This is a genomic window from Arthrobacter sp. FW306-1B-F12A (assembly GCF_058781865.1).
In genome coordinates this window covers 56766-114192 of sequence record NZ_JBYSXD010000008.1, presented here as the reverse complement: position 1 = coordinate 114192, position 57427 = coordinate 56766, and the positions used below count along the sequence as shown (strand labels likewise).

Genomic DNA, 57427 nt, shown 5'->3' with positions numbered 1-57427 from the left:
GGTTACAGCGACCCCGCCAACTACAAATCGATTATTCTCTTGGGAATCGCCGTCCCGACGGGGGCATGACCCTCACACTGGGAATCCCTCACGAAACCACCACGAGCGACCATACTCGTGGACTAAATTGAGCATTCGCGGGCTGCGAGCTCGTCCGGTCGTTGGACCGGACGGGCTCGCGAGCGCTTACTCGCGTAGCTGTGAGGCGGCGTCGATGGTTCGGTGTGCTCAGTCTGCGACTGTGCTCGGGCCGCGAACATCGACATTCCGGCTGGGTGCGAGGTCGCCCCGATAAGGCGATTTGAGCTTTGCCATCGCAGCGAGACCCGAAATGGGCGACGTGGATGTCTAGCGCCGCTCCTGACGGTCGGCGATCTTCAAGCCGACAAAGACTGGCGGCACGAGTGAGTTCGACGGACGGCCTGTAATGGTAGACCGCCATTTGATCCGGAGGGCTGTTAGGCGAGTCGAGACTAGTCTCGACGTCTTCGTAGCCGGAGGTTGCGAAGACAAATGCCGAGGAGGTGGCTTAGCGATAACTGGTGCAGGGGTATCAGTTATTCCTCCTGTTCGGCTTCCAACTGTTGCATCGTGGCCCCGCCGGCCATCAGATCTATGACTTCGGCGGCTTCTTTCTCGCCTCGTGCGAAGGAGGCAACGAGTTTTCCGTGGGCGATGACCGCGAAGTGGTCGCCAACCCGGAGCGCGTGGTGGGCTTGGTGGGTGATCAGGACCACCCCGACGCCTCGGTTCCGGGCGTTCTCGACGGCGCGCAGGACTGTCTCGGATTCGCGGACGCCGAGGGCCGAGGTCGGTTCGTCGAGGATGAGGACGTTGGCGCCGAAGTGCATGGCGCGCGCGATGACCAGTGCCTGGCGTTCGCCTCCTGACATGGTGCCCACGAGCTGGTTGGCGTCAGCGACCCTGCGGATTCCGAGGCCGGAGATCTCTTTCAGCGCTACCTCGGCTGCCTTGGCCGAGTCGATGCGGCGAAAGGGGCCCCAGCCCTTCGTCGGCTCAGAGCCCAGGAAGAAATTGCGGGCCACGCTCATTAGCGGGATGGTCCCTGCGCCTTGGTGGACAGTGGCGATGCCGCGGGAGAGGGCGTCGCGGGGGCTCTCGAGATGCACGGATTCGCCGTTCATGAGCATTTCGCCTTCGGTGGGCGGGTGCACGCCAGAGAGGATTTTGATGAGGGTGGACTTGCCTGCACCGTTGTGGCCGAGGATGCACAGAACCTTCCCTCGTTCGACGGTGAGGGATACGTCGGCGACAGCGGTGACGCCGGTAAATCGTTTCGTCACGTCGCGTAGTTCGATGAGTGGCTTCTCTGCAGCCACGGGGCCTTGGCGCCCGTCTAGTGTCTGTGTCATTTGTGTCACCTGCTTGTCAGTGCCAGTTTGCGGAAATAGTTGTTGGCGATAACCGCGACGAGCAGCAGCGCCCCGAGGAACAGCTCCGCGTAGTCGGTATTCCATCCGGTGTAGAAGATGCCGATGTTGACCACGCCGTAGGTTGCCACGCCGAGAAACACGCCAATCATCGATCCATAGCCGCCTTGAAGGAGGACCCCGCCGATGACTGCTGCGATCACAGCGTCGAAGACGAAGGAGCGTCCTCTGGTCACATCCCCGCCGTTGAAAGCGATGGTCTGCATGACGCCGATGAGGGCTGCACCGAACGATGTAGCCATAAACAGGGTGATCTTTATCCGGGTGACGGGGACGCCAGCTTCGCGGGCGATGTCCAAGGATCCTCCTGTTGCATAAATCCAGTTTCCAAAACGCGTGCGAGTGAGGACCCAAGCGGCGAGCAAGGTGATGGCAACCCACCACACGAGGGTCGACTGGAACTGCCCTACCTTCGAGCCAAACACGGCCTGAGTGCTTGGCTCGGCGACGATCGACACGGCCGTCGTTCCGGCAAGAGCGCGGGCAAAACCCAGTGCCGCACCTGCCACAACGAGCTGGCTGCCCAGAGTCACGATGAACGACGGCAATTTGGTCTTGGTCACGACGAATCCGTTCACGAATCCGACGACGAGGCTGAAAGCGAGTGCAAGGGCGATGGAGACCCATTGGGACAGACCGAAAGTGCCACTTCCGATGGCTACAATCATCGATGCCGCGCCCACCGTGGAGCCGATTGAGAGGTCGAACTCTCCCGCTATGAGCAGTAGCGCAACCGGCGTCGCGACGATTCCAAGTTCAGCGGCGGTATCGAGCCAGCTCGCAGTGCCATCGAAGGTCACGAATCCCGAGCTCGACGCGGTGATCATGAAGAAGGCGTATACGGCGAGAGCACCGACGAGGGCGCCGAATTCGGGGCGACGCAGAGTGCGTCCCAAAACGGACCCGCGCTTGGGGATGTCGGGGTCGCCGCCCGGTTGCGCGGTCGGCCGCGTTAACCGGGCGGGTACGGAGGATTGGAGGGACATGGTGAAAACCTCTCAAGAATTGGGTTGCGGGATTGGGCGTGCCTTCGGCCGCTGCGGGTTCCGAAGGCACGCCGTTGGGGACGGGTTGCGGGAGGGTTTAGGAGGCTCCGCGGACGCCCTTGCTCTGCTCGTTGATCTTCAGTACGTTGTCGACATTTGCCTTCGTGACTACGTTGGGGCCGGTGACGACTTCGCCTGCCGGCATGACGCCGAACCGCACGTACTGGGCGGCCATGAGCACGGGGTAGTACCCCTGGAGGTACGGCTGGGAGTCGAGAGCGAACGCGATGTCCCCGGTCTGGATATCCTTCAGTACTTGAGTCGACAGGTCGCCGGTACCGATGGCGAGCTTCTTTCCGGTGTTCGCGGCGGCCTGCTTGGCGTTCTCTGCCACCGAGCTTCCAAAGACGAACACGCCTTCAATGCTTGGGTCAGCTTTGAGCGCTCCTTGGATATCCTGGGTCACCTTTGTGGGATTTGTGGTGTCGGAGTACGGGATGGAGATCGTTGAAGAGGATCCGCCGTCTTTTTTCATTCCGTCGGTTAGGCCCTGACAGGCCTGCTCTAGGAAAGGATTCCCTGGGACCGGGTTGACGCACAGTACCTTGCTGATGTGCTTCGCCGACATCTGGGAGGCAGCTTCGACGCCCACAGGTCCAGGCTCGAGACCGACATACGACTTTGCCCCGAGGTCCTTCCATACGTCATTGCCCGTGTTCTGGAGGATGACAGGGATCCCCGCGGCCGTTGCTTGCTTGATCACTGCGTTCTCGGCGTCGGGGAAGAAGTCTGCGAGGACCAAGGCGTCAGGCTTCTTGTTGATGGCGTCCTGCACGAGGCGGGCCAAGGTTGGGCCGGATCCTTCTCTGGATGAAGACGGGCTTAGATATTGCGCCGTGACACCTGCCTGTTTGGCGGCATCGTCAGTTCCACGCTTGATGGCACCGAAGTACGGGTCGTCAAGAGGGCCCGAGACGACGATGATGGAGACGTTTCGATCCGTACCCGGGGTGCTGCCCGTGTTGCTGGCGCTGTTTGAGTTGCCGTTCGAACAGCCTGCTGCGGTCATCGCAATGACGCTCGCGAGCGACGCGACAGCGATAATGCGGCGGGATCTGCAAAGTGGGAACACAAGAACTCCTTTGTTGTAGGGATTGGCCGAGTCACATACCGGCGCTTTTCCCGAAGCTGACAACAAATGACGTTACGCAGATCACATTCGGCATAGAAATGCCTATATTCAGGCATCAATGTGTGGCAGACATAGACGAGTTCGCCGAAGATTTTGGATCATGGCGAGGTGAGGACTGGCGAGCATTGACTCGGGGAACTGACGTTGGATGGGCGCGCTTCGCAAGGCCCAGTCGGAAGCCAAACCATTCTGGGCTGCGGACCCTATTTGCCCTCCAACGCCCCCACGTTCAGGCCAATTGAGACAAACTTTCGCACCAGTGCGTTCCGCCTTCGGGGCTGATAGGCAAGCCACACCGGAACCGCAGGGGCGTCCACAAGTGGAATGAAAATCAGGTCAGGATGTTGCGTGGAGCGCGCTGCCGATCGCGGGAGCGCCCCTAAGCCGCGACCAGCAGCTACAAGGTGCAACCATTCGTCAAAGTTTTCGCAGGGCACGATGCAGCCAGGCCTCGTCTCTGGCGGCCATAGTTCGGGCTGCGTCGTTCCATTGACGGTGTTGATAACCAAGGGGTGATCGGCGAGTTCCTGCCAGCTCAGAGTCCGTCTACCGGCGAGTTCCGAACTGGATGACACCACAGCTACTCGTTCCTCGTCAAAGAGCAGGGCATGCTCCAAGTCGGCGGATTTGAGCATGGTTCGGGTCACCGCCACGTCGAGTTCGCCCCGCTCCAGGTGCGGCTCGACGTCGTCACGGCGCAGGAGCCTTGTCGCTACCCCGGTTGCCCTCTCGAATTCGCTGATCGTGTGAGTTGCCCACGGGGCCGGCAACACCCATTGGAAGCCGATTCGAAGCTCCTGCCGACCTTGTATGGATAGAACGGCGCGATCGAGTTCGGCCACGATTGAGAGTACCTTGTCGTAGAATTCCGAGCCCGCAGCGGTCAATTCAACTGATCTTGAAGTGCGCGTCAGAAGCTGGATGCCCAACGCGACCTCGAGTTGCTGGACGGCCCTCGTCAGTGCGGGTTGGGTAATCAGGAGGTCGCGGCTTGCGGCGGTGTACGAATGGACTTTGGCGACGGCGACGAATGCCCGAAGGTGACGAAGTTCGTAATCCATGGGTCGTGCTCTCCCGGCTCATCGTGCAAACGCGCCGTAAACCGACGGCGGACTGTCGTTCAAGGAGACAAGCGCGTCTTGATCAACTGATGCAGTGGGCTTCGTCTCCGGAACAACGTGCGGGCAGCCAGGGATACACCCCGTTGCGGACATCGAGTGTTCCATCCATTTCCATACCTGGTGTCCTGCCTTTAGGCGGCCGTGGTATGTCCCGATTGCCATGCAGCGAGGTTGCGGTGCTGTTTCCCAGTCTTGATACTGGGCGCTATACAGCGCGGAGTCGCCTACATACTGAATGCTCAGGTTTGTGACCGTTTGCCGCATAGGAGTGGCGCCGTGTCCGAACCAGGAAATAAGTTGCACCGGGGTTGGTGAAGAAATGGAACATTCGGGGCATCCCTCCAAACTGACGTCGACCAAGCCGGTCATCTCGTGGAGGTATTGGGTGTTCCGTGTGCAGATTGCATGACTGAACGCCGCCAAGAGATTTTCCAGGTAGTGGCGGAGCACCGGCAGTGGATTCGTGAATTCCATGTCGCTGGTCGCGGCGGCCATAATCTGGTCTCCGACGTCCTTGGAGGGAGTGTCAGCAGTCACTGGTTGCACCTGTGTTTCCTACATCTGATTCCCGTCGTGGCCACGGCCTCCTGGTTCTCGAATTCCCGAGCCCAGCGCCGAAGCGGCGCCTGAAGGGCGACCCTAGCGGAGCCCACCCGCTTCGACGCTTGCTTGGGGCTAAGATTCGTCGAGCTGGCTCAGATGGCAGCTACCACTCCGCCCGCCTGCCCTCGGTCAGCCAACAAACCGGTGTTGGCGAGAATCAGTGCCCTGGTCGTTGCAGTCTGCCACGCACGAGCGGAAGGCAACAGCCGTGTCATCGATGGCGACATGTGCACATGGCCATGCCCGAGATACAGTTCAGCCTTAACACCGGCGGCCAGGAGCCGCCGGGCATAAAGTTCCCCGTCCGGGCGCAGGACGTCGTACTCCGCCACGGCGATATAAGCCGGAGGCAACCCGCTCAGGTCCGCGGCCAGGAGCGGTGAGGCCAGAGTGTCGCGTGCGGCCTCCTCCGCGCTGACATAGGTGGCACAAAATGTGCGGACATCCGACATGGACAACGGCAGATCGTCGCCTTCTTCCCGGGGAACACCGTGCGTCAGGTCAAGAACAGGGACTTCGAGGATCTGATAGCCCACCTCCGTGCGTTCATCGTCGCGCAACGCGAGCGTTGCTGCCGCCGCAATATTGGCCCCCGAAGACTGGCCTCCAACGGTAATTGCTCCTGGAAGCGCGCCAAGTGCTTCGCTGTTTCCGATGACCCAGTCGATGGTGGCGAGCAGATCGTGAACTGCTGCAGGATAGGGGTGTTCCGGGGCTTTTCGATAGTCCACGGACACCACGATGCAATCGGCGTTCACGCACCGGTAGCGGCTTACCGTCTCCGAATCGCGGGAGAACGCGCTGCCGATGGTCCAACCACCGCCGTGGACAAACAGATGGACGGGATGCGGCCCCTCGGACGCCGGCCAATAACAGATGATGTTGAAGGTTTGACTGCCGGTACCGATCTCAATCACCTGCCGTTTGGCCACGGAAGGCGCAGGAAGTGTGAACTGATCAAAGCCTTCGTCATTTGCCCTGTTGGATGCCTCTCTGAACTGGAGGGGGTTGTCGATCGTGGGCGGGAGGTGTGTCCAGGATGACCGAAATGGGTTTAGCGCAGGATCGATTGGCAAGGTACGTCCTTCCGTTTCGTTTATGTGTGAGGGCAGACGCTTAGCGGACGCTGCGGACCGGCAGAATGGCGGTGCCACCCACGATCGCCACCGCACCGGCTACAAGAAACAGCACCGAGTAAGAGCCGCCGCTGAGAATCAGGATGAAGGGTGCGATCGCCGGGGCGACGGCGTTGGCGAGCGTGCTGGACATGTTGAACACGGCCATGTCCTTACCTGCGTTCGCCTTGTCCGGGAGAACATCGGTGACAAGTGCAAGGTCAACGGCGAGGAATGCGCCATAGCCAATGCCGGCGATGCCCATGGCGAAGAGGAATCCGTTGAAGCCGGACACCAGGGAGGCGATGATCAGGGCGATCCCGTAAATAGCCGCGGAGGTGAGGACAAAGGCTTTCCGGCGGCGGAGGAAGTCGGACAGCTTGCCGCCCACCATGCTGGTGACAATCGTCGTCGTCGACAAGGCGAGGGTGGCGAAGAAGATCTGCTGGGGAACTTCCTCGGGTCGGGAGCCGAGGTGATTGAGCAAATAGAACGCCTGGTACGTCGTGAGGAAGCCGAACGCGATGACGAAGAGCAAGCGGCTGAACCATGCCCATGCGAAATCTGGGTGCCGACGGGGACTTACCCAAAATGATGAGGCGATTTCCCGTACTGACAGCTTGGGTTTCGGTGCCTCCTTGGACAAACGACGATCTTGGACCAGTGAGATGAAGACGATAACGGCAAGGGCCGCGATCATTGGCGGAACCAGGAACATCAGCAACGTACTGGCTGCGACCAGCTGGATCACGAAGGTGCCCCCGATCATTGCCATGGGCAATGTCAGACCAACGAGGCCTGAAACAACACCCCGTTGTTCAACCGGGACACGGTCCGAAATAACGGCCAGGAGCGGTGTGCCAATGAAGTTTGCCGCCACGCCGTACAAACCGTAAGCCACCAGCAGTACCGGCACCGTGGGCGCCAGAGCCATGACAACGCCAAGAACGATGACGCTGGCCGCTCCGATCAAAAGGTACGGCCGCCGCATACCAATTCGTGCGGTAGTTCTGTCGCTTAGACGACCCACGACAGGCATGACGACCAAGGGCAGCAGTACCCCGACGCCGGCGACGAGGCTCAAAGCACCGGCTGCGGCGCCGGGCCCAACCAGAGTTTGGACTTTTAGGGCAAGGGTCACAACGCCGGGCATCAGGCATGCAATCCAGAAGCCTGCGTAGGCAAAAGCGAACGCGAAGATAAAGCGCATTCCCACCCTAGGCAGGGTGGAGCCGCCGGAAACTGGAATTACGGGACCTCTAGGATCTGTTCCGCTGACTTCTGTCAGCGATGGGGCTTGGGTGTTCATGACGTATCCGATCTTCATCGATCCGAGCTTATGCGTATAAGTGCCGTCGGAGAATGGCCCTCAGCCAAAAAGTGTATGGAATTTTCACTTAGACGATTAAGTGATTAGAGACACCATACTCAACGAGGGGTGTGGGGCGCAAGACCCTCTTACGTCGAGCTGCGTGCTATGACGTCCAGTATTGCCGCGCCGGGAGGGTCCGGGAGGGGTTGGTGCCTCAATGCTGCGCGCGCAATCTCGGCAAGATGCGTGGCCATGCGTTGCGGGTTCTGCCATACAGAGGACAGCGGCGGGTCCGTGAATCGGGACATCGGTTGGTCATCGACGCCGATGATTGCCAGCGAAGCCGGGACATGCACGCCCTGCGCGTGAGCGGTGGCAAGAAGTGCTGCGGCTACCTCGTCATTGAAGGCTGCCACGCCGGTAATGGAGCCGCGCTTCGAGAGTGCATTTGAAAACCACTGGCCGGGTTCTGATCCCTTGTCATCCATGTGCCATTCGGAGGGCTCGTCGATTCCAAGCCGCGCACATGCCTCCGCCGCCCCCAGCTTCCTGAGGATACTGAAAGGCTGCAGGGCTTCGCCGGGCGCGGCGGCGTAGGCGAGGTTCCGGTGGCCGCGATCGTAGAGGTGCTGTACTTGGGCCGCGCCGATTGCCGGCTGGGAGAAGTGGGCTGTAGCGGTAGGAGCCTGTGTGATGACGAGGCGATCGACAGCGGTGATTCCGGCCGCCCGCATGGCCTTCTTGTCTTCAGGGCTGAGGTCTCCGAACTTCAGCACTGCGACCGGCGATATCGTCCGCCAGGTGCGGGAGGACTCGCCCGTGTCGCGCTCGGTGAGCAGGCGCAGGCCCTGATGAGAGATCTCGGTGGCCAAAGCATCGGTCAGTTGTGCCACGGCCAGGCTGGGAGGCCAGTCCGGAAGAATGAGGAGCACGACGTCGTTACGGCCAAGACGCAGCGCGCGGGCGGCCGAAGAGGGCGCGTAATCGAGTTCACGCACGGCGGCCAGGACCCGCTCTCGCGTTGCCTGGGGGATGGTCTGGTTTGGTGCGTCGTTGATGACATAGCTGACGGTAGCAACGGACACGCCTGCCCGCTCCGCAACCATGGAGGCGGTAACCCGGCGCCGCCCTGCGCTTGTCTTGTTTGTTGCCACCTGAAACACAGTAGTGCATGGCGTACCATAAATCACTGATTCGTTTAAGTGAGGATGATTCGCCATGATGGCCACAGATATCCAGTACGTTGTCCGGGCGCTCGGAGACGACGCCAGCACCGATCCCTGGACCATCGAGATCGCCAGGCAGGTGCATGAACAGTCAGCGTCCTGGCTGACCCCCGACGACCTGCGGCCTCCAATGGCGCGGGTGGAAGAAGTCTCCGCCAACGGGGTGGAGGCAAGGGTATACCGGCCTACGACTGAAGACGCCCCGCGACCGACGCTGCTGTGGCTACACGGCGGAGGGTGGATGACCGGCAGCCTCGATACTGCCGACATTATAGCTCGCGCTTTCGCGTCCGCGCTGAACGCTGTTGTCGTGACCCCGCACTACCGGCTCGCTCCGGAGCACCCTTGGCCCGCCGGACTCAATGACGTCCGAACTGCTCTTGACTGGGTCACTGGCAACCTCGGTGACTTGGGCGGCGATCCCAGACGGCTCGTTGTGGGAGGCGACAGCGCTGGAGGAAACCTCGCGGCCGTCCTCGCTCAGGAAAGCCGCTCCAGGCAGCCGAGGCTCGCCGCACAGGTACTCATTTATCCCGTCGTCGACCTTGACGTGACAACATCGGAATACGCCTCCCGCGGTTCCTTTGCCAAAGGGTTCCACCTGGAACTCGAGGGTGTCATTCAATGCGTCACCACCTATTTGCCCTTGAATGCCGACGTCGCCGACCCGAGCATCTCGCCGATACGGTCCAGTTCGCTGGCAGGGCTTCCACCAGCACTGATTGCGACGGCGGACCTTGACCCATTGCGCGACGAGGGACGTCTTTATGCCGACAAGCTCCAGGAAGCCGGTGTACCCGTGCGCTACCTCAACACGCCTGGCATGGTCCACGGCGGCTTCGACATGCTCGGCGTCTCACCGACCGCGCGCACCGCCATGGCTCTGCTCACCGACACCCTGACCCAAGTCCTGGGGGACCAGGTCCGGTCTTAGGCCTGAGCGAGCAGTCTTGTCTCCCTGGGAACGGATAGAGACGATGGACTGGAAGTACTGATGCAACTAGCGAATGATCGGAACCGAAAATGGACGTGGAACTGCGACACCTTCGGGCGTTCGTAATGGTGGCCGACTGCGGCAACTTCACCCGGGCCGCCGAAGGTCTGCTCATAACGCAGCCGGCGCTTAGCAGGACCATTCGGCAGCTTGAACGAATAGTCGGTGTCCAGCTCCTGGACCGCTCAACCCGCCACGTGGCGCTGACTCCGGGCGGCCAGGAATTTCTCGTCGATGCGCGCTCAGCACTTGCGTCGGTGGAACACGCCGTCAGGAGGGTCAGCGGCCGTGCGAGCCTTCGTCTTGGTTTTAGCTGGCTTTTGCCGGATCCGTGGGCACAAAGGGTCGTTCGCCTTTTTGAAGATCAGTCTTCCGCATCCGTCGAATTCGTCAGTTGCCCCGATCCTCTCGGTGCATTGCGCTCCGCGGTAGTAGATGTCGCCATCGTCCGGGGCCGGCAACCAGAGCCGACGGCAGAGATCCAAATGATTCAGCTCCTCTCCGAGGAGCGAATTGCAGTGTGCTCCGTAGCGAGCGATCTCAGGCACCTGGAGGAAGTGTCCTGGGACGAGATCCCTAAGTGGCCGTTGGTAGTAAACACCATGAGCGGCACGACAGGGCTTTGGTCCTGGCCCGAGGGGCGCGGTCCTGAGATGACTGTGGAAACAGCCACCTTTGACGAATGGGTGGAGTCTGTGGCCGCAAACCGGGGGATAGGGGTCGTCCCGGAAGTGGCGCAGCGCCGGATTGCGCATCCCGCACTGCGCTTCGTTCGTATCAACGGAGCGCCCGATGTTCCGGTTCGCCTGGCGTTCATTCCACGCAACTCCGGGGCCTTGATCCGGCGCTTCACGGAAGCCGCTCTGGAAGCCGCTGAGTCCATAACCACCCCTGCGTCCAAAGGGTGAGCCGAGGGAGCCGCCGGCCCCAGCGTTGCGCAGGTCTCGGTACGCTCCGTGGGCACAGCCTGACACGCCGGGCCTCAACGGGCTTCATGCCCAGGCGGCATTACTGATGCACCAAAGGCAATAACTCGAGGGCGATGCATCTCGTATCGTTGGTGACGTTTCAAGTTTGGATAGCCGGAGCCATAATCGGGCGCTTTCAAGGAAGGCGGAAGCCGCGATCCGGCCTGCCTTCTTTCAACCATGTTCAGCCCGATAGGAGCTTTCAGGACACTTGACGATGAAGCCTCGCCCTTCCCTATTCACACCACCATCACGAACGGAGTACGACATGGCCGATCCAATGAGCGCACGAAAGAACTGTGCGGCAACAGTCCTCGGCGGCCCAACGACACTCATTGACGTTGGAGGATTGCGAATCCTCACCGATCCCACCTTCGATGATGCCGGTCACCACGGATACCTCAACAAAACCGCAGGGCCTGCAGCTTCTGAGACAGAAATTGGGATCGTGGATGTCGTATTGGTCAGTCACGATGGCCACCCAGACAACCTCGACAACCGCGGCCGGGCGTTTGCCATGACAGCACCGCTCATCCTGTCCGGTCCGCTCAGTGCAGACCGCCTGGGATCCCCGGCTGTTGGCCTCAGTCCCTGGTCGAGCCATGCCGTTGCCAGAGGGGACGGGCTCGGCGAGCTGACAATAACCGCGGTTCCCGCCGTCCACGGACCTCAAGACGGTGAACGCGACGCAGACGGCAACATCAACTGTGAAGTAAACAGGCTTCGTGCTTTCAGGCGAGGCACTACCCACGATCTATGTCAGCGGAGACAATGCCTCGCTAGACACAGTGGCTCAAATTTCACGCAAGATCGATGGCATTGACGTCGCCGTGCTATTTGCTGGCGCTGCACGGGTCTCCACTAAGTTCAACGGTCGCCCGTTATCCCTCGACAGCCGAGGTGCAGCAGCTGCAGCAGCCATTCTCGGCGCAAAAATTGTGGTACCCGCTCACTACGACGGCTGGGCGCACTTCTCCGAAGGTCGCGCCGACATTGAGCACGCCTTCTTCGAAGCGGGGCTTTCCCAACGACTGCACATAGCTGAGCACGGGAACTGGATACCGCTCACGGCCTGATGGCAGTCTCCAGACGATCAGGACTCCGAACAGAGAGCCGGCGTCGATCGTAAACAATTGAGCCGCTGCCTTACTCCGAAGCAGCCCACGGAAGGCATTCGGCCACCTCAAGCGCAGAAGGGTTCCGCGAGCTGCGGGACCGGCAGGGACGAGGTGACCCAACGCTTCACCGACAACAGGTGCTCATCCATCCCGAATTCAGGCCCATCGAACTTGGTAGCCGGGTGCCGTCACGCACGACCGACCACGGGCGCACCTTGTGCTCACCGCCGAGTCCAGGAGGGACGCGGACGAGAAGCTGACGCTGCTCGCAGCCCTCGGGACACAGTGATTCGACGCCGCGTAAACGGGACTCGCCGCGGTCAGGCGCACCGAAGGCGAGCTGGAGGCAATCGACTCGGCGCTGGAGCTGATGGCTGATGAGATCGCCAAGGGAGGCAAAGGCCTGCACGGCGACGAACTCTTCCACAAGGCGCTCACGGCTGCGGCTCATTCATCCGTGCTGGCCCAGCTCACGACTTTCATCCCCGAGATGATCCTCGAAACGCGCCTGGAATTCCTGGGCAACGGGGGTGGCCCGACCAATCACTCGCGTCCCACCGCAAGATAGCGGATGCGATCCAGGCCCGACCCCGAAGCCGCAGCGGAGGCGATGCTGACGCACATCCAGCTTGTCTCTGACGTTGATCTACTCAGGTAACGATCATCTGCGGGCACGCCAGGTTCGGAGGTTTTGGCGCGTCGGCAGGTAACGGCTGAACAGTCCGCTGCCGGTGCTGGGCTACGTCGGAATGCGGGCCTTATTGTGAAGGCTGATCAGCTTCCACGGAAGGCGGCTGGGATGGCCTGCGATGACTTCAAGTGATGCCTCGACTCGGCCCAGGTCCTCCGCCAGGAGGAGGGTGCCGGTGGCGATACGCGCGCTATTGGAGGCGATGACCCTGCCGTTCGCCGGACCGTTTCGAAAATCGGTTCCCCGAGCCCCTTTCTCGGGGCCCGGAGCGCGCCAAAGGAGCCGGAGTTTCCCTTCACCCTTGAAAGAAACCGTTCGGGGTGCGGAGCTGACGGGGTTCAGCCCGTCAGCTCGTCGGCTGGCATCACGATGAGGTCTCTTCCGGCAGTTGGCGATAGGCTGCGGCGAGAAGAGTGTCGATGTGCGCATTGCTCAACCGGCGGGCCTCTTCCGGGTTCGGTTCGAGGAGTGCCGTGACCAGCCGGAGATACTCCAAGTACATCTTCTCGGAGTCCTGGAGCCGCCAGTTGATGAGGTCTTCGAGGAGAAGCGTTCCAATCGCGAGGTCGTGCTCTGCATGCTCTAGCTCCTGCGTGCCTGCGAGCCCGACTATCGCGACGTGCAGTTCGATATCCGCCATGGCCGCAGCGTCACGCCGATCGGCGACCGACTCACGGACATAGGTGGCGAACGCCTCGCGAAGACGGGTGCGGGCGTCCTCGGACGCGCGGTCGCATCGACCGGCCGCATAGCCCTCGAGTAGCCGGCGGGCTTCCAGGATGTTGGCGACCTCGCGGGTCGAGTAGGACCGCACGCGGGCGCTCTTGTAGGGCTCCTGGTCGAGATATCTTTCGGCGACCAGCAGGTTGAGCGCATCACGCACGGTGGGTCGGGAGACATCAAACCGCTCCGTCAACCACTTCTCGGTGACCGGCGCACCAAGGGGCAGCTCGCCGTTGAGGATCAGCTGCTTCACCGTGTCTGCCAGGAACCGGGAGGCTGGCGGACCAGCCGCGAGGCTCTTCCGTTTCGCCGCGACCCGCCGGGGCACGTGAATGCGCCCGTCCGCACCGCTCACAATGCCCTCCGTTGCGTTCGCCATCCTGACCTCACCGTCCATGTCCGAAAAAGGTTCTTGCGTCGATGTCCAAGCAATGACTCGATCGCGTAGCAATGCTACACGGCAACTCGTGATGTCACACATTGCCATACACTTAAGATTGTATGATAATTGGTGTTGATTATCGATCTGATGATCAAAGTGATCTCAAGGAGGAGTCCCACTGTGACGAGCCAAGACATTATGGGCGGCGTACACGACGCCGGCAAGCTTTGGGGAGGTCGTTTCATACACGGCCCCGACCCCGCGCTGGAGCGGATCTCCCGGTCGCCAGCGCAGTTCTTCGCATTAGCACCTGAGGACATTCGCGGTTCGGTCGCACACCTCGGCGAGCTGGAGCGGTGCGGCCTAGTCACTGGCGAGGAGCGGGCCCTTCTCACCTCAGCCCTGCAGCAGATTGGCGCCGATCACGAGGCTGGCCGCATCGCACCCTCCCCGAAAGACGAGGACGTCCACGGCTACCTCGAGCGTGTCCTTCTCGACCGGGTCGGTCCGATCGGGGGCAAGATCCGTGCTGGCCGCTCCCGTAACGATCAGACCTCGAACGATCTGCGGCTCTGGCTCCGTGGGCGGATCGACGTCATCGCCGAACAACTCGACCAGCTCATAGAGGTGCTGATCATTCGGTCCGAGGACGCTGGTGGTGCGATCGTGCCCGGCTTCACGCATCTGCAGCCCGCCCAGCCGGTGTTGTTCGGCCACCAGTTGCTGGCCCATGCGCAGACCTTGGCGCGCGACCTCGTGCGTCTCGGCGCCGCCCGCGAGGCAGTCTCGCTGTCGCCGCTTGGCGCTGCGGCGTTGGCCGGCAGTTCCTTCCACGCCGATCAGCTCGCCATGGCCCGCGAGCTTGGCTACCGGGACGTAGTCGCGAACTCGATCGACGCAGTCGGAAGCCGCGATCACGTCATCGACTTTCTCTATGCGGCCGCGTCGATCGGCACGAATCTTTCCCGTCTCTCGGACGAGTTGATTCTTTGGGGGTCGCAACAGTTCGGCTGGATCCGCTTCGACGACGCCTTCTCCACTGGGTCCTCGATCATGCCGCAGAAGAAGAATCCCGATATCCCCGAGCTCGCCCGGGGGAAGGCGAGTCGCCTCCATGCGGACCTCCTGGGCATGCTCGGTGTCATGAAGTCGGTGCCTTTCTCCTACAATCGGGACTTCTCGGAGGACGAGTTCTTCCCGTTCGACGCCTCCGAAGTGCTCGATCAGGTGCTGCCCGCCATCACGGGATTCGTCCGCACGATGGGGCTCGTGCCGCAGCGCATGCTCGAGCAGGCGGCGCAAGGCTTCACTCTGGCGACAGAGCTTGCCGATTGGCTCGCCGAGCAGGGGCTCCCGTTCAGCGAGGCCCACGACATTACGGGACGCGCAGTCGTGTTCTGCGAGGAGCGCGGCATTGGGATCGAGGGGCTCAGCGGGGTAGATCTTGCCGGGATAGACCCCCGGATCACCGCGGATGTTCTCGACCGACTGACCCTCGAGTCCGCCGTGGCCCGGCGGTCGGGAATCAACGGGACCGCGCCGTCTCGACAGGACGGGCAACGGGAGCGGCTGCGGCGCGAGGTCGCCGCCCACATGACAGTGTTCGGTGCGAAGGCAGCACTCTCATGACCGGCCTGCATCACTCGGAGCACCGGGTCGCCAATCTGAACCACTCGGAGTACCGGGTCGTACATCTGAAGCATGTCGGCCGCTACCTGGCCGGGGCGATCACGATCGCCGTGTTCGCGGCGATCGTAATCGCCTTCGCGCGCGGCCAGATCGACTGGCCCACGGTCGGCCAGTACTTCACGGCCCCGTCGATCCTCGCTGGCTTCGTCCTCACGATTATCCTCACGATCGTCTCTATGTCGATCGGTATCGCGCTCGGTGTCCTGGTTGCGGTGATGCGGTTGTCGCACAATCCGGTCCTCTTGGGGATCTCGTGGCTCTACGTCTGGATCTTCCGCGGGACACCGGTGTACCTGCAGCTGCTTCTCTGGTTCAACATCGCGCTGTTTGTTCCGTCCATCGGGATCCCCGGATTGATTGAGGCGCGCACCGTCGATCTCGTCACCCCGACAGTCGCGGCGATCGTCTGTCTCGGTCTCAACGAGGCCGCGTACATGTCCGAGGTGGTTCGGGGCGGTATCCTGTCGGTCGACGAGGGACAAGCTGAGGCCGCCAAGGCGTTGGGCATCAAGGGCACGAAGACGATGAGCACGATCGTGCTCCCACAAGCGATGCGCGTGATCCTGCCACCGGTCGGCAACGAGGTCATCGGCATGCTCAAGACGACCTCGCTGGCCTCGGCGATCGGGGTCTCCGAGATCCTGAACGAGGCGCAGCACGTCTATCTCGTCAACAACATGATTATGGAGTTGCTGCTCGTCGCGGCGACCTGGTACCTCATCGCCGTCTCAGTGCTCTCGGTGTTCCAGTACTACATCGAGCGCTACTTCGCACGCGGCAGCACGACCGCGTCGCTTCCGCTTACCCCGATCCAGCGGGCCAGGCGATTCTTCGGCATCCCGGGAGGGATCAAATGAACATGTCATCGGCACTCGTGCAGTTGCGGGACGTCCGCAAATCATTCGGTCTCCGCGAGGTACTCAAGGGCATCGACCTCGACGTCCGGAAGGGTGAGGTCGTCTGCATCCTCGGTCCGTCAGGATCGGGCAAGTCCACATTGTTGCGCGCGATCAACTTCATCGAACGCCCCACGTCCGGGTTCGTGCACGTCGGCGACCAGGTCATCGGGTTCCGCCGCGACGCCCGCGATCCCAAGTTGCTCCGAGAACTCCCGGAGGACCGGATCGCGGAGCAGCGCGCCCGGATGGGCATGGTGTTCCAGCGCTTCAACCTGTTCCCACACATGACGGTGATGCAGAACATCACGCACGCGCAACGCCTGGTCAAGGGCGCCCGGATCGCGGACGCCGAGCGGATCGCTCAGGGTCTGCTCAACCAGGTCGGCCTCGGCGACCGCGCCGCCTCCTACCCGCGTCAGCTCTCGGGCGGGCAGCAGCAGAGGGTCGCGATCGCCCGTGCGCTTGCGATGTCGCCCGAGCTCATGCTGTTCGACGAGCCGACCTCGGCGCTCGACCCCGAATTGGTCGGCGACGTGCTCTCGGTGATGAAGGAGCTCGCGCGCGAAGGACTCACCATGATCGTCGTCACCCACGAGATCGGCTTCGCCAAGGAGGTCGCTGATCGTGTCGTCTTCATGGACGATGGCGTGATCGTTGAACAAGGACCTCCGTCCGAGGTCATCGACAACCCGAAACACGAGCGCACGCGCGCCTTTCTCTCACGCGTCCTATAGTCCCTGCAATCACAACGAAGGAAGAAAATGAGAACAACGAAGTTCATTGGTTTCGTCGCCGCTGCTGCCACGATCGCCCTCCTGGCCGGATGCAGCACGTCCGCCGCCGGCGGGAGTCCCAGCACCAAGGAGGCAGCGTCAACGATCGCCAAGGGCACCCTGACCGTCGGCCTCTCGCCGGACTTCCCGCCCATGGAGTACCTCGACGGCGACAAGCTCGTCGGCGCGGAGCCGGAGGTCATCGCGGAGGTCGCCAACCGGATGGGCCTGAAGATTTCGTTCGTGCAGCAGAAGTATGATCAGCTGATGAACTCCGTGCGCACCGGCCGGGTGGATGTGCTGGTTTCCGGCGTCTCCGACAACGTTGACCGCCAGAAGACCTTGGACATGGTCGACTACTACGACTCCACGGCGCGCTTCTTCACGACTCCGAATCAAACGGGAAACTTCAAACAGGACACGGACGTTTGCGGAGCGACTGTCGCGGTCGCCTCCAACGACGACTACTATCCGGCGGTGCTGGAACACAGCAAGAAGGTGTGCGAGTCCGCGGGCAAGCCTGCGATCAAAGTCCAGGGCACTGACTCGGGGGCGACGGCGCGGCTGCAGCTCGAACAGGGCCGGGCGGCGCTTGCAGTGCAGGGCGCCGAGAACATTGCGTTCTTCAAGCAGAAGACGCCGGGCAAGTACGAGATCGTTCTCGGCGTGCTGTTGAAGCAGCCGTTTTCGGTGGCCCTGAAAAAGGGCAACACGCCACTCGCCCAGGAGGTCCAGAAGGCCATTCAATCGATGTACGACGACGGTACCCTCGAGAAGATCCTCACGAAGTACGGCATCAAAGACGGACTGCGTAAGCCGGTAATCAACGAGGTCACCGGGTGATCGAAGCTACCGCGACGGCCCGGACGGAGTTCACCTCCGCTCGGGTCGTCTTGGCCTTCGATCTCGACGGCCCCACCGATGAGGCTCTGATCTCGGGGGAGATCTGGCGGCGGCCCGGGTACTTCACGTTCTGCGCATCCGGACCCCATCGCGGAGTTCCGCGCATCCTCGACGTGCTTCGCGATAAGGCTGTGCAAGCGACGTTTTTCACCCCTGCATGGGTCGTTCGTACCTGGCCGGACCTTTGCCGGCGAATCGTCGAGGAGGGACACGAGATGGCCGGACACGGCGACAGGCACGAGACCTTCTACGGTCTCGACAGGGAGACCCAGGCCGGCATCTTGCGGCGGAGCCAGCGGACCTTCACCGACATACTGGGGCAGCCGGCGTCGGGATTCCGTGCACCGTCGGGAGACCTTGCGCCCGAGACGCTCGAGCTCCTCGTAGAGGCCGGCTATACCTACTCGAGTTCGATGCGCAGCGGCGACCGTCCGTACCGGCACGCACGTGTCGCACTGACCGAGATCCCCGCCAAATCCCTGTTCGACGACTATGCGGCGTTCGCCTATCATCGCGCACCCGACTTCCCCCGGGGTCTCGATCGCATCGCGCCCTACGCGCCGGTATTCCGGAGCTGGGTGGCCGAGATCGACGCGGCGGCCGAAGAAGGGCTGACGGTCCCCACGATTTGGCATCCCGAGATCATCGGCACCCCCGGCCGCACCGTCCTGATGGACGAGTTCATCGGCCACCTCGTTGGGCGCGCGGACGTGCGCATCCAACGAGCCGACGAAGTCGCAGCCGAGTGCGAGGCGGAGGTACTCCGTGATCTGGCCTGACGGTGCCTTCGCCGTCGTCCTCACGGTCGACGTCGACGGCGACCTCCCGCTTCTGGCCGACGACCCGTCGAACGTCGACCGTATGAAGTCGCGTTCGGCCGGTCTGTACGGACCCGAGCACGGCGTTCCGCGACTGCTCGCGCTGCTGACCGACCTAGGTGTCGCGGCGGACTGGTTTTTCCCAGGGGAGATTGCACGGCGGTATCCGGACGCGGTGCGAGCGGTGCACGCAGCCGGGCACGGCATCGGTGTGCACGGAAACCGGCACCTAGATTTCGACCGACTCGAACTCGCGGACCAGATCGAGGAGATGCTGTCGGGTCGCGCCGCGGTCCAGCAAATCATCGGAGAGACACCATCCGGGTTCCGCACTCCGGCCGGCGAATGGGCATCCGGGTTCCCGGAGGCGATGCAACGAGCAGGCTTCACATGGTCCTCATCTTTGCCCTCCGACGAGATGCCCTTCCACCTCACCGGGACCGATCTTATAGAGATCCCGTTCCGCTATGAGCTCGAAGACCTGCAGTACTTCGGCTACAACCTCGACCCGCCCTTCCCACCCGGTCAAGCGCGCATCGCTCCGCTCGAGTCAGTCGAGGCCAACTGGTGGTGCGAGGTCCGGGGCGCCGAGAGATACGGCACGTTGTTGCACTTGCGAGTCAACGCGGAGGTCATGGGCGTCGCCAGCCGCGCGCGGATGCTTCAGCGGTTCCTGCAGGAGGTGCGGGAAGGGACCAACGCCTGGTTCACATCATGCACCGAGCTCCACGCGCTCTTCGTCAATCGCGAGCCGGATACTGCGCACCCCTACGCACTCTTCGTCGGTCTACGGCCAAAGGAGATTTGACGGCCGGATACCCTCTCGAATCTACCCGGAGCACAGAAGCCGAGGACCGGAAGGGGGCATCACCGTCACTTCAGGCCGCTCTTCGGACCTGGAAAGAACTGGCAATCTCCTGCGCCACGTCGGCGGACAAAACGCCGTTTGGGGGACACCGGATTCCCTCGACGTGTGGGTAATAGGGCCGTTCGCGGTTAAGCATGGTTGGTCTGTGGGCCCGGTAGGGGCGGACTGCGGACCGTATTGGAATCAAAGACCGGGCCACCCGGACGGGGAGAACGTGGACTTGGAATCCGCCATCCCGTATTTGGTTGCGCTGATCGGGAAGCCGCAGGCCTACCCGATGGCGGACAGCGCCCCCGCGGCCCCAGGCCTGGTGGGGGAGGAAACCACCGCGAACGACCCTTTCTGCATATCGAGAGCACTTCCACGAGGGCCAAGACCCTCAACAATCCAAAGGAGAGATCGATGATCACCAGCCCCTCCGACCTGGCCCCCACGGTCCCCGTCTCGTCCCGTGGCGCTGGAGAAGAAGCCTTCGCGCACATGTCGCGGGACGGATCCCAGGCCATGGTCCAAGCGGTGATCCTCGAACTTTCCGTCAAGATCAGCCCCAGACTTGTTCTCTTGGAGGCGTCATCCAATTACCCGACTCGATGCTCCGAGGACATGGCCGCTTCGCATGGATCCAGCGCACCCTGGAGGACGTGGAAGCCACCCTCATTGGACTCTCCGCAGTAAAGCGCCGCCGTTCTTCGGCGTTCCAGAGTCCGCCCCCTTCTTCTGTTGGAAACCCGGTTTCCTAGATTCCGCCGGGGCCGGCCGGCCTCGATCACAGCTGCTGTTGGCTTTGCCGGTGGTCTTGCCGTTCCTCCCCTCGACGCCAAGAGCATCTGGCGAGCTCAAAGTACGTATCACCACCATGAGAGTAAGGATCATGACCTTGCAAGCAGCACCCGGTTGTCTCGTCGTAGCCGTTCAATCCCGAAAGGAATTAGATGCCGCCCTGGAGGAGGCGGTGAGTCTCCTAAAGCCGGCGGCGGTGACCCAACACGTCGGCATCTCCGTGACGCGGCTGGCCCCGGGGCGCTATGAAGCGCGTCTGAACAGTGACGTCCCCCCGGGCACGACCATCGAAAGATGGGCGAGTGAGCCGCGTTGAGCGAGCATCAGGGGGGTGTCTCCGGTGCGCCGCCAGCAGCAATTTTGATATGGCGCCCCCACACCCCCGCCCGGATCATTCCGACGCCCGGGTCCAGGGCTTAGAAGCAGTACATGTAAAAGGAACAGCCCATGCCAATGGAGCCGCTTCCACTCAAGAATTGACCGCTTCCCCAGGCCGGGCGGGCCGGGTGCCCGGGGCAGCACGTGCCGATGCTTCGCAAAGGATCCCAGGGCGAAATTCTGAACTCATTCGGGCCGTACCTGCGAATGCAGCGCCGAAGGAACCACGGGTTCAGGACCTACTGTGCAGGCCCCTTGCAGCTCCCCGGGGGCAACCCGCCCCCACAGCTATTGAACACCTAATTGCCCTCAAAATCCTGACGGGATTTCCTGCCATCAGTCCCGGTCCATGCTCCACGTCGGATGAACCGGACGTGCGGCGACCCGCAGAAAGGATGTCAATGGCTGACTACATCGGCCCCAATGAACGGCGCAAAGTGTTCGAGAAACTCCACACCCTGGAAGCGACCGCGACCGGCATCCATTTCCTCGGAAGCAGAGCCCTCATTGGCCTAGGGCCGGACGCAGCCTTTTTCCTTCCTGGTCCGTCATACCGATAGGGGAGCTTTTGGCCGAGCCCGTGACGCGGTTAGGTTGCGAGTTCCCGCGACCGTCTGTAGAACGTTGCCCGGGACATCCCGAGATCCCTGGCAACTTGCGCAGCGGGCTCGCCATCTTTGACCAGACGGAGAGCGTTTCGAATCTGGCTGTCTGTGATCCGGCGCGGCCGACCGCCGAGGTCCTTTCCAGCCTCCCGCCGTTTGCTGATCGAATCATTGACGCGTTCACGTTTGATCTCGTGCTCCATTTGCGGCGAGAGCGGCCTTGACCGCGAACAGCGTTGAGCCCATGGGTGTCGCCGTGTCGACGTCTCCGCCGCCGAGGTTCAAGACGCGCAGGCCCGCGCCTTTAGCGCGTAGCCGACGGCGAAGACGAGCATATTCTGGGTAGACCGCCCGAGGCGATCCAGCGTCGTTATGATCAGGGTGTCGCCTTCGATCAGCGCGCCGAGCGCCCGGTCAAGCTCCGGTCGTGAAGCACGTGCCCCTGACACCCCGTGATCCACGTAAAGGTCATCGCGTCGGACCCCGGCGGCCACAAGATCAGCCTGCTTCCGGTCCGTCGTCTGCCGACGCGTCGAAACACGTGCGTAGCCGATCAGTTTCGTCACGGCGGATCCCGTGTGTCTCGTAACTAATGGTGGATACACCGATTCAACCAGAAGGTTTCGAGACCTAGTTACGAGAATCTCTGCGTCTGGGCGAGCTCCTGCGATTCCACGAAATTCAGGGACGGCCGCCAGGACCGTTCGCCTGTTCCAAGGAGACGTCTCGATCCCAAGGATTGTGAGAAGGGGAGCGTCCCGCTCTAAGTGCCCCGGTTCCAACGAAGGGAACAGCAGCAGGGATCCCTGGCTGACGATGTCCGTCGAGCGACGCAGGTGCTCTGGGAGACAGGCACGTCACGCTCGCGGGCTGTACCTGTTCCGCTGCCCTGACTGATGGTCGTTATGTAGACATAGATCGAATGATCATGACTGTGAGAAACCGGTGTCAATGCAATCGCCTAATCGCCACATTATTCCAGATTCTGTTGTAAATTTTAGGAATGGAATTACGACGGTATGGCACTGCTACTTTGATGGACGTGGCCCGCTTGGCGGGGGTCTCTCGTTCCACTGCCGCCCGGGCCCTTGGGCAGTACGGCTCAGTGAGCCCAGAGCTCCAGTCAATGGTCTCCGCGGCCGCGGAGGCTTTGGGCTACCGGAGTAACGCATTAGCCAGAAGCGTCAGTTTGGGGCGTTCACACACCATCGGTGTTGTCGTCAGCGATATCGAGAATCCCCATTTCGCCCGAGCGGTACGGGGAATGACCGATGCCGCGAAAGCGGCAGGCTTCGATGTCATCCTTGCCAACACGGACGAGAATGTCGTCGCGGAGCGTGCGGCCGTCCAGGTGTTCCTGGACAAGCGCGTGGACGGGCTGATCGTGGCTTCGACGAACCGGAGCGATTCAGGGCACTTGCTGGATGTCGTGGCCATGGGCCGGCCCTTGGTGCTTTTTGACCGGCGCCCGGACAACGTGGACGCCGACTGGGTAGGAACTGATTGCTACGCCGATGCCAAGACTGTCATGGAGTATCTGATCGCCAAGGGGCATGAGAACATCGTGTTCCTTTCGGCAACAACCAAGACCCCGGAAGAGCTTGAAGCGGGGCACCCTCTTCCGATTTCCACCATTGCGGACAGGGTCCGGGCCGTGAGGGAAACGGCCGTGGCGGCAGGGGTGGGCTATGAGCTCATTTCCGGGGCCATGTCGCCGCAAAGGACCCAAGAAATAGTCACCTCCCTGCTGCGCCGACAGGACAGGCCCAGCGCCATCATCGCATCCTACAGTCGGATCGCACTCCCGACCTTCCAAGCCATCCATGCCGCCGGGCTGAGTGTGCCGGAGAATATCTCTTTGGTGTGCCTGGACGATACGGAGTGGATGACCGTCAGCCACCCTGCAGTCACTGCCATATCCAATCCTGCCTACGAGATGGGGATGAAGGCCGCGGAAGTCCTGCTGGGGCGCATTGATGGCTCCGGCCCGGAGTCCCGGAACCACTTGCTGCCGGCGACCTTCATCGAGCGTGCGTCCGTCGCAGATCTCGCCGGAGCAAAGGCCGGGCGCGGCGTGTAGCCGACCCGAACTGTTCAGCGGGGCCCGCAGCCATCAGGCTGCGGGCCCCGCTTCGTAAAGGCCTATGGCGGCGGAACGACATGCCTGTGAGCCGGCGCAGAAGATGTCCTCGAAAAACAATTGCCCAAGATACCGGTGTCTCGTAGCATTAAGAAATTCTTCGGGAGACCGGTGTCTAAGAATCGAAATGTGCGCGTAACGCCTTCGAAACTATTGACAGCTACTGTTTACCTAAGAAATACTTTTGTTGCGTGAGTGACATGGATCACCTCGCTTGCATAGACTTCCCAGCTAGGAGCAGTACGCATGAAAGAACAGACCAAGTTGTGGGGCGGCCGTTTCGTCGGCACGTCCAGCCCGGAGCTGACCCGCTTCTCCCGGTCCGATCCCCGCTACTTCCGCATGGCACCTTACGACCTGCATGGGTCCCGGGCGCACGTGCGGGAATTGAACCGCTCCGGCCTTATTGATGACGCTGAGCTGGTCGCGTTCCTGGACACCATTGATGCCCTGGCCCGCGATATTCAAGAGGACCGCGTCAGTCCCGAGGAAGCGGACGAAGACGTCCACACCTTCCTGGAGCGCCTCCTGATTGAGCGCATGGGCCCTACCGGCGGGAAGATCCGTGCCGGCCGCTCGCGCAACGACCAGGCCGCAAACGACCTGCGCCTGTACATGCGTGACAAGGTCCGCACTGTCAGTGAGCTCCTCATCGAGCTCACCCAGGCACTGGCCAGCCAGGCCGACCGCCACGTGCACACGCCCGTTCCCGGGTTTACGCACCTTCAGTCCGCACAGCCGGTGGTCTTTGGTCACCAGATCCTGGCCCACGCGCAGCCGTTGATCCGGGATCTCGAGCGGTTCCAGGACTGGGATCGCAGGGCGGCGGTTTCGCCGCTGGGAGCTGCGGCCCTGGCCGGGTCAACGTTCGCGCTCAACCCGGAACTCGCTGCGAAGGATCAGGGCTATGAGACCAGCGCTGAAAACTCGATCGATGCCGTGGGTAGCCGCGACACCGCCATTGAATTCCTTTTCATCTGTTCCCTGACACTCATTGACATCTCCAGGCTGTGTGAGGAAATCATTTCTTGGGCATCCCAGCAGTTCCGCTGGATCACCATGGATGACGCCTACTGCACGGGCAGTTCCATCATGCCGCAAAAGAAGAACCCGGACATCGCCGAACTGGCACGAGGCAAGGCAGGGCGTGTCCTGGGTGACCTCATGGGCCTGATGGCGGCCGTCAAGTCTCTGCCCTTGGCCTACAACCGGGACCTTGCTGAAGACAAGAACGCGGTCATCGACGCCGTGGAGACAATGGAAACCGCCCTTCCCGCGCTCTCTGGCCTGGTCCGCACCTTCACAGTCAACGTCGAAGAAGTCCGCCGCCAGGCAACGGCCGGCTACACCCTAGCCACCGAGGTCGCCGACTGGCTGGCAAGGCAGGACATCCCGTTCAGTGAAGCGCATGAGATCTCTGGGGCGCTCGTGCGGTTCTGCGAATCCAAAGGTCTGGACTATGACGATCTCAGTGACGAGCAGCTGGCGTCGGTGGACCCTCGCCTGACCCCGGACATCCGGACGGTTCTTACCCTGGAGGCCGCCCTTGAGGCGCACTCCGGGTTCGGCGGAACCTCACCCACACGGGTGGCCGAGCAGCTGACGCGGCTCCGGGCAAAGCTGGACCAGATTAAGAGCTGGGCAACGGACTACAACGGCCTGCGGGTCAGGTCGAACCACGCGGGCTGAACAATGGGCCCTTTCAGCGCAGATTCACGCAGCGCAGCCGATACCCTCCACGATCAGGAAAAAACCATGAACACTCAAACAGAGCCGGGCGTCGCACGTGCCGCTTCGGCCGATTTGAAAATCGTACCCCGGCGGCACGTGGGGCGATGGGCTGGTGCGGCCGCCGTGGTCGTTCTCCTCGTGTGGCTGGGCGTCTCCTTCTACCGCGCCAAGATCGACTGGCCCACGGTTCAGGAGTACCTCACCGTTCCGATCCTTATCCAGGGCATCGGCATCGCCCTTCTCCTCACCGCTGTCGCCATGGCCATCGGCCTGATCCTGGGCGTGGTCACGGCAGTGATGCGCCTCTCCAGGAACCCTGTAGTCTCCGGGGTCGCATGGCTCTACATCTGGGTCTTCCGCGGCACGCCGGTCTACCTGCAACTGCTGATGTGGTTCAACCTGGCCCTGATCTTCCCCGTTATCGGGATCCCGGGTCTGTACTCAGGCCGCATGATCGATGTGCTCACCCCCTTTGTCGCCGCATCCATCGGCCTTGGCCTGAACCAGGGTGCCTACACCTCCGAAGTCGTCCGCGGCGGCATCCTCTCCGTCGACGAAGGCCAGACCGAAGCTGCCCAGGCGGTGGGCATGACCCGGCTGCAGGCCATGCGCAGGATCGTGCTGCCCCAGGCAACGCGCGTCATTATCCCACCGGTCGGCAACGAAGTGATCGGCATGCTGAAGACCACAGCGCTGGCCTCGGCCATCGGCGTGAGCGAAATCCTCTCCGAAGCCCAGCACATCTACTACGTCAACAACCGGATCATGGAACTGCTCATCGTCTGTGCCATCTGGTACCTCGGCGCGGTGTCCGTTCTCAGCATCGGCCAGTTCTATCTTGAGCGTTACTTCGCCAAGGGATCCTCCAGCCGACAACTGCCCCTGACGCCATTCCAACGGTTGAAAGGCATCTTCGGCACCAACAGGAAGGCACTGTCATGACCACCAACGTTCTGGTCCGCGCCGAAAACGTCCACAAGAGTTTCGGCCCCATCGAAGTCCTCAAAGGCATCAACCTCGAAGTGACCAGCGGTGAAGTCGTCTGCCTCTTGGGAGCATCCGGATCTGGGAAGAGCACCTTCCTGCGCTGCATCAACCATCTCGAAACCCTCTCGAACGGCCGCATCTGGGTAGGGGACAACGTCGTTGGCTACCGCCAGGACGGCAACCGGCTCTACGAGCTGTCGGACAAAGAAGCCGCCCGGCAGCGTCGGTCCATCGGCATGGTCTTCCAACGGTTCAACCTTTTCCCCCACATGACCGTGCTGGAGAACATCATCGAGGGCCCCGTTCTGGTCAATAGGATCAAGCCCGCAGAGGCGAAGCGCCACGCCTCCGAACTTCTGGCCAGAGTTGGCCTGGAGGGGCGCGAATCGTCTTACCCACGCCAGCTCTCCGGCGGTCAACAGCAGCGTGTCGCCATCGCCCGTGCACTCGCCATGAAACCCGACCTGATCCTCTTTGACGAGCCCACTTCGGCTCTAGACCCTGAACTGGTTGGTGAAGTGCTGGATGTCATGAAGGACCTCGCCAAGTCGGGTCTGACCATGATCGTGGTCACTCACGAGATCGGTTTCGCCAAGGAAGTAGCCGACCGTGTTGCGTTCATGCACGACGGCGAAATCGTTGAGCTCGGCCCACCAGCCGAGGTTCTCGGCAACCCGCAGCACGATCGAACCAAAGCCTTTCTGTCCCGCGTTTTCTAACCTGATATCCCCAACGAGCTGGAGCCATTATGAAGCACTTCAAGAATGCCGCACGCCTGGCGGCCATCACCGCCGTCGCAGCCTTCGGCCTCACCGCCTGCGTGGGCGGCTCCGAAACCACCACCGGTAATCCCAGCGCAACCGCCGCCGGGCTGCCCCAAACCATCAAGGATGCCGGAAAGATCCGGGTCGGCCTGTCCCCGGACTTCCCGCCCATGGAATTCCGTGACAGCAGCAACAAACTCGCCGGCGTTGACGTCGACCTACAACAGAAACTCGCCGAAGTCCTCGGGGTCCAGGTCCAAGTAGTCGAATCACCCTTCGACCAGCTGATCAACTCCGTGCAGACCGGCCGCGTGGATATGGTCATGTCCGGCATCTCTGACACCGTGGATCGGCAGAAGACCGCCGATTTCGTCGACTACTTCAAATCCCAGGGCAGCCTCTACACCTCCGGTGCCAGAGCCGGAGAATTCACCAAGGAAAGCGACATCTGTGGGAAGAAGCTGGCCGTGAGCGGCAAGACCGACTACTTCGAGCAGGCAAAAGCCCTGAGTAAGACCATCTGCACCGACAAGGGCCTCCCGGAACTGAGCCTTCTGCCCACGGACTCCGGTGCCGCTGCCCGGCTCCAAATCGACCAGGGCCGTGTCGATCTTGCCGCCCAAGGGCGTGAAAACCTGGCCTACTTCGAAAAGACCGAGTCGGGCAAGTACGCCGGCGTGCTCGACCCGCTGCCGGCCAAACCCTTTGGAATCGTGGTCATGAAGGGCGAGACCCAATTGGCCAACGCCATCAAGAACGCCTTCAGCAAGATCATCGCCAACGGCGATTACCAGAAGATCCTCGACAAATGGGGCGTTGGATATGGGGCGACGACCCCTGAGATCAACGGTGTCAAGTGAGCCATCCCGCAGCAACAAAGGCAGGGGCGGCAGCGTGGCCGGACGGAAACCGCAGCGCTGTCGCCCTGGCCTTCGACCTTGACGGACCCACCGGAAATGCCATGCTCAAAGGCGCCATCTGGGACAAGCCGGAGTACTTCAGCCAAGGTGCCTACGGGCCGTGGCGCGCCCTTGACCGAATCCTCGGGCTACTGAAAAACCATGAGATACCGGCGACCTTCTTCACCCCGGCCTGGGTAGTGGAGACCTGGCCGGAACAGTGCCGGCGCATCGTCGAGCAGGGCCACGAAATTGCGCACCACGGCTACAAACACGAGAAATACTGGGACCTCACCCCGGATCAGCAGCGGCTGGTAATCAACACCAGCCAACGCATCTTCCAGCATGTGCTGGGGACTACGGCCGTAGGGTTCCGCACACCCTCGGGGGACTGGCGTCCCGAGACCCCGGCCCTGCTCGAAGACATGGGATTTGAGTACTCAAGTTCGATGCGCGGGGACGACCGCCCGTACTTTCATCCTGGTGGAAGGTTGGTGGAGATCCCGGCACGGTCTGACATGGACGATTACGCCTCGCTGGCCTACACCACCAACCCGGACTGGCCCTCCGGCGGGGACCGCATTGCCAGCTACGAACTCACCTTGGATAACTGGACCAGGGAATTCGACGGATACCACGCCGAAGGGCTTTGCCTGTCGACGATCTTCCACCCGAAAGTGGTGGGCAAGCCCGGGCGGGCAGTTTTGTTGGACCGTTGGATCCAGCACATGGAAGAAGCCGACGGCGTGTGGTTCAGTACCTGCCGCGACGTCGCGACGTGGTGGCAACAGGCCGGGCATCGAGGCACGCAACAGAACAAGGAGTCCACACCGTGAGCAGCTCACAGGAAAAACCGCAATCGCGTTGGCCGCACGAGAAGAGATCGGCCTTCGTCGTTACCATCGGGTTTGAAGCAGAACTCTCTATCCTGGCAGCGGCACCGGACGCCATCGACCGGGCCAAAAGCCTGTCCGTTGGCCAATACGGCGGAACACGCGGCGTGGACCGCCTGCTCACGGAACTGGCCCGCACCGGCACCAAGGCGAGCTGGTTCATCCCCGGCGCGAACCTCGCCACCTATCCGCGCCAGGCAGAGTCCATTCTCCGGGCGGGACACGAACTGGGCAATATGGGCTGGGCCCTTGAGGACATGGGTACCCAATCACTGGCCGAACAACTGGAGAGTATCGGCCGCGCCCAAGATGTCTTCGAACACCGGCTGGGAGTGCGCCCCGAAGGCTTCCGAGCAGGACGCGGCTCCTACGCGGCAGGGCTGCCTGAGGAATTGCATGCCCAGGGCTTCATCTGGTCCTCGTCCTGGCAGGGGGACGACCTTCCCCACTTCCACGCTGGCGCTGCCTCGACGTTGGTGGAAGTTCCAAGGCACCACGAACTTGACGACTACCCCTACTTCGTCTTCAACCTTGACCCACCCATCCCCAAGGGCAGCCCACGCATCGCCTCCAGCCGGGAGGTGCTGCGCAACTGGATCCTCGAATTCGACGCTTACCGGGCGGATGGACTGTGCTTCGTGCTCACCCTCCACCCGGAGATCATCGCCGCGCCCGGACGGATCGGCATGCTCCGCGAATTCATGGACCACGTCCACTCCCATGAGGACGTCTGGCACGCCACCGGCAGCGAACTAGCCCAATGGTGGCTGCAAACAGGCAAGCCGAACACCCCGGACCATCCGGTTGAAATATTCCATGCGCTGACCAGCGAAGGCATCCCCGCATGACCGACCCCACAGCGTCCGAACGCTTCGCCGACTTCATCACCGCACTGACGCCCGATGAAATCCCCAAGGAAGTCCGACACCGGGCGAAGATCCATATCCTGGACACTCTCGGTGCCGGGATCGCCGGCGCAGCTTCCCGCGAGGCAAAAATCAGCCGGTCAGCACTGGCAATCGCCTACGGAATCCCGGCCCCGGGGACGGAGGCGTCACTGTGGGGTACTCCGGCGCGGCTGCCTGCACTGGGAGCAGCGTTCGTCAACGGTGTGGCCTGCCATGCCTTTGAACTGGATGACTCCGGTGGGTGCGACCACTCCGGAGCTGTTGTGCTGCCCGCCGCTCTTGCTGCAGCAGCACTGCGCGCAGGGGAGGCCCCGAACCAGGAAGAGGCCATCCCCATGGACGGCGGCAGGCTCCTACACGCGGTCGTCGGTGGATATGAAGCAGCCCGCCGCGTTCAGGACGCGCTGGGTGGATACGACTCCGTCAACGACGCGGGCTGGCACTCAACCGGTGTCTGTGGCACGTTCGGGGCGGCGGTAGCATCCGGGGTGGTCCTCGGTCTGAACACCCTGCAAATCGTTTCGGCGATCGGGCTGGCGGGGTCCTTCACTGGCGGCACCTGGTCCTTCATTGGAGACGGGGCCATGTCCAAACGCATGCACGTCGGCCGAGCAGCCGAAACCGGCCTGAACAGCGCGCTTCTGGCCAGGGCAGGGTTCACGGGACCGCGGGACTTGTTCTCCGCACCCTGGGGAAGCTTTCTGCGGCTCTATGGCCAACCAAGGGGCGTCAACGAGAGGGGACTGTTCGACACTCTCGGCCAGGAATGGCAGATTGAAAAGGCCTCCATAAAGCCCTACGCCACCTGCCGCAGCACCCATTCGGCCATCGACGCGATCCTGGGACTGCGTTCCCGGCACGGCATCACGGCAGAGTCCATTCACAGCATTACCGTACACACCAGCTCGCTCATCGCCGATATGTGCGGCAACGCCGACGTCAGCTCCCTCGTCTCAACCCAACTGAGCATGCAGTTCTCCCTGGCCGCGGCCCTCCTGCACGGCGACGTCGGCCTGGACCAGATCGCCGCACACGGCCGAACCGACCTGCGCGTCCTGGACCTGATGGACCGCATCCATCTGGAAGTCGACCCCACCCAACAAGGCGGCTCGGCCGAACCACGCCTGTCGGTACAGACGGATTCCGGAACATTCGAGGTCCAGGCGATCCGCGCCAAGGGCGCTTCGACCAACAGGCTCAGCGACGACGAAACCATCAACAAATTCACTGGACTTGCCGCCACCCAGCTAACCCACGATGCCGCTTCCAGCATCGCCGCGCTGGTGATGGACCTGGACGCCACGGCCGACATCGCCCCGCTGCTCAGGCTGCTCACCGCAGAGTCGGAGCCCGCGCTGCTGGGCTAGAACCGAGGGCGGATCACTACCCCGGTTCTCCCGGTACGAGGAACAAGGAGGACCGGGGCATCAGCAAACGGGGCGCCTATCAGACGCAGGAGCAGGGCCACGAACCACGTTGGTAAGCATTGTGGCGGGGCAGGATGCGAAATGTGTTCCGGGCGGGTAGGCGGTGCTTGTGCCGTCTGGCAGGGTGAGGCGGGCTGAGGTTCCTTCGGGTACGGTGAAATCGATGCGGAACTCCTCGTTTGCGATCTCCCACGCGACCTGGATGCGGCCTTGGGGGGAGATGAAGCGGAAGCTGGCCGAGGTGATGCCTCCGCCGGGGTGGGGTTCGATGTCGAAGCGTTCCCACCCGGCTGAGCCGGGGGCCTGCCTGAGGCCTACGAGGTATTCGTGGAGGAAGCGGATGACGGCTCCCTTGCTGTAGTGGTTGAGCGATTCGTGCGCGATACCGTGCTCGTCGACGCCTTCCCAGTCTTCCCAGACGGTGGTGGCGCCGCGTTCGAGCATGCCGAGCCACGACGGTGTCCCGCGCCGGAGCAGCAGTCGGTAGGCGAGGTCGGTGTGGCCGTACGCTGCGAGGACGGGAAGGAGCAGGCCGCTGGAGAGGAATCCGGTGCCGAGTCTGTCGTCGGCGTGGTGGATGAGCTGGACCAGGCGTTCGGTGGCCGCTTCCCTGAGGGAATCGGGGATGAGACCGAAGGCCAGGGCCCGGACGTAGGCGCCCTGGGTGTCCTCGCGGGTGTGCCCCTCGGGTGTGAGGAACTCAGTCTGCCAGGCGTCTCTGACGGCGGCCGCGATCCTGCCATAGTGATCTGCTGCTGCATCCCGGCCGAGAATTCCGGCGATCCGGCTGAGTGTCTTGGTGGTGCGGTACAGGAAGGCGGTGCCGACCTCGCCACGGTCCGCGCTCATGTAGGCGTAGGGATTTTCGGCCATGGGGTCGATGAGGGACCCGTCTGCCCGGCGGCGTTTGGGCTCGAGCCATTCTCCGTAGTGGAAGGGGGCATCCCAGATGTACTGCTCGTGGGGGAGCGGTGTCTCTGGGCGGGCGATCCGGGACGGGTGGCGGGCCGTCTTGGCGAGATGGAGCGCGTAGTCGACCCAGCGGGTCATCGAGTCCCAGCTTTCCGCGAGAAGCTCCGTGTCTCCGTACGCTTCGTAGATGGCCCAGGGGACGAGCACTGTGGCATCGCCCCAGCCGGCGGATCCGCCCATGACGCGCGAGGGGTTGCCGGGATGGTGCCGGATCCGTGCCGAGTCGGGGGAGAAGGCTGCGGGGAGCCCGTCCTCGCACTGGTCATCGCGCACGGACTGGAGCCATTTGCGGGAGAAGCCGTGGACGTCGTAGAGCATGGCGGCGGTGGGGGCGAAGACTTGGTAGTCGCCGGTCCATCCGGAGCGTTCGCGGGTGGGGCAGTCGGTGGGGACGTCCACGATGTTGCTGCGGAAGCTCCAGAGGGCCGCTTCGTGGAGTCGTTCCAGGTCCGGGTCGCTGCACGTGAACCACGCGCGGCGTGCGAGGTCCGAGTGGACGACGACGACCGTGAAGTCATCGATGGAGAGCTCGCGTCCAGGGTGCGACACGCGGACATAGCGGAAGCCGTGGACTGTGTGCCGCGGTTCGAAGATGCCGGGGCCAACCCCGGCGATGACGCGGTCGGTCTGGCGGAATTCGAGCAGCCCGCCTTGTGGTGTTTTCATGTTCAGGTGGGTGGTCGTCAGGTCGCCGCCGGCGTCGAGGTGCTCGCCGAACTCGAGCACCGTCTCCGTTCCTTCGGGCCCCAAGCTGGTGAGCCTGACCCATCCGGAGAGGTTTTGGCCGGCGTCGAGGATCGAGACCCCGTCCCGAAGCCGGGTCAGGGCCGCCGGCTTGCGTTCCTCGACGCGGCGCACGGGCGGGGCCGGTGACCGGGAAGGGGTAGGTGACGTGACGACGCCGACCCGGACCGGGCCGGGTTCGGCGCGGTCCGGATCGATGCGGAAGTCAGTGGTCTGACCCGTCATGAGGTCCGCCCGCACGATGGGGCTGGGCAGGGTGATCCAGTCCCGGTCGGTCCCCAGGGTCATTCCCGCACCGGATCCGAGGTCGATTTCGAGTTGGGCGAGGGCGGCGGTGGTGTTGCCCCAGACGTTCCGGCGCTGGGCGCCGCTGTTCCTGCCGCGGAACCAGCCGTCGGAGAGGACGACGTCGATCCGGTTGCCACCGGGGATGAGGAGGTCCGCGACGTCATATTTCTGGGCGTACAGGGTTTCGTCGTAGCTGGTGGAACCGGGTGCCAGTTCGATGTCTCCCACCCGGATTCCGTTGAGGAACACCTCGTAGACGCCAAGGGCGGTTGCGTAGAGCGTGGCTGCGGCGGGACGGGCGGGAAGGTCGAATGACCTGCGGAGGATGTAGGCCCCGCGCTCGTCCTGGCCGGCGGCTTCTTCGGACTCGGCCGGCGAGATCCAGGCGGCCGTCCATTTGACGGGTGCTGTTCCGGCGGGGGCCGGCGCCAGGTCCGGCGGGGTTTTGAGCGTGTTGCCCATGGGTGTTTCAGCTCTCTTGTTGGTTGGCGTGTTGGGGTGGCAGGTCGTTGCTCAGCGCACGGATTTGATCTTCAGGAAGATGATGAGGCTTCCCAAGAGAGCCAGCGCGGCGCCGGTGAGGTAGAGGGCGGTGTAGTTCTTCTCGGCCCCGGCAGCCCCCAGGACGATGATGAAGGGCGCCAGGAGGGGTGCTATTGCGCTGGGGATCCGTTGTGCGAATCCGACGACGGCGAGGTAGCGTCCGGCCTGTGCCCGGTCCGGTAGTACGGCGAAGATGATGGCTTGGTCCACCGCGCTGAAGAGGGCGATCGCGCACTGCATGATGAGTGCGCCGACGAGCAGGGTGATGAAGGAATGGGCGTAGGCTTCGGTGATGCCGCCGGCGAGGAAGAGCAGGCCGCCGAGAAAAGCGAACAGCCTGCGTCGACGGAGCTTGTCGGAGAGGAACCCGCCGGTGAGGGCGCCTGCGGTGGCGGCGACGATGCCGAGCATGCCGATCAGGGCGACGGTTCCGGCGACTTCCTTGATGGGAAGGCCCAGGCGCTGGGCGTAGAAGAAGCTGCCGAAGGTGGTGTTGAAGTAAAGGCCCATGAAGAAGATGAAGCGGCCCAGCCAGTTCCAGCCGAAGTCCGGGTGCTTGCGGGGGCTGAAGGTGTAGCTGGTCAGGAGGGCCTTGACGGTGACGGTGCTGTTGTGGACGAGGCCCACGGAGCTGCCTTCGCGCTTGACGAGCGAGAAGAGAGCCACCAGTGCAAGACCCACGAGGCCGGGGACAAGGAAGACGAGCAGGGTGCTGGAGGAGACGGCGTAGGCGATGCCGATTCCGAGGACGGGGGCGATTTGGGCCGACAGCCCGCTGAACGCCGAAATCTTGCCGCGCTGTTCCTCGGGAATCCGGTCGGCCTGGAGGTTCAAGATGGCCTGGCCCGCGGCCGCCCAGCCGAAGAGTCCGAAGACCCAGCCGAGGCCGATGAGGAGCACGCTGGGTGCCAGGGAGATGCCGAGGAGTCCGAGGATGCCGAGGAGGGCTCCGCCGATCATGAAAGGGGTGCGGCGGCCGAGGCGGGAGCGAAAACGGTCGCTCCAGACGCCGACGAGGGGACTGGCGGCGATGGAGATGAACTGTGCCGTTCCGGTGACGTAGCCGAGCAGCTCTTCGTGGCCTGGGGCGAGCTGGGAGATGCGGACGGCAAGTGAGTAGGACATCGGGACGATGAACGCCATCGCGACGCCGAAATTCGCCAACGATATCAGCGTCAGGTAGCTGGCACTGGCCTTCTTCAGCGCCGGCGCCTCGATGTCGGGGATACCGGCGGGGGGTCCTTGCCTGGAACCTGCGTCCGTGAGGACCGCGGATTCCGCTTCTTTGGGTGGTAGGTCCCCGTAGCTGGGCTTGACCATGATGACTCCTTTGTCTGGGTACGATGTGCGCGACGTATTTTTTTGCTGCGGCAGGGATTGGTGACTGGTGGGGTGGGGGCGGCGGCGATGCCGCCCCCACGGTGAGCTTGTGGCTGCTATGAGCGCTGGGCGCCTGCGGGCATGTACAGCGCCGGTTCCTGGGTGAAATCAGGTGCCGCGGTTTGGTGCTGCCCGTTTTGTGCGGTGATTGTCCCTGGCTTGCGGCCGTGGAGTCCCGTCCATCGCTCGCGGAGTGCGAACGCGGCGGTCTTGGGCCTGCGGTCCCGGGTGAAGATGCCCTTCTTGTTCCCGTCCACACGGTGGATCGCGGGGCCGGTGCCGAAGTCGGCGAAGTTCCAGACGTGTTCTCCGACGAATGAGGGGATCCGGTCAAAGACGCGGTGGTTCATGGCGAGGAAGCCTGCTTGGAATTCCTCGGTCCACGGGGTGTCCAGGACGGAGTGGAGGCCGGCGATGGTGTCGGCGCCGTATTCGCTCATCATGATGGGCTTGCCGTGCTTCGCGGCCCAGCCGCGCAGATCGGCCTCGAGGAGCTTCTCGGCGGTCTCGAGATCGCCGGTGGCGACATACCAGCCGTAGTAGCGGTTGAGGGAGATGACGTCGACGAGGTCCGCGAGGCGGTCGTTCTCGCTCGTGGCGAAAATGACCGCCGTCGTGGTCACCGGGCGCGTCGGGTCCAGCTCCCGGGTGAGTTTGATGAGCGGTTCGAAGTATTCCCTTGCCCCGTCCTCGTTGGAGGAGGGCTCGTTGGCGACGCACCACATGACGACGCTGGGGTGGTTCTTGTCCCTGTCGATGAGCTCCCGTAGATGCTGGGCGTGCGCCGCCTGGGTCTGGTCGTTGATTGTCTCCGGGGAGAACGTGGGCCGGGGCGGCTGTCCCGTCAGCCCGGCCTCGACGGCGAGGTTGAGTCCGACGGCGGCGGTCTCGTCGATGACCACGATCCCGTGCCGGTCGGCGAACTCGATGACTTCCTCGGCGTAAGGGTAATGGGAGGTGCGGAACGAGTTCGCTCCCGTCCAGTCAAGGAGGCGGAAATCGTGCACGAGATAGGCGTTGTCGTGTCCCTTGCCGCGGACCGCGGAGTCCTCGTGCTTGCCGAAGCCGGTGAAGTAGAACGGCTCGCCGTTGATGAGGAACTGTTCGCCCTGGACGGCGACCGTCCGGATCCCGACCGGGAGTTCGTAGGCGTCGACGACGTGCCACCCGTCATGGATCTCGACCTCCAGACGGTAGAGGTGTGCTGCTCCCGGCCTCCACAGCACGGCGTCCTCGACCCGGAGCGTGCCGGAGTGTCCTTCGCCTGTGGCGACCGTGTTCCCTGTCTCGTCGATGAGCCGCATACTCGCGGGGGCCGGTTCGCTGGTAGCCAGTCGGTAGCTCACTAGCCCGGTGCCGCCGTCGACGACGTCCGTGGTCACCGTTATATCGGTGAGGTGCGACCGGGGGGTGCTGTAGAGCCAGACGGAGCGGGCAAGGCCGGCGTAGTTGTAGAAGTCGTGGAAGTACGTCTGCCTTTCCTGCCCGTCGGCGCCGACGGTCAGCTTCCCGGGCGGGATGGTGATGTTGGTGAGCCGGTTGTCGACGGCGACGGTGAGGCGGAATTCCGTCCCGGGGGCAATGAGCCCGGTCAGGTCCGCTTCGAAGGGCGTGTATCCGCCGACGTGCTCCGCAACCAGGGTGTCATCGACGTAGACGGCAGCGGCGTGGGTTGCGGCGTCGAAACGGAGCACAATGCGCTGGTCCGACCAGCCGCGGGGGACGCGGACCGTGCGTTGGTACCAGACCAGGCCGACATGGTCGCGGATCTTCTGCTCGGCGAACAGGTCGTTGTAGCTGGCGGGGACGGCCGCTTCCAATCGGGTTTCGAGCCGTGACTTCCACGGCTCCGGGCCGAGCGTGCCGTCGAGGCCGAACAGCCACAGGCCGTCGAGGTTGACGAGTTCACGGGTGGCGGTTGCCAGGGGCTTCAGCATCGAAGAACTCCTTGAGGGTCAGTGGGCGAGGGCGCTGAGCGCGCCGGCCCGGGCGACGGATCCGAGCCAGGCGAGGCTCGGCTTGGGGGTGCGGACGAACGTCTCCCGGTCGACGCTCACGAGTCCGAAGGTGGGCTCCCAGTGGCCCCACTCGTAGTTGTCCAGAAGCGTCCAGTGCAGGTATCCGCGGACATCGATGCCGTCCGCGATGGCCTCGGACACGTGCTGGAGCGCTTCGCCGGTGTAGGCGATGCGGCGTTGATCATCGGCCGTGGCGATGCCGTTCTCGGTGATGAGTATCGGGATCCCGCCGGTGACTTCGGCGGTGTGGCGGATCGCGATGCCGATCGCGTCCGGACGGTACGCGGTACCGACCAGGGTGTTTTCCGGGCTGGCCGGGTGCGGTTCGATGCCGTCTTCGTTGACCCATTGGCTGGAGTACGACTGGACGCCCACGAAGTCATCGCCGGCTGATCCGTGGAGGTAGAGGTCCTCCCAGACGTATTCAAGTTCCCGCTTCTTCTCTTCGGCTCCGGGGCGTGCGACGAACGCCCGGTTCGCGATCGTCCAACCGACCTTGGCGTCCGTACGGGCGCGGACGATGTCGCGGGCGGCCCGGTGCGCCTCGACCAGGCGGGCGCCGATCTGCGTATCCGGCGGGGAAAGCTGGGGCCGGGGATCCTGATCCACCGTAGGACTCTGCCAATCCTGCTGGGCGTCGGGGGCGGCCGTCATCATCCGGCGCATGGTCGCCATCATGGCGAGCATGTTCGGTTCGTTCATCGTCACGACCCAGGGGACGCCGTCCAGGATCGTGGTGGCCTCGGTGACATAGGAGGCGAACCGTTCGATCGCCCTCTCGCCGAGCCATCCTCCCTCGTCGGCGAACCACTGCGGGGTGGTGAAATGGTTCAGGGTCACGACCGGGGTGAGCCCGAGTCCGAGGGCGGTATCGATCATCCGCCGGTAGTGGGCGAGCTCGGCACGGGAGAACCGGCCAGGGAGCGGCTCGATCCGGGCCCATTCGATGCCGAAGCGGTAGGCGGTCAGGCCCGCATCGGCGAGCAGCTCCATGTCCTCGGCGTACCGGTGGTAACTGTCGATGGCGTCGCCGCTGGGCTCCATGCCGGGGACGGTCTGCTCCTGGAGCCACCAGTCGCTGTTGATGTTATTGCCCTCGATCTGGTGAGGTGCGGTCGAGGCGCCCCAAAGGAAGCCGGGCGGGAAGTTGTTCATTGTCGTCTCTTTCTCCGCGGCGCGGCCGCGGATTCGTGGTTCTGGATTCGTGGTTTCGGAAGCTGTGGATAGGGTGCAGCCGCGGGCGGACGCACTTTGGATCGTTTCAAACTAAGTCCGGGCTGATTGCCAGGCTAGGCGGCTGACCAACCGCCGTCGCTGGGCAGGATGGCTCCATTGATGTTGAGTGAGTCCTCGCTCAACAGCCAGGTGATTGCTGCGGCGAGCCTCTCCGCCTCCGCGACGGGGGAGCCGATGGCCTGCATCACAGGGAAGATCCGGCCGGCTGCGAATTCGCTGCGGACCGCCGCTTCGATGTTCGTGGCAACCGCACCCGGCGCCACGGCGTTGGCCCGCACGCCCTGGGGGCCGTACATGAACGCCGTGCTCTTGGTCAGTCCGATGACCGCATGCTTCGATGCCGTGTAAGCGGCACCTGCGGCGGAACCGCGGAGGGCGGCTTCAGAGGCGACGTTCACAATCGAACCGCTTCCTGACTCGATGAGGAGCGGCAGGGCGGAGCGCGTCAGCCGCATCGGTGCGGTGACGTTGACGCGCATCACCCGGTCCCATGTCTCGTCGTCGAGCTCGCCGACGGGGAGGAAGCCGTCCATGATTCCGGCGATGTTCGCCAGTCCGTCGAGACGGCCTTCGCAGGCGTCGGCGATCGCGTCGACCGTTCGGTTGTCGGAGACGTCGCCGACGACGGTCCTGACGTCCGTTCCGGGGAGTGATGTCTTGAGTTCGTCGAGCCGATCGGCGACCACATCGGAGACGATGAGCCGGGCGCCCTCTTCGGCGAGCCGGACGGCGGTGGCTCGCCCGATGCCGGAGCCGGCGCCCGTGACGATGATGGTCTTTCCGGCGAACCGGTCTTCAGCGGTCATAGTGATTCCTTTGCGTCGTTGCAGTTGATCGCGGGTCCACGTGCCGGCGACACGGGGAACAGGTGGTGCGGTGCGTTGCTCAGATCGTCGCGATGAGATCTTCGATCTTCTTCTTCGTGTCCATGGCGGCTTCGCCCGTGAGGGCGCGGAATCCCTGGGCGACTTCGTTGGCGAAGTCGAACGAGGGGTCCACGAGCCACTGCGCCCGCAGGCCGCTCCAGAGCGCCATCATCTGCCGTCCCGTGCCCATCGGGTCGAGCCCGGGACGGGCACGCCCTTCGCTCTGGCGCCGTTTCACGGCCGCAGCGAAGGCGAGGACGGCGTTCTCGTTGTGCTTCTTCATGTACTCGTGCGCCGGGTGCTCCGGGTCCGGGGCTTCCGCCTCGAGGGTGAGGAGGAGGCGGACAGTGTTCCCCTCCAGAAGCACCAGGCGCGCCGTCCCCGCGGGATCCCAGTCACCGGAGACCAGCTCGGCCGCCACGGACTCGGCCGTCATGCGCGAACCGATTTCCTCGTCGGCGAGCTCCATGGCCGCGACCAGGACGTGGTCGCGGGTCGGGAAGTGGTACATCAGCGCGGTCTCACTCATTCCCGCCATCGATGCGACCTCCGCGGTGGTCAGGGCCTTGTGCCCCTTCCTGCGGATGATCTCCAGCGCGGCCCGGGCGACGGCCGCGCGCCGCTCCGCGGTCTTGGCGTAACGCCCTCGTGTCTTGGTGGCCTGTTCCATGTGACCCACGTTACATGAATTCTGAAGAAGCTACAAGATGTTTCTTCGATTAGGTTGGGACCATCGACATTGCCATCGCATTGGCACTTCAAAAGTTGTAGTCCTTCAATTTTTGCGCCCAAGATCTGTTGTGCGGCGAGATTCGAGGAGAAGATCATCGGTAACGCGTGGGTCGCGGTGTCGTGGTTGCGGACCCTTCCATTTTGACTGTCTGGTACCGGACCTCCGTCAAGTTTGGGTGTCGGTCTGATATCCGGACAGCGGCTGGGCCGATGGGTCCGATCATCTGAGGATTCCGAAAGGAGGATCGTAATGGCAAAGACAGTCGAAGAGATTTTGGCCAAGCGACCTGTTGACCGCGTTGCCGTGGAAGGGCACAAGAAGCACCTGTTCGATGAAGTCCGGGCCTTCTGGCTTCGGGAGCTCCGTGAGGCATCGGACCTGACGCAGGTCGAGGTGGCTGCGCGTCTGCGCGTGAGCCAGAACAGGGTGTCCCGCATCGAGCACGGTGACATTGACCGGGCCCAGGTCGATATGCTGCGGAAATACGTCGAAGCTCTCGGTGGGCGGCTTCGTGTCGAGGTTGAACTCGGCGACGAACGGATCCAGATCGCCTGACCCGGCAACCCGCTCCGGCATGTTTGAACAACCGACGTAGGAGGCCTTATACGAGGCGATGGGCCGCAAGGGCTAAATCGCAGCGTTCGCTCCGCGCAACGAGGGCCCACCCCTGCAACGGGACCGGTGCACCGAGTCCTCGGACTGGCCGCGAGGGACCGTTCGGAAAAAGGACGGCGCGGATTGCCGGGAGTGTCTTCCTCTCAATCTTCGATCCTCTGGTTGTGCCCTCCGAATCGGACAGAGGGGCGCTACCGGCCTCCCCAGGCGGCAATGGCGCGTTCGACATAGGTTGTGACGCTGGCGTGTATGTCGGTTTCGGGGTCGAGGAGCCATTGCAGGCCCATGCCGTCCATCACGGCAGTGAATAACCGCACTTCAATCTCAATCTGCGCGGGGGAGAGGTGAACAATGTCGCCAGCTTCGACCGCTTCCTGCAAATGCCCGGCGAGGGTTGCCAGGTTCGAGGTGTAGCGCTGGGTGATGAACGCGTGGCCCGGGTGGGCCGGACTGGAGGCTTCGGCCGCGATAGTGGTGAACAGTTCGAGCAGGCCGCGGTTGTCCCGGTGGGCGGCCATGACCTCTGGCAACCGCCGGAAGTAGTCCAATCCACTGACATCGATGAGGCCGTTCTCCACGGTCCGTCGGTCCCATTCCTCCAGCACGGCCGTGAGCAGGCCTTCCTTGCTGCCGAAATGCTGGATCAGGGTTGCGTGGTTGACGCCGGCCTGCTCGGCAATCGTGCGGAGGGATCCGCCGGCGAAGCCGTGTTCGCCGAAGACGTCCATCGCGATGCCGATGAGCTGCTCGCGTCGGCGGACGCCTGTGCGGTAGGGGCCCCGTGTTCTGGTCTCTGCGGCTTCTGGCATGTCACTACTTTCTCACGACCATTGCCGAAATATAACCAGTCGGTTATGGTTTAAGTTCGACACGGCTTGTAGCGCACGGGACCTCCTGACGGAACGCCGCACGCGCCAGCCCAGTCCCGAGACTCGCAGATGGGAATCCTTTAGATGAAGTACTCCGTTCTCGGACCGACCGGCGTGCGCGTGTCCCGCATCTGCGTGGGCACGGCGACTTTCGGTGTGGCACCGAGCGCACACGAAGCCGATAGCGTCGTGGGAGCGGCTCTGGATCTGGGCATCAACTTCTTTGACACCGCTGATGTCTACGGCTCGACCTCGACGTTCGACCGGCCCGGCGCTCCGCCGGCGGCAGAGCGGGCGTCCGCCGAGGAGATCCTCGGCCGCTCCCTGGCCGGCCGGCGGGATGAGGTGGTGCTGGCGACCAAGTCGGGGGAGCGGAGGTTCGATCCGGATGCCGGTCTCTCGCGCCGGTACATCATCCAGCAGGTCGAGCAAAGCCTGCGCCGGCTGCGCACTGACCGCATCGACCTCTATTACGCGCATTTCCCTGATCCGAACACGCCCCTGGAGCAGACCCTTGCCGTCTACGACGATCTGATCCGGCAGGGGAAGCTGCGGTATGTCGCTTTGTCCAACCACCCGGCCTGGCTGATGACCGAGGCCCTGTGGATCGCCGATGACCGCCGGCTGGTCTCCGCCCCCGTGGCTGCGCAGGTGATGTACAGCCTCCTGGACCGCAGCGCCGAAAAGGAGCTCGCCGCCGCGTGCGTGAGGTTCGGTCTGTCGATCATTCCCTATGCGCCGCTGCACGGCGGTCTCCTTGCCGACCTGTCGGTCCTGGACCGGCCGATCGCCGGAGGCAAGCGCTACGGCGGGCCCGGATACCCCGACGCCGAGATCGCCATCGCCCGCCAACTCGACCAACTGGCCCGCGGGTGGGGACTGGGGATGCAGCAGGTCTCGCTGGCCTGGCTGTTGTCGCGCCCGGCCGTGGCATCGGTGATCGTTGGAGCCGAGACCGCCGACGAGCTCCGCGCCAACGCCGCCGCAGCAGATGTCGAGCTCACCCAAGAACAGCTCAATGCGGTCTCGGCGCTAACTGCCGGGACCCGGTCCTGACCGGAAGATACGAGGAACTTCGGTGAAGTACTCACGCCTCGGCCACACGAGTGTCAGGGTCTATCGATGACCGAGTTGTGCCGACTATTCGATGATGCCGGAATCAAAGGGGCTTCTTGAAGAAGGTCGCGGCGTCCTCATAAGCCAGCGCACGGTAGAACCCTCCTGCCCGCCGGCTCGCTAGAGAGACATAGGCAGCGCCTTGCTCCCGCCCCCACAACTCGGCCTCAGTCATCAAGGCCTGCCCCACCCCCTGTCGTCGCACCTGCCCGGCCACCATAACTTCTTCGACCCAGGCAGTAATACCTTCAAGCAATGGCAGGGCTTGGCCACTCGCTACGACAAACTCGCACTCACGTATCGCGGAGGAGCGGTTCTCCGAGCAGTCAGCATCTGGCTAGCCGCTTTAGGAGACACGCCCTAGGCCACTTTCGGGGGCGCCGGCACAGTTCGGCTTCAGGATTTGGAACTGGGTCGTCCAGGAATATGGCTGAGGATAGATTTGGAGAAGCCACCGTCGACACAAATGTCTTGGCCGGTGACATAACCAGATAGCGGACTGACAAGAAATTCGATCACGTTCGCAATGTCGATGGGATCGCCAATTCTTCCCAGCGGGATAATATCTTCCCTTGCCTTCTTGATTTGGGGATCTTCATACATTTTTTCCGTCATCCGGGTGTGAGTCATGCCGGGGGAGACCACATTCACACGGATTCCGTCAGGGGCCCATTCCAACGCGAGTGTCTGCGCCAACATCGTCAACGCAGCCTTGCTGGGGCTGTAAGCACCTGATCCAGCATGGGGTTGTTGGCCGGACATGGAGGAGGTGAAACAGGCGGCGCCGTTGCTGTCCTTCAAGTGCGGGTAACTCGCTTTGGCAAGAAGCCACGCGCCGCGGAGGTTGACGGAGAACATTCCGTCCCAGTCCTCAAGGGACAAGTCGCAGATGGCAGCAGGGCTGGCGATTCCGGCGTTTGCTACCAACGCATCCAGGCCACCGAACTCCGCTATCGCAGCCTCTACCAGTTGACTTGGCACGTCGGGATCCCCGAGATCACCTGCCAGTGCGATGGCGGTACCACCCATGGACTGGATTGAACGAACAACCTGCTCTTGGCTGCTGTTCGATTTGTGTCCACATACGGCAATCATCGGGTGCACACCCCGGGCCAGAGCGGCCTCCGCGATTCTCACGCAGGTAGACGCGCCTATGCCGGTGCTTCCGCCACTTACCAAAGCTCTCATTGCACACATTTCCTTTTACCTGGGTTTCATATGAAGTCATTCTTAACTGAAGAGGGCCCACGGGCTGTAGAGCCATCCGTCTACACCATAAAAGTGGCAGTGGAAACACATCGACTAGCCCGTCGCAACCTCGACCCAGGGGCTAAGACCCCAGATCCCAGCCTTGATTCTTAAGATCCTGCATTGCCTTATCGAATTCCTGCACGGGGTTCTCTTCGCGAATGATTTCAAGGACTACGTTATTGACGCCGCAGGTTTCCCTTACGGCTGTGCCCAATCCATTCCAGTCGATCACTCCGGTGCCGATTGGATCATGGCCCCAGGTTTCGGTGCCCGTATCAGAAATATGCACAAGTCCAATTGCTTCGTGGTGGGAGAGCAAGCCGTTTACGGGGTCTTCTCCTATGTAGGCAGCGTTGGCGACGTCGTACACAATCTTCACTGCTTCTTCGTTGATAGTGCTTACAACGCCTGCCAGATCCTGGATGGTAGGCGTGAAGCAGTAGGGAGTGTTTTCAAAGAGCAGTCGTGTGCCGGCCTGCTTGGCCAGCGGAATCAGATTCTCCAGACTCTCGTACATCCACCCGTAGGTCTTTTCGAGTGAAGGTGAAATCATGGGGCGTCTTGTGCCCGGGGATATCACGACTTCGGGGACATCCCAGGCCGCAGCCACGTCAATCACCGATTTGATGTGCTCGATGCTTTTGCGACGCATGTTGGCGCCCGGGCTGGCCAAGTTGATGTCATATCCACCGGCGTTCAGTGACCTGATGGTTGCGCCGTACTCAACGAGCCTCGCGCGAGTTGCCGAACGCTCAGGGGCGGTTATCTCATCCGGCCAGCAATGTGGCGAGCTGATCGGAACTTCAAAAGTTCTGTACCCACTGTCGACCAATTCAGCTATGGCATCAATCGCCGTAGATGACCATAGATAGGAAAATGTGTTAATGATCATTTGGTTCACGTGAAGGCATCCTCACTTCTGTTCTTCGCCTATTTGTAAACGCGCTACGAATTTTGGTCCCTGCCGAGGGATCGCAAGCGCGAGCCAGGCGGCTCGACGAGGCCCGGGGGACACGCCCCCTTTTGCTTGGTCGAGCCGCTACGGCGGCTTGGTACCAGCGTGCCTACTAGGAACGCCTAGCCTCGTCGGTGGCATGCGAAGGAGCCACCAGCAGGTGCTCGCCTTCAAGTACCTCAGCGTCAGCAAGCGCCACAGTGGCGCGGCCGGTGCGGCTGCCGGTCTCGGGCAAGGTGAAGTAAACGACGAGGCACAGGGCGACGACGACAATCATGTAGACCGCGACAAGCATGGGCTGTCCGGCGCCAACGAACGCAGCGGCGATCAGTGGCGCTGTGCCGCCGAAGACGGCGATGACGATCTGGTGTGCAAATCCGATCCCGGATACACGTACCGACGCCGGAAACAGCTCGGCCTGAATGGTCGGGTAGACGGCCTGCCAGATACCGAGAACTACCCATCCCGAGGCTGATACCAGAACGTAGACACCAAAGCCGGGCTGGTTGAGTAGGAGCAGGAGAGGGTAGAAGAGAACGATCATGCCGATGGCACCGACGATGGGGAAGATTTTGCGCCGGCCGAGCCGATCGGACAGCGCACCGCAGATCGGCACGATGACAACGAGCAAGGCCAACCCGATAACATTCCCGGTCAGCGTGGATGCCAGGTCCCGGCCGGTGGTCAGTTTGGCGTAGGTGGGAAGGAAGGTGGCCCAAGTGTAGTAGGCCACGGCCGGGGCAGAGAGTGCAGCCGCCTGCAGCAGCGCCTTGGGATGTTCGCGAAGCAGGTCCATCAGGCGCGCCGCTGCGGACTTTTGATCGACAAGGGCCGTTGCCTCAAACTCGGGGGTCTCTTCTGCCCGTGCCCTCAAGATCAGGCCAACGACGCCGAGGATGCCGCCCGCGATGAACGGGACGCGCCAACCCCAGGCGGCCAGGTCCGCTGGGGCAAAGGCTGATGTCACCATTGCTGCGGCGCCGGTAGCTGCGAGAGTCGCCAGGCCGCTCGCCGTATTGGAAAATGAACCGAACAGGCCCCTGCGGTTCGCGGGGGCGTGTTCGACCATGAAGGCGATGGCGCTCTGCGCCTCACTGCCGGCCGAGATTCCCTGGAGGATGCGTGCCACCAGGAAAAGAATCGGTGCGGCATAGCCGATGGTCGCAAACGAGGGTGTGAGGCCGATGATCAGGGCGCCGACCGCCATTCCGGAGATGGACAGCGTCAGGATGCGCCGCCGGCCGAAACGGTCGGCCAGTGGGGAGACGATGACTCCGCTGAGCGGGCGCACAACAAAACCTACTGCGTAGGTGAGCAGTGCTGCGACTAGGGATGCGAACGGGGAATCGCCTGGAAAAATCTGTCCCGAGAACACAGCCGCGAGCAGGCCGTAAATGTACCAGTCGTACCACTCCACGAAGTGGCCAATCGTTCCTGCCACCATATTCACGTTGCGGCGAGGACGCTTGGACACTTCGGGATACTCCGAAGGGTCCGGCCTGCCGACGGCTTCTTTTGAGGTCTTCATTGAACTCTCCATATTTTCACATTTGCTGCGGAGGGGTAATGGGGTGAGGGCGCTTAATGCTTGCCCGAAATTTGCTTTACTGCGGCTCTCTAACTCATCAGCACGACCAATGAGATCGGTTGCTGAGATCGGTTGCAATAACCTTACGAGTGATGAAAGTCGGTTGTCAACGTCTTGTTGAAGGGGTCGTTCCGAATCTGGGCCGCGCCGGCGTCTAGCAGGCGGCGACGCTATCCATGCTCTGGAAGCAGGCCTCCCGAACAGAAAGTAGGGCATCAGACCCGAGAAGGGCTGCTCTTGGACCTCGGGTCAAAGTGAAAGATGGCCAGGTCCGGCAGTCACGCATCTGCCGGGAGCGGTGTTTCGTTGTTGAAGTCCAGGTACTCCACCCCGGACCACGCGCATTCGAGGCTTCCGTAGGTGCACCAGTATTCGTCCCAGTGCGAGAGTTTCCATTGGTCTCGTTCCAGACCGCGGCGGGTAAGCCGTTCCCGCAGAAGTTCCTGGGGAACCCTTACCCGCACGACTGTGGTCTGGGAAGGTGGCCAGTGAAATTTCTCTGCTGCGCGGGTCAGGAAGTCGGGTACCTGAAAGTAAGCGCCGAATGGGGCATCGATTACTACCGACAGGCCGAGGCGCAGGTTCGCTCCAGTCACGTCCATGAGAGTGTCGTATTCGAGGGGCAGCAGGTTGTCGCGGTAGAAGTCGTTGGATTCCCGGTCGGTGGGGTCGTGTCCTGTTGCTTTCAGGGCGAACTCGACAAATCGTCCGCATACCCTGTCCTTGTCCAGGTAAGCGGCATCGTTCTCTCTTGCCGTTTTCTGGGCAACTGTCGTTTTACCTGAGCCGGCCGGGCCAATGACGATGAAGACGCTGGGGGCGGTCATCGGCGGGCCTCTGCCACCGCTGACAGGAACTCCTTGGCGGCTTTGGTGACGCGGTTGAAGTCGCCATCCGGCTGCCATGCTTTAGTCACGTAGCTGCCGACGCCGACACCTGCGACGCCGGCGGCAAACCATTCGCCTACGTTCTCAAGGGTCACGCCGCCTGCCGGCATGATCGGCAGATGGGCGAGTGGGGCGAGGATGGATTTGACGTAGGGGATGCCTCCGGCTTCGGTGGGGAAAAGCTTGAGGATGTCGGCACCCGCCTCGGCGGAGTTGACCAGCTCAGTTGGCGTGTAGGCGCCGCTGACGGTGGGTATCTGGTACCGGTTCGCTGTCCGGATCATTGCCGGGTTCAGTTGAGGGCTGACAAGGAAGTCAGCGCCGGCGCGGATGCACTCGTAGGCCGAGTGCTCGTCCAGTACCGTTCCGGCGCCGATGGCTACTCCGTTGGGCCTGTGCTTGGCGGCGAGCCTACGGATCACATCGACCGCCCCTGGGATCGAGAGGGTGATTTCAAGGGCTCGGAAGCCTCCGGTGATGGCGGCTTCTGCCACGCGTTCTGCCACTTCAGCGTTCTGGAGGCGGACGATCAGGACGGCGCCGGATTCGTCGATGGTCTGCAGGGTGCGAAGTTTCTTGTACATGCTTGCCTTTCTTGCGCCCCGGCGTGTTGATGTTCCCTATTGCCCGGGCAATGTTGAAGTGTCGTTGACAAACTTTCCCACTATCCATAGTGTTATTGCAACCGATCTCAGCAACCGATCTCATACAAGGGGGTATTGCGGTTGACTCACGTACGCACAATCATTCTGGGTGCTTCCCATTGGCATGTTCCGCTTTGCGCGCCGGCCATTGCCGAAGAGCACGAGGTGATCGGAGTCGGTGACGACGACGTATCCCGCGTCCAGGTGCAGGACCTGGCGGAAGGATGGGGGGCGCCGGTTGAAGCCGACTGGCGGAAGCTGGTTGATCTCCCCGACGTCGGCCTCGCATATGTCTTCGGCCCCCATGACGGTATGGCCGAAAAGTGTCTTGCGTTGATCGAGCGCGGTATTCCGTTCGTTGTGGAGAAGCCGTTGGGCACTTCCCTTGACGAGCTTTCCGCCGTGCGTCAAGCCGCGGAGGCAGCCGGCGTGCCTGCCACCGTCCCCCTGGTCCAGCGCGGTGGACCCACAGAGCAATGGCTTGCCAAGGCAGGCCGGCCCACGTACCAGCGAACCTCGTTCATTGCCGGCCCGCCAGCCCGGTATCTCGACAATGCCAATCCCTGGATGCTCGATCCTGTCAAGGCTGGCGGGGGTTGCCTGGCCAATCTGGGCCCACATTTTGTCGATCTGTTCCTTAGGGGCACGGGTGAGACCGTGGCGCGTGTGGACTCCCGGCTCTCATCGGCTCTTCACAACCAGGCTGTGGAGGATCATGCCAGCCTGATCATCACGACGCCGGAGGGACGCGAAGCCATCGTTGAGGTTGGCTACGCATTCCCTGGTTCGCCGCTTAAGCGCTACTGCAGCTTTACCTCGGTTGGTGAGGCAGGATTCGCATCCGTTGATTCGGACGGCACAGCTACGTTCACGGCACTGGACGGCACCACGGAGGTCGACAAGATCAATGTGGACAGCGACCCACTTTATGCTCCGTTCGTGCGGAGCGTCGCCCGGACGCTGGATGATGGATTCCTGGGCCTGACTACGTTGGCCCAGCTCGAAGACGTCATGCGCCCCATTTGGCAGGCCTATGACAACCAGCACGGAGGAAGAGAACATGTCTGACTTGAGTATCGACGTCGTTGCAAAAGCTGCTGGTGTCCATAGGTCAACGGTCTCCCGGGCTTTCTCACGCCCCGAGGCGGTGAAGAGCGAAACACGCGAGCACATCCTTCGGGTCGCCGAGGGACTCGGCTACACGATGAGTCCACTCGCCCAGGCGCTTCGCCGGAAAACCAGCACGTTCATCCCGCTGATCGTCCCTGACATCACCAACCCGTTCTTCGCTGAACTTGCCAAGACGATGACGCAGGCGGCGGACGAGCGCGGCTACCAGCTGCTGCTCTGCGTCACCAATGGTGACCCTGCCAAGACCGATGGATACTTCACCGCCATGCAGGCCATGTACGCCCCCTTCGGAATTGTGGCTCCATCGACAAAGGTCGATACCGAGGCCATGAAACGCTTCGACTTCGGCCATAAAGTCGTGGTGATCGACCGCGTGGAAGGTGACGACTCCGTTCCCACAGTCACCGTCGACAGTCGCCAGGGAATCAGGCTCGCACTGGACCACCTGCACGCGTTAGGGCACACCTCGATTGGCTACGTATCCGGCATTGCCGGGACGCACACCGCCCAGGACCGGATGGACGCCTATTTGGAGCTGTCCGCCGAGAGCGGCAACGCACCTGTCGTGCTGGACAGCGGGTCGGATCTTGATGCGGGCACGCGCGGGGCAGAACATTACCTGGAGATGGACAATCCTCCAACGGCAATCATCGCCGCCAATGACATGGTGGCCTTTGCGGTCATTTCGGCGCTCGGCCAACGTGGAGTACGGGTACCGGAAGACGTGTCGGTTATCGGGTTCGACGGTCTCGCTCTCGGCGCCCGGTTTAACCCTCCTTTGACGACGGTTCGCCAGCCGATTGCCGACATGGGACACATCGCCATTGAACTGGCTGAGAAGCAGAACGCGGATGGCTCCGTGGACCACATCGTCCTCGAACCTGAGCTTCTGGTCCGCCGCTCCACCTCTGGACCACGCAAATGACCAGGGCGCAGGAGTCAACGCTCCGGCGCCTGCCGGGCCTTCAGCACACAGACCACGTCGGCCTGACGGTTCCAAACCTTGACGAAGGCATCCGGTTCTTCGTCGAAGTCCTCGGAGCCGAAGAGCTCTACCGCTCCGAACGCGGGCCCGATGAAGAATTCATGCCCACAAACTTCGACGTCCCGGCAGATGCCAAGCTCACGCTCGCCATGCTGCGCCTGCCACCAAACCTCAACATTGAGCTTTTCGAATGGAGCAGCACTCAGCGGCGTGGTACCCCGCCGCGGCACTGCGACGCCGGCGGCCACCACCTGTGCTTCGTCGTGGACGACGTCGACGAAGCGATCGCAGTGCTGCAGGCAACACCTGGAGTACGGGTGCTCGGAGAACGCAAGGAAGTTGCCGGCGACAGCCCCCGAGTAGCCGGCAACCGCTGGACCTACTTCATCACCCCATGGGGATTGCTGATGGAAATCGTGGACCGATCCCGCGTCGCAGCCCCGCCCCCGCTGGTCGGTCCCACGGACTGGGCAACACCTCCAAACACTTCCAGAAAGGACATAAACAAATGCGGCTAGCGGGTCACACACTAGGCACCCCGAACCACACGGTTCCCCAAGCACTTGATCTCTTCCGAGCCGCAGGGCTCGATGCAGCCGAGGTCATCTACCAGGATGACTACAAATCAGGGTTGCCATTAGGTGACCGGCGTGCTGCGGTGGAGGCAATGAAGGCGGCCGATACCGCAGGGATACCCATCGTAGGTCTGACGCCTTACACGACCGCCATCAACTCACTGTACGACGCGGAATGGCGCACAGCAGTTGATGAATTTCGCGGCGCCATAGAAACCGCACACCTGCTCGGCGCTGACCGGGTCCGTGTCTATGCCGGTTCCTGGCACCCTGGGGACAACGACCACACGGCGCGTTGGGCAAAACTGCGTGAAGCATTGGAGACCCTGGCGCCCGAAGCTGGCCAGGCGGGCGTTCGCCTCTGCGTGGAAAACCACTTCGGCACCATGACCCAGACCGCGGCGGCCACCGCTGCCCTAGTCCGGGAAATTGACCATCCGGCGGTCCGCGTTCTCTATGACCAGGCGAACCTGACCTTCACGCACGACGAAACGTTCGAACAGGCCTTTGCTGTTCAAGGAGATCTGGTCGGTCACGTGCATGTGAAGGACCTGGTCTTCACGGATCCCAACGCAGCCTTCCGCGCCACGGAAACGGCCCGGGTCAACGCTTCCGAACGGGCTGTCAGGTCGCGCGTGGTCGGAGGCGGCGTCGTTCCATGGTCCGACATCCTCGCCGCGTTGCTGCAGCACGGCTACGACGACGTGCTGAGCATCGAGCTCGAGTACCGCTGGCATCCTCAAGACCTCCCCGCGCCCGAGGACGGATTCCGGGAATCCGCCGCCGTCCTTCGCGCCATGCTCTCTGACCTGACTGAAGTAAGGAACGCCTGATGAACACCAACCGTCTACGCGTCGGAGTTGTCGGCGCGGGCAATATCGCCACCATTGCCCAATTGCCCACCCTCGTGCAACGTGCCGACGTCGAATTGGCCGCCTTGGTGTCCCGCCGGGATGACCCAAGCAGCCTGGTCAGGCGCTGGGGATTCGGCGCCGCCTACAAGACCGTGGAGGACATGGTGGATTCGCAGGAGCTGGATGCAGTCTTCGTGCTGACGCCACGTTCCGAGCACGCCCACGCCGTCCAGCTATGCCTGAGCCATGATGTCGACGTGTTCTGCGAAAAACCCTTGGCTCCGGCAACCGATGAGGCGGAACGTCTGGCAGACCTCGCCGACGAGCGCGGCCGCATCCTGATGGTCGACTTCAACCGCCGCTACGCTCCCGTCTACACTGCCGGCCGGGAAGTTTTCGGTACCAAAGGCGCCACCTTCTGCGTCGCCCAGAAAAACCGCCCCGGCTCCGAATACCGTGCAACATTCGAAAATGCCATCCATATGGTCGATCTCCTCCGCTGGTACTGCGGCGGCGAACCCGAGCACGTCGCCGCCCACGCCGCTGGTGACGACCCCTGGGAAGAAGACGGCGTCGCAGCAACCATCCGCTTCAGCACCGGGAACACGGGCGTCCTGATGGCCGCCCGCACAGCAGGAGCGTGGAACGAGAAGTTGGATGCCTATGGTGACGGAAAGACAGTAGAGGTCAGGGCGCCCGAAACGGTCTCGACCACAGTCAAGGGCGTCACCACATCCCGGGAACTCAGCGCAGAGGCGTATGGCTGGGCTACTGCGACGGACACTCTCGGATTTTCCGCCGCCGTTAACCATTTCCTGGACCGCGTCGCTGACAGGCAACAGCCACTGACCTCAGGCCGTGAAGCCGTTCACACCCAACGATTGCTCGACCGGATCCTCGCCGCTTCCGGGCTCCCGACAGAGGAACAAGCCGGCCGGGAATGGGCCAGCCACGCAGTGAACGGAAGCTGAACAACCAAGCTCGCCCATCCTTCGGGTTAGGTCTTGCACCGAGAACTGTTGAAACCACGGCCTCCACAAGCCGCTGAGCATAGGGAGGCACAAAATAGCTCCAAACCGCCTCCACCAGAGCAACCCGAAAATCGGGGGAGCGGGACGACAACCGCTGCGCGGCCGGCTCACCCCTCTCGTTGGTATCCTGCTGGTCGCGTTCAGCGCCAGACAGGCGGTTTCGGCGGTATCCCCACTCCTTGGTCCAATAAGCGGTGACCTACCCCTCGACGCCGTGACGACCGGGATCCTTGGTATGCTGCCGACCGCCGGCTTCGCAGCGATGGGCTTCCTGGCTGTCCCTCTGATCCGCCGTACCCAGCCCGAACACCTGCTGCTGGTGTCAATCCTGCTGACAACACTCGGCCAGATCGGACGCGCACTGGGGTCGACTACCCTCGCCTTTTTGGTGTTCACCTGTGTCGCCATGCTGGGGATCGGGGTGGTAAATGTGGTGATTCCGCCGCTGTTGATGAAGTATTTCCCCGATAAAATCGGGATCCTCCCTGCCCTCCACGTGACACTCCTCGCCGTCAGCACCGCCGTGGCCGCCCAAGCCGCCATACCCTTGGCGGGTATGTATGGCTGGCGGTTCTCCATCGGTATCTGGGCGGTAATCAGCGCCGCCGCAACGGTACCCTGGCTGACGGTCCTTGCGGGCAGGCGTACGGCTGCCCGCGTCAGGAAACCGCCAACCAGCGAAGTACCGCCGCCCCGCACCAGCGTGATCAAGCCCTGGAGATCATCGATTGGCTGGGGTACGGCACTAATCTTCGCGGGTTGCTCGAGCAACACGTTTGCTGCCCTTACATGGCTTCCGGTTGTTGTTATAGACAGAGGGATGAGTCCGGGAACCGCCGGGTTCATGTTGGCGCTCTATTCCATCCTCGGCCTGCCGGTCGGCCTTGTTGTGCCTTTTGCTGTGGCAAGGATGCCTCGCCCGCTACCTATCGCAATCCTGTTCGTCGTCACGTTCTCGGTCGGCTATGGAGGCATCATCTTTGCTCCGATAACTTCTGCCGCAGTGTGGGTAGCCATCGCCGGGCTTGGTCAGGGCGCATACTCCTTCGTGTTTACCATGATCAATAAGCGAGCACGAACACAAACCGGGTCGGGGGTACTGTCCGGGTTCGCCCAGGGAGTCGGCTACACCCTCGCAAGCCTCGGCCCATTCCTTTTTGGTCTCCTGCATCAGCCAGGGGACCACTGGCTACCCTCGTTCGGCATGCTCGGAGCCTGGCTCCTCGTGCTTACCGTGGGAGCCCTGATGATCAACAGACCGCGCGAGCTTGAGGATGCCTTCCCGGGCGAGACCGCCAGGCACTCAACAGAGCAAGACACTGACGCGGTGCCCGGCTCCAGCTGCTCACAAAGTCGACATCATCTTCGCTGACAACCCAGAACGCCAGTACTCCAAAGCCTGAGCCAAATAATTCCTTGACAGACCCTTTTCGCCATCCTATGTTTATTGCAACCGATCTCAGCAACCGATCTCATTTCTACTGATATGAATGCAACCGATCTCAAAGGAGAGACGCAATGATCAAAAGTGCAGGTTCTTTGACTGCTGTTGCCCTGGCCGCGGCACTGCTGACAGGCTGCTCAAGCAGCAATCCGGGCGACGCCGGCAACAACAGTGAAGCCGGTCCCGTGACGTTGACGTACTGGGACTTCATGGACCCGAGCCAGAACAACCCCCGGTCCGCGGCGCTGAAGCAGAACATCGAGAACTTCGAGAAGGAAAATCCCAACATCCATGTCCAGCTTTCGACGGTTTCCTTCGGCGACATGATCAGCAGGCTCCCGCAGGCGGCAGCAGCGGGTCAGACGCCGGACGTTGTGAAGATGTACGCACCGGTGGTTCCACAGATGGCTGCCGCCCAGGTCTATCAGCCGCTTCCAGGGGAGGCCAAGCAGATCACCGACTGGCTGCGCCCGGTGGATAAGCTGGCGGACAAGGATGGAAAACAGGTAGCCGTGCCGTACGACTACCGCACCTGCACCCTCTATTACAACGACAAGATCCTCAAGCAGATCGGAGCGGCAGTACCCACGACATGGGACCAGGTCGCGGACGTAGCTGGAAAAGCAGCAGCCGCCGGTTATACGGGGTTTGGGACGGGATTCTCCGGCGTCGACAACTCGGCGATCATCTCGACCTTCTTTGATTGCTTCATGAGTCAGGTGGGGCAGGAAGTCTCAGGTCAGGACGGCAAAGCCACCTTCAACACTGAGAAGGGCAAGGAATTCGCCGACTTCCTTGTCAAGCTCAAAAAAGCCGGAGGCATGTCCAAGAGTGTGGTGGGGGACCAGTACTCCACAGTCAATGACGGTCTCCAAAACGGCACTGTGTCGATGGCCGTCCTTGGAACTGAACGCCTGTTGACCCTGCAGAAGGCGAACCCGGACATCAAGTCCTCCACCCTGCCCAAGACCTCAAACGGCTCGGATACCGGATCGACATTCGGCTGGACGCTTGGCATCGGTGCCGGGAGCAAGCATGCCCAGGCCGCTTGGAAGTTCATTGAGTACATGACCGGCCCGAAAGCCGGGGCAGTCATGGCAACCGGAGGTGACGTACCCACTCGCTCCGCGACCTTCAAGGATCCCTACTTCACCACTCTCGGGGCCAAGACCGTGCTGGACGTCAGTAAATTCGTCGAGCAGCACAGCGAGCCACACCCCTACCCGGACAACTGGATTGCTATCGCGGGGGGCCTCGCCGGCGCCGGCCAGGAGCTGTACCTCAACAACCGTTCAGCGGACGAGTTCATGAAGATTGCCCAGGACGCGGCCAACAAGTGAGCCTCGGTCCGGACTGGAATAACGACGGAACAGCCCTGGCCCCAGGAAAGCGAACCTCATGTCAGTGACACAAGTACAACGCACAGCGCGGAGTATCAAACCCCGAATCCGGGCTTCCCGGAAAGACCGCGCTGTCTGGCTCTACGTCGTCCCGGTCGTAGCGGTCTTCCTCTTCGTCTTCGTCGGGCCCCTGGTCTTCACAGCCTGGACTGCCCTCCACGAAACCACGTACTACCAGATCAAAGAATTCTCCGGTCTGAATTCGTTCACGAAGCTCTTCTCAGACAAGGACCTTCCCAAACAGATCGGCACCACCCTTGCCTTCTCACTTGGTGCGCTGGCCATCGCCGTGCCGCTGGGGTTTGCCTCTGCAATGGTCTTGAACAAGATCATCCGCTTCAAGCGGACGGTCCGGAGCCTGTTCCTGCTTCCTTGGCTGATGTCCCAAGCCACCGTCGGCACACTGTGGCTGTGGTTCCTCAACCCCAACTACGGTCCGGGCACGGCCATCACTAAGGCTCTTGGTTTCGGACCCACGGACGTGTTCTCATCGCCTGGTTCGGCCCTTGTGGCCGTGACCCTCATCACCGCATGGTGGTCTTACCCCCAAGCCATGGTCCTCTTCCTCGGGGCTCTGCAGACCGTTCCCATGGAACTTTACGAGAGCCTTCGCGTCGACGGAGGGAATGCCTGGCAGGGGTTTGTGAACATCACGCTGCCCTTCCTCCGGAACACCATCGTCTCGGTCGTGGTCGTCCTGATGATGCTTTATGTGCAGATGGTGACCATCATCCTGGTCACCACGCGCGGCGGCCCGCTTGGCGGTACCGAAACGCTCTCCATGCGCGTATTCAACAAGACGTTCCAGAACTTCGACCTGTCGGGAGCTTCGGCAACGGCCATCCTGCTCTTCGCGATCAACATCGCCCTGACCCTGGTAGCAATCCGCTTCCGACGGAAGGACACCCTGTGACTGCCACTATCCCCGCCCGACGCCGACGCCCGGGGCAGATTCTGCAACGGTTACCCATTTGGGCCGTTATTACCGTGACCGCTGCCCTGGTGCTGCCACCCATCCTGTGGATCTTGTCGACGTCCCTGAAGACTGAAGCCAATACGGTGGCTTTCCCGCCGGTATGGATCCCCGACCCGGTCTCCTTCGGCAGCTACGGCGGGCTGTTTACCTCCGCCAATATTCGCTTCTTTGCGAACTCACTCATCTACGCCGTCGGGTCAATCGTCTTGGCCTTGGCTGTGTGCATACCTGCAGCGTATGTCGCCACCCGCTTCCGCGGCCGCCGAATGGAGGCCCTCATGACGGCAATCCTCGTGCTGTCCATGGTCCCTGGTGTCGTCGTTTTCATTGCGCTCTATTCGATGTTCGTCAAAACGTCCCTCATCAACACCTACCCTCTGCTGATCGTGGTCTACACGGGCATCATCTGCGGACAAACGATCCTGTTCCTGCGGAACTTCATCGAAAACATCCCCGTTGAGATCGAGGAAGCAGCGGCGATCGATGGCTGCAGCCGGCGCCAAATCCTCCTGCGGATCGTATTGCCCCTGATCCGTCCTGGTATAGCAGCCGTTGCAATCTTCATCTTCGTGTTCGTCTGGAACGACTTCCTTGTCGGAACCGTCCTCGCAACAACCGAGGACATGAAGACCGTGCAGAACGGCATCGTCCGCTACATCTCCACCGGCTTCGGCAACTTCTGGGCCTCCTTCGGCGCCTTCGTCATCGTCGCCTTCGTGCCCGTCCTGGGCATCTTCGCCATATTCCAACGCTGGTTCATCGCAGGCCTGACCTCGGGAGGCGTCAAATCATGACCGTAACGGAACAGGCTCCCCGGGTCGCCGTCGTTGGAGCAGCCGGCTGGGCCGGATCACGACACGCACGAGCATTCGCCGCAGCCGGTGCCAACGTCGTCTTCCTTGTTGACAAGGACCACCGCGCCTACCCACTCGCCCAGGAACTGGGCGCAGTGCTGCTACCCAGCACAGAGACACTCCGCCCC

53 protein-coding genes and 3 pseudogenes (1 of these 56 running past the window's edge) are annotated in these 57427 nt (G+C 62.4%); 33 read left to right on the top strand and 23 right to left on the bottom strand.

Features of this window, described 5'->3' with window-relative positions; all coding sequences use genetic code 11:
• Positions 1–557: 557 nt before the first annotated feature.
• The 8 genes from AC3WJU_RS06670 to AC3WJU_RS06635 form a co-directional block, all read right to left on the bottom strand.
• Positions 558–1373 carry an ATP-binding cassette domain-containing protein gene (locus tag AC3WJU_RS06670; RefSeq protein WP_459343082.1) on the bottom strand — a complete coding sequence of 272 codons (816 nt, stop codon included), beginning with the start codon at positions 1371–1373 and terminating at the stop codon, positions 558–560.
• Between the two features lie 5 nt (positions 1374–1378).
• Positions 1379–2437 (bottom strand): ABC transporter permease, encoded by a 1059-nt coding sequence (locus tag AC3WJU_RS06665; protein WP_492259492.1) that lies wholly within the window; start codon positions 2435–2437, stop codon positions 1379–1381.
• A 97-nt stretch (positions 2438–2534) separates the two neighbouring features.
• A complete protein-coding gene (locus tag AC3WJU_RS06660) occupies positions 2535–3506 on the bottom strand; it encodes a substrate-binding domain-containing protein (protein WP_492259491.1) in 972 nt (323 codons plus the stop codon).
• 326 nt (positions 3507–3832) lie between these two features.
• Entirely contained in the window at positions 3833–4690 is an 858-nt protein-coding gene (locus AC3WJU_RS06655; RefSeq protein ID WP_492259490.1) for a LysR family transcriptional regulator, read from the bottom strand.
• 18 nt (positions 4691–4708) lie between these two features.
• Complete coding sequence (locus AC3WJU_RS06650) at positions 4709–5287, bottom strand: hypothetical protein (RefSeq protein WP_492259489.1); 579 nt, start codon at positions 5285–5287, stop codon at positions 4709–4711.
• A 158-nt stretch (positions 5288–5445) separates the two neighbouring features.
• The gene (locus AC3WJU_RS06645) at positions 5446–6285 is read right to left on the bottom strand and encodes an alpha/beta hydrolase (RefSeq protein WP_492259488.1); all 840 of its coding nucleotides are present in this window, start codon (positions 6283–6285) and stop codon (positions 5446–5448) included.
• A gap of 184 nt (positions 6286–6469) precedes the next feature.
• Positions 6470–7678 carry an MFS transporter gene (locus AC3WJU_RS06640; RefSeq protein WP_492259502.1) on the bottom strand — a complete coding sequence of 403 codons (1209 nt, stop codon included), beginning with the start codon at positions 7676–7678 and terminating at the stop codon, positions 6470–6472.
• 248 nt (positions 7679–7926) lie between these two features.
• Positions 7927–8934 carry a LacI family DNA-binding transcriptional regulator gene (locus AC3WJU_RS06635; RefSeq protein WP_492259487.1) on the bottom strand — a complete coding sequence of 336 codons (1008 nt, stop codon included), beginning with the start codon at positions 8932–8934 and terminating at the stop codon, positions 7927–7929.
• Positions 8935–8998: 64 nt separating this feature from the next.
• Between AC3WJU_RS06635 and AC3WJU_RS06630 the strand changes: the two genes are divergently transcribed.
• From AC3WJU_RS06630 to AC3WJU_RS06615, 4 genes and pseudogenes are all read left to right on the top strand, one after another.
• Positions 8999–9940: an alpha/beta hydrolase gene (locus AC3WJU_RS06630; protein ID WP_492259486.1), complete on the top strand. Its 942-nt coding sequence runs from the start codon at positions 8999–9001 to the stop codon at positions 9938–9940.
• An 89-nt stretch (positions 9941–10029) separates the two neighbouring features.
• Complete coding sequence (locus AC3WJU_RS06625; RefSeq protein WP_492259485.1) at positions 10030–10908, top strand: LysR family transcriptional regulator; 879 nt, start codon at positions 10030–10032, stop codon at positions 10906–10908.
• 785 nt (positions 10909–11693) lie between these two features.
• Positions 11694–12044 (top strand): MBL fold metallo-hydrolase, encoded by a 351-nt coding sequence (locus tag AC3WJU_RS06620; protein WP_492259484.1) that lies wholly within the window; start codon positions 11694–11696, stop codon positions 12042–12044.
• A 361-nt stretch (positions 12045–12405) separates the two neighbouring features.
• Positions 12406–12654: pseudogene (locus AC3WJU_RS06615) on the top strand (FCD domain-containing protein); the annotation flags it as partial.
• A 487-nt stretch (positions 12655–13141) separates the two neighbouring features.
• Here the strand turns inward: AC3WJU_RS06615 and AC3WJU_RS06610 are convergent.
• Positions 13142–13879, bottom strand: a complete 738-nt coding sequence (locus tag AC3WJU_RS06610; RefSeq protein ID WP_332603720.1) for a GntR family transcriptional regulator — start codon at positions 13877–13879, stop codon at positions 13142–13144.
• 183 nt (positions 13880–14062) lie between these two features.
• Here AC3WJU_RS06610 and argH (AC3WJU_RS06605) point away from each other — a divergent pair, with 183 nt between their 5' ends.
• From argH (AC3WJU_RS06605) to AC3WJU_RS06570, 8 genes are all read left to right on the top strand, one after another.
• The gene (argH, locus tag AC3WJU_RS06605; protein ID WP_492259483.1) at positions 14063–15511 is read left to right on the top strand and encodes an argininosuccinate lyase; all 1449 of its coding nucleotides are present in this window, start codon (positions 14063–14065) and stop codon (positions 15509–15511) included.
• Positions 15508–16428, top strand: coding sequence for an amino acid ABC transporter permease (locus tag AC3WJU_RS06600; RefSeq protein WP_332603718.1), 921 nt, complete (start codon positions 15508–15510; stop codon positions 16426–16428). The genes argH (AC3WJU_RS06605) and AC3WJU_RS06600 overlap by 4 nt, the downstream gene beginning before the upstream one ends.
• Positions 16429–16430: 2 nt before the next feature.
• Complete coding sequence (locus AC3WJU_RS06595; protein ID WP_332603717.1) at positions 16431–17204, top strand: amino acid ABC transporter ATP-binding protein; 774 nt, start codon at positions 16431–16433, stop codon at positions 17202–17204.
• A gap of 27 nt (positions 17205–17231) precedes the next feature.
• Positions 17232–18086, top strand: coding sequence for an ABC transporter substrate-binding protein (locus AC3WJU_RS06590; protein ID WP_332603716.1), 855 nt, complete (start codon positions 17232–17234; stop codon positions 18084–18086).
• Positions 18083–18925 (top strand): polysaccharide deacetylase family protein, encoded by an 843-nt coding sequence (locus tag AC3WJU_RS06585; RefSeq protein ID WP_492259482.1) that lies wholly within the window; start codon positions 18083–18085, stop codon positions 18923–18925. The genes AC3WJU_RS06590 and AC3WJU_RS06585 overlap by 4 nt, the downstream gene beginning before the upstream one ends.
• The gene (locus AC3WJU_RS06580; RefSeq protein WP_492259481.1) at positions 18912–19772 is read left to right on the top strand and encodes a polysaccharide deacetylase family protein; all 861 of its coding nucleotides are present in this window, start codon (positions 18912–18914) and stop codon (positions 19770–19772) included. The genes AC3WJU_RS06585 and AC3WJU_RS06580 overlap by 14 nt, the downstream gene beginning before the upstream one ends.
• Positions 19773–20234: 462 nt before the next feature.
• Positions 20235–20507 carry a hypothetical protein gene (locus tag AC3WJU_RS06575; protein ID WP_492259480.1) on the top strand — a complete coding sequence of 91 codons (273 nt, stop codon included), beginning with the start codon at positions 20235–20237 and terminating at the stop codon, positions 20505–20507.
• Between the two features lie 884 nt (positions 20508–21391).
• Positions 21392–21550: a hypothetical protein gene (locus tag AC3WJU_RS06570; RefSeq protein WP_332603712.1), complete on the top strand. Its 159-nt coding sequence runs from the start codon at positions 21392–21394 to the stop codon at positions 21548–21550.
• A 29-nt stretch (positions 21551–21579) separates the two neighbouring features.
• Here AC3WJU_RS06570 and AC3WJU_RS06565 read toward each other — a convergent pair.
• A pseudogene (locus AC3WJU_RS06565) lies at positions 21580–22161 on the bottom strand (recombinase family protein).
• 437 nt (positions 22162–22598) lie between these two features.
• Between AC3WJU_RS06565 and AC3WJU_RS06560 the strand changes: the two are divergent.
• The 9 genes and pseudogenes from AC3WJU_RS06560 to AC3WJU_RS06520 form a co-directional block, all read left to right on the top strand.
• A pseudogene (locus tag AC3WJU_RS06560) lies at positions 22599–22751 on the top strand (LacI family DNA-binding transcriptional regulator); the annotation flags it as partial.
• Positions 22752–22784: 33 nt separating this feature from the next.
• A complete protein-coding gene (locus AC3WJU_RS06555; RefSeq protein ID WP_492259501.1) occupies positions 22785–23675 on the top strand; it encodes a LacI family DNA-binding transcriptional regulator in 891 nt (296 codons plus the stop codon).
• Between the two features lie 306 nt (positions 23676–23981).
• A complete protein-coding gene (gene argH, locus AC3WJU_RS06550; protein ID WP_492259479.1) occupies positions 23982–25424 on the top strand; it encodes an argininosuccinate lyase in 1443 nt (480 codons plus the stop codon).
• Positions 25425–25490: 66 nt separating this feature from the next.
• Positions 25491–26408 carry an amino acid ABC transporter permease gene (locus AC3WJU_RS06545; RefSeq protein WP_492259478.1) on the top strand — a complete coding sequence of 306 codons (918 nt, stop codon included), beginning with the start codon at positions 25491–25493 and terminating at the stop codon, positions 26406–26408.
• Positions 26405–27172, top strand: a complete 768-nt coding sequence (locus AC3WJU_RS06540; protein ID WP_492259477.1) for an amino acid ABC transporter ATP-binding protein — start codon at positions 26405–26407, stop codon at positions 27170–27172. Before AC3WJU_RS06545 ends, AC3WJU_RS06540 begins: the two co-directional genes overlap by 4 nt.
• A 29-nt stretch (positions 27173–27201) precedes the next feature.
• The gene (locus AC3WJU_RS06535; protein ID WP_492259476.1) at positions 27202–28077 is read left to right on the top strand and encodes an ABC transporter substrate-binding protein; all 876 of its coding nucleotides are present in this window, start codon (positions 27202–27204) and stop codon (positions 28075–28077) included.
• Entirely contained in the window at positions 28074–28952 is an 879-nt protein-coding gene (locus AC3WJU_RS06530; RefSeq protein ID WP_492259475.1) for a polysaccharide deacetylase family protein, read from the top strand. The genes AC3WJU_RS06535 and AC3WJU_RS06530 overlap by 4 nt, the downstream gene beginning before the upstream one ends.
• The gene (locus tag AC3WJU_RS06525) at positions 28949–29857 is read left to right on the top strand and encodes a polysaccharide deacetylase family protein (protein WP_492259474.1); all 909 of its coding nucleotides are present in this window, start codon (positions 28949–28951) and stop codon (positions 29855–29857) included. Before AC3WJU_RS06530 ends, AC3WJU_RS06525 begins: the two co-directional genes overlap by 4 nt.
• A complete protein-coding gene (locus tag AC3WJU_RS06520; RefSeq protein ID WP_492259473.1) occupies positions 29854–31284 on the top strand; it encodes an MmgE/PrpD family protein in 1431 nt (476 codons plus the stop codon). Before AC3WJU_RS06525 ends, AC3WJU_RS06520 begins: the two co-directional genes overlap by 4 nt.
• Before the next feature lie 60 nt (positions 31285–31344).
• Here AC3WJU_RS06520 and AC3WJU_RS06515 read toward each other — a convergent pair whose 3' ends face one another.
• The 6 genes from AC3WJU_RS06515 to AC3WJU_RS06490 form a co-directional block, all read right to left on the bottom strand.
• Complete coding sequence (locus AC3WJU_RS06515; protein WP_492259472.1) at positions 31345–33810, bottom strand: alpha-L-rhamnosidase; 2466 nt, start codon at positions 33808–33810, stop codon at positions 31345–31347.
• A gap of 51 nt (positions 33811–33861) precedes the next feature.
• Positions 33862–35211 (bottom strand): MFS transporter, encoded by a 1350-nt coding sequence (locus tag AC3WJU_RS06510; protein ID WP_059389064.1) that lies wholly within the window; start codon positions 35209–35211, stop codon positions 33862–33864.
• Positions 35212–35327: 116 nt separating this feature from the next.
• Positions 35328–37208: a beta-glucuronidase gene (uidA, locus tag AC3WJU_RS06505; RefSeq protein ID WP_492259471.1), complete on the bottom strand. Its 1881-nt coding sequence runs from the start codon at positions 37206–37208 to the stop codon at positions 35328–35330.
• A gap of 18 nt (positions 37209–37226) precedes the next feature.
• Positions 37227–38444, bottom strand: coding sequence for a glycoside hydrolase family 1 protein (locus tag AC3WJU_RS06500; RefSeq protein ID WP_492259470.1), 1218 nt, complete (start codon positions 38442–38444; stop codon positions 37227–37229).
• A gap of 134 nt (positions 38445–38578) precedes the next feature.
• Entirely contained in the window at positions 38579–39331 is a 753-nt protein-coding gene (locus AC3WJU_RS06495; RefSeq protein ID WP_492259469.1) for an SDR family NAD(P)-dependent oxidoreductase, read from the bottom strand.
• Between the two features lie 79 nt (positions 39332–39410).
• Positions 39411–40061: a TetR family transcriptional regulator gene (locus tag AC3WJU_RS06490; RefSeq protein ID WP_492259468.1), complete on the bottom strand. Its 651-nt coding sequence runs from the start codon at positions 40059–40061 to the stop codon at positions 39411–39413.
• Positions 40062–40373: 312 nt separating this feature from the next.
• On the opposite strand from AC3WJU_RS06490, the gene AC3WJU_RS06485 reads away from it, so the two are divergent.
• Positions 40374–40679: a helix-turn-helix domain-containing protein gene (locus AC3WJU_RS06485; protein WP_332603379.1), complete on the top strand. Its 306-nt coding sequence runs from the start codon at positions 40374–40376 to the stop codon at positions 40677–40679.
• A gap of 251 nt (positions 40680–40930) precedes the next feature.
• On the opposite strand, the gene AC3WJU_RS06480 is transcribed toward AC3WJU_RS06485, so the two are convergent.
• Positions 40931–41548: a TetR/AcrR family transcriptional regulator gene (locus tag AC3WJU_RS06480; protein ID WP_306961570.1), complete on the bottom strand. Its 618-nt coding sequence runs from the start codon at positions 41546–41548 to the stop codon at positions 40931–40933.
• Positions 41549–41692: 144 nt separating this feature from the next.
• Between AC3WJU_RS06480 and AC3WJU_RS06475 the strand changes: the two genes are divergently transcribed.
• Complete coding sequence (locus AC3WJU_RS06475) at positions 41693–42664, top strand: aldo/keto reductase (protein WP_307053346.1); 972 nt, start codon at positions 41693–41695, stop codon at positions 42662–42664.
• Positions 42665–42767: 103 nt separating this feature from the next.
• Here the strand turns inward: AC3WJU_RS06475 and AC3WJU_RS06470 are convergent, their stop codons facing one another.
• The 6 genes from AC3WJU_RS06470 to AC3WJU_RS06445 all read right to left on the bottom strand — a co-directional run bounded on the left by AC3WJU_RS06470 (position 42768) and on the right by AC3WJU_RS06445 (position 47989).
• Entirely contained in the window at positions 42768–43025 is a 258-nt protein-coding gene (locus AC3WJU_RS06470) for a GNAT family N-acetyltransferase (RefSeq protein WP_370872685.1), read from the bottom strand.
• Between the two features lie 95 nt (positions 43026–43120).
• On the bottom strand, positions 43121–43912 hold the full coding sequence (locus tag AC3WJU_RS06465) for an SDR family NAD(P)-dependent oxidoreductase (RefSeq protein ID WP_059389058.1): 792 nt from the start codon (positions 43910–43912) through the stop codon (positions 43121–43123).
• Positions 43913–44054: 142 nt separating this feature from the next.
• Positions 44055–44867, bottom strand: a complete 813-nt coding sequence (locus AC3WJU_RS06460; RefSeq protein ID WP_492259500.1) for a sugar phosphate isomerase/epimerase family protein — start codon at positions 44865–44867, stop codon at positions 44055–44057.
• A gap of 175 nt (positions 44868–45042) precedes the next feature.
• The gene (locus tag AC3WJU_RS06455) at positions 45043–46458 is read right to left on the bottom strand and encodes an MFS transporter (protein ID WP_059389057.1); all 1416 of its coding nucleotides are present in this window, start codon (positions 46456–46458) and stop codon (positions 45043–45045) included.
• A 338-nt stretch (positions 46459–46796) separates the two neighbouring features.
• Positions 46797–47345, bottom strand: coding sequence for a P-loop nucleotide/nucleoside kinase family protein (locus tag AC3WJU_RS06450; protein WP_059389056.1), 549 nt, complete (start codon positions 47343–47345; stop codon positions 46797–46799).
• Positions 47342–47989: a bifunctional 4-hydroxy-2-oxoglutarate aldolase/2-dehydro-3-deoxy-phosphogluconate aldolase gene (locus AC3WJU_RS06445; protein ID WP_492259467.1), complete on the bottom strand. Its 648-nt coding sequence runs from the start codon at positions 47987–47989 to the stop codon at positions 47342–47344. Before AC3WJU_RS06445 ends, AC3WJU_RS06450 begins: the two co-directional genes overlap by 4 nt.
• A 141-nt stretch (positions 47990–48130) precedes the next feature.
• On the opposite strand from AC3WJU_RS06445, the gene AC3WJU_RS06440 reads away from it, so the two are divergent.
• The 10 genes from AC3WJU_RS06440 to AC3WJU_RS06395 all read left to right on the top strand — a co-directional run.
• Positions 48131–49117, top strand: a complete 987-nt coding sequence (locus AC3WJU_RS06440; RefSeq protein WP_492259466.1) for a Gfo/Idh/MocA family protein — start codon at positions 48131–48133, stop codon at positions 49115–49117.
• Complete coding sequence (locus AC3WJU_RS06435; RefSeq protein ID WP_059389053.1) at positions 49110–50105, top strand: LacI family DNA-binding transcriptional regulator; 996 nt, start codon at positions 49110–49112, stop codon at positions 50103–50105. The genes AC3WJU_RS06440 and AC3WJU_RS06435 overlap by 8 nt, the downstream gene beginning before the upstream one ends.
• Positions 50102–50683, top strand: coding sequence for a VOC family protein (locus AC3WJU_RS06430; RefSeq protein ID WP_059389052.1), 582 nt, complete (start codon positions 50102–50104; stop codon positions 50681–50683). The genes AC3WJU_RS06435 and AC3WJU_RS06430 overlap by 4 nt, the downstream gene beginning before the upstream one ends.
• The gene (locus tag AC3WJU_RS06425; RefSeq protein ID WP_059389051.1) at positions 50674–51573 is read left to right on the top strand and encodes a sugar phosphate isomerase/epimerase family protein; all 900 of its coding nucleotides are present in this window, start codon (positions 50674–50676) and stop codon (positions 51571–51573) included. The genes AC3WJU_RS06430 and AC3WJU_RS06425 overlap by 10 nt, the downstream gene beginning before the upstream one ends.
• Complete coding sequence (locus tag AC3WJU_RS06420) at positions 51573–52565, top strand: Gfo/Idh/MocA family protein (RefSeq protein WP_059389050.1); 993 nt, start codon at positions 51573–51575, stop codon at positions 52563–52565. Before AC3WJU_RS06425 ends, AC3WJU_RS06420 begins: the two co-directional genes overlap by 1 nt.
• Positions 52566–52659: 94 nt before the next feature.
• Positions 52660–53997, top strand: coding sequence for an MFS transporter (locus AC3WJU_RS06415; protein ID WP_492259499.1), 1338 nt, complete (start codon positions 52660–52662; stop codon positions 53995–53997).
• A 146-nt stretch (positions 53998–54143) separates the two neighbouring features.
• Positions 54144–55409, top strand: coding sequence for an ABC transporter substrate-binding protein (locus AC3WJU_RS06410; RefSeq protein WP_059389049.1), 1266 nt, complete (start codon positions 54144–54146; stop codon positions 55407–55409).
• A 64-nt stretch (positions 55410–55473) separates the two neighbouring features.
• The gene (locus tag AC3WJU_RS06405) at positions 55474–56382 is read left to right on the top strand and encodes a carbohydrate ABC transporter permease (RefSeq protein WP_492259465.1); all 909 of its coding nucleotides are present in this window, start codon (positions 55474–55476) and stop codon (positions 56380–56382) included.
• Entirely contained in the window at positions 56379–57239 is an 861-nt protein-coding gene (locus AC3WJU_RS06400) for a carbohydrate ABC transporter permease (protein ID WP_148667593.1), read from the top strand. Before AC3WJU_RS06405 ends, AC3WJU_RS06400 begins: the two co-directional genes overlap by 4 nt.
• A protein-coding gene (locus AC3WJU_RS06395; RefSeq protein ID WP_284991686.1) for a Gfo/Idh/MocA family protein crosses the window boundary here: on the top strand, positions 57236–57427 show its start. 795 nt of this gene lie beyond the right edge of the window; the window shows 192 of its 987 coding nt (coding positions 1–192); the start codon lies at positions 57236–57238; its stop codon lies off the right edge, out of view. Before AC3WJU_RS06400 ends, AC3WJU_RS06395 begins: the two co-directional genes overlap by 4 nt.

Bases quoted from the DNA above. Each gene is read 5' to 3' on its own strand.
- AC3WJU_RS06670 (WP_459343082.1), bottom strand. From the start codon at position 1,373: ATGACACAGACACTAGACGGGCGCCAAGGCCCCGTGGCTGCAGAGAAG.
- AC3WJU_RS06665 (WP_492259492.1), bottom strand. From the start codon at position 2,437: ATGTCCCTCCAATCCTCCGTACCCGCCCGGTTAACGCGGCCGACCGCG.
- AC3WJU_RS06660 (WP_492259491.1), bottom strand. From the start codon at position 3,506: ATGACCGCAGCAGGCTGTTCGAACGGCAACTCAAACAGCGCCAGCAAC.
- AC3WJU_RS06655 (WP_492259490.1), bottom strand. From the start codon at position 4,690: ATGGATTACGAACTTCGTCACCTTCGGGCATTCGTCGCCGTCGCCAAA.
- AC3WJU_RS06640 (WP_492259502.1), bottom strand. From the start codon at position 7,678: ATGCGCTTTATCTTCGCGTTCGCTTTTGCCTACGCAGGCTTCTGGATT.
- AC3WJU_RS06630 (WP_492259486.1), top strand. From the start codon at position 8,999: ATGATGGCCACAGATATCCAGTACGTTGTCCGGGCGCTCGGAGACGAC.
- AC3WJU_RS06625 (WP_492259485.1), top strand. From the start codon at position 10,030: ATGGACGTGGAACTGCGACACCTTCGGGCGTTCGTAATGGTGGCCGAC.
- AC3WJU_RS06610 (WP_332603720.1), bottom strand. From the start codon at position 13,879: ATGGCGAACGCAACGGAGGGCATTGTGAGCGGTGCGGACGGGCGCATT.
- AC3WJU_RS06600 (WP_332603718.1), top strand. From the start codon at position 15,508: ATGACCGGCCTGCATCACTCGGAGCACCGGGTCGCCAATCTGAACCAC.
- AC3WJU_RS06595 (WP_332603717.1), top strand. From the start codon at position 16,431: ATGTCATCGGCACTCGTGCAGTTGCGGGACGTCCGCAAATCATTCGGT.
- AC3WJU_RS06590 (WP_332603716.1), top strand. From the start codon at position 17,232: ATGAGAACAACGAAGTTCATTGGTTTCGTCGCCGCTGCTGCCACGATC.
- AC3WJU_RS06575 (WP_492259480.1), top strand. From the start codon at position 20,235: ATGATCACCAGCCCCTCCGACCTGGCCCCCACGGTCCCCGTCTCGTCC.
- AC3WJU_RS06570 (WP_332603712.1), top strand. From the start codon at position 21,392: ATGGCTGACTACATCGGCCCCAATGAACGGCGCAAAGTGTTCGAGAAA.
- argH (WP_492259479.1), top strand. From the start codon at position 23,982: ATGAAAGAACAGACCAAGTTGTGGGGCGGCCGTTTCGTCGGCACGTCC.
- AC3WJU_RS06545 (WP_492259478.1), top strand. From the start codon at position 25,491: ATGAACACTCAAACAGAGCCGGGCGTCGCACGTGCCGCTTCGGCCGAT.
- AC3WJU_RS06540 (WP_492259477.1), top strand. From the start codon at position 26,405: ATGACCACCAACGTTCTGGTCCGCGCCGAAAACGTCCACAAGAGTTTC.
- AC3WJU_RS06535 (WP_492259476.1), top strand. From the start codon at position 27,202: ATGAAGCACTTCAAGAATGCCGCACGCCTGGCGGCCATCACCGCCGTC.
- AC3WJU_RS06520 (WP_492259473.1), top strand. From the start codon at position 29,854: ATGACCGACCCCACAGCGTCCGAACGCTTCGCCGACTTCATCACCGCA.
- AC3WJU_RS06515 (WP_492259472.1), bottom strand. From the start codon at position 33,810: ATGGGCAACACGCTCAAAACCCCGCCGGACCTGGCGCCGGCCCCCGCC.
- AC3WJU_RS06510 (WP_059389064.1), bottom strand. From the start codon at position 35,211: ATGGTCAAGCCCAGCTACGGGGACCTACCACCCAAAGAAGCGGAATCC.
- uidA (WP_492259471.1), bottom strand. From the start codon at position 37,208: ATGCTGAAGCCCCTGGCAACCGCCACCCGTGAACTCGTCAACCTCGAC.
- AC3WJU_RS06500 (WP_492259470.1), bottom strand. From the start codon at position 38,444: ATGAACAACTTCCCGCCCGGCTTCCTTTGGGGCGCCTCGACCGCACCT.
- AC3WJU_RS06495 (WP_492259469.1), bottom strand. From the start codon at position 39,331: ATGACCGCTGAAGACCGGTTCGCCGGAAAGACCATCATCGTCACGGGC.
- AC3WJU_RS06490 (WP_492259468.1), bottom strand. From the start codon at position 40,061: ATGGAACAGGCCACCAAGACACGAGGGCGTTACGCCAAGACCGCGGAG.
- AC3WJU_RS06485 (WP_332603379.1), top strand. From the start codon at position 40,374: ATGGCAAAGACAGTCGAAGAGATTTTGGCCAAGCGACCTGTTGACCGC.
- AC3WJU_RS06480 (WP_306961570.1), bottom strand. From the start codon at position 41,548: ATGCCAGAAGCCGCAGAGACCAGAACACGGGGCCCCTACCGCACAGGC.
- AC3WJU_RS06475 (WP_307053346.1), top strand. From the start codon at position 41,693: ATGAAGTACTCCGTTCTCGGACCGACCGGCGTGCGCGTGTCCCGCATC.
- AC3WJU_RS06465 (WP_059389058.1), bottom strand. From the start codon at position 43,912: ATGAGAGCTTTGGTAAGTGGCGGAAGCACCGGCATAGGCGCGTCTACC.
- AC3WJU_RS06460 (WP_492259500.1), bottom strand. From the start codon at position 44,867: ATGATCATTAACACATTTTCCTATCTATGGTCATCTACGGCGATTGAT.
- AC3WJU_RS06455 (WP_059389057.1), bottom strand. From the start codon at position 46,458: ATGAAGACCTCAAAAGAAGCCGTCGGCAGGCCGGACCCTTCGGAGTAT.
- AC3WJU_RS06450 (WP_059389056.1), bottom strand. From the start codon at position 47,345: ATGACCGCCCCCAGCGTCTTCATCGTCATTGGCCCGGCCGGCTCAGGT.
- AC3WJU_RS06445 (WP_492259467.1), bottom strand. From the start codon at position 47,989: ATGTACAAGAAACTTCGCACCCTGCAGACCATCGACGAATCCGGCGCC.
- AC3WJU_RS06435 (WP_059389053.1), top strand. From the start codon at position 49,110: ATGTCTGACTTGAGTATCGACGTCGTTGCAAAAGCTGCTGGTGTCCAT.
- AC3WJU_RS06430 (WP_059389052.1), top strand. From the start codon at position 50,102: ATGACCAGGGCGCAGGAGTCAACGCTCCGGCGCCTGCCGGGCCTTCAG.
- AC3WJU_RS06425 (WP_059389051.1), top strand. From the start codon at position 50,674: ATGCGGCTAGCGGGTCACACACTAGGCACCCCGAACCACACGGTTCCC.
- AC3WJU_RS06420 (WP_059389050.1), top strand. From the start codon at position 51,573: ATGAACACCAACCGTCTACGCGTCGGAGTTGTCGGCGCGGGCAATATC.
- AC3WJU_RS06410 (WP_059389049.1), top strand. From the start codon at position 54,144: ATGATCAAAAGTGCAGGTTCTTTGACTGCTGTTGCCCTGGCCGCGGCA.